The sequence below is a fragment of the Roseovarius sp. genome, from assembly GCF_040219995.1.
GTDB lineage: Bacteria > Pseudomonadota > Alphaproteobacteria > Rhodobacterales > Rhodobacteraceae > Roseovarius.
Window position 1 is genome coordinate 843362 of record NZ_JAVJUC010000014.1, and the last position, 55590, is coordinate 898951.

General features: G+C 65.2%; 56 protein-coding genes and 1 tRNA gene (2 of these 57 only partly in view). 26 read left to right on the forward strand and 31 right to left on the reverse strand.

What is annotated here, in order from left to right; genetic code table 11:
* The 3 genes from RID11_RS08310 to RID11_RS08320 all read right to left on the reverse strand — a co-directional run.
* Positions 1-66 carry the beginning of an MFS transporter gene (locus RID11_RS08310; protein ID WP_350137499.1) on the reverse strand. 1188 nt of this gene lie to the left of the window's left edge, so the window shows 66 of its 1254 coding nt (coding positions 1-66); the start codon lies at positions 64-66; its stop codon lies off the left edge, out of view.
* 67 nt (positions 67-133) lie between these two features.
* Complete coding sequence (gene queA / locus RID11_RS08315; protein ID WP_350137501.1) at positions 134-1222, reverse strand: tRNA preQ1(34) S-adenosylmethionine ribosyltransferase-isomerase QueA; 1089 nt, start codon at positions 1220-1222, stop codon at positions 134-136.
* Positions 1219-4614, reverse strand: a complete 3396-nt coding sequence (locus RID11_RS08320) for a YhdP family protein (RefSeq protein ID WP_350137503.1) — start codon at positions 4612-4614, stop codon at positions 1219-1221. The genes queA and RID11_RS08320 overlap by 4 nt, the downstream gene beginning before the upstream one ends.
* Positions 4615-4722: 108 nt before the next feature.
* Here RID11_RS08320 and RID11_RS08325 point away from each other — a divergent pair, with 108 nt between their 5' ends.
* From RID11_RS08325 to RID11_RS08340, 4 genes are all read left to right on the forward strand, one after another.
* Complete coding sequence (locus RID11_RS08325) at positions 4723-5178, forward strand: peroxiredoxin (protein ID WP_350137506.1); 456 nt, start codon at positions 4723-4725, stop codon at positions 5176-5178.
* Between the two features lie 20 nt (positions 5179-5198).
* Positions 5199-6002 carry a ferritin-like domain-containing protein gene (locus RID11_RS08330; protein ID WP_350137779.1) on the forward strand — a complete coding sequence of 268 codons (804 nt, stop codon included), beginning with the start codon at positions 5199-5201 and terminating at the stop codon, positions 6000-6002.
* A 179-nt stretch (positions 6003-6181) separates the two neighbouring features.
* Entirely contained in the window at positions 6182-7501 is a 1320-nt protein-coding gene (locus RID11_RS08335) for a DUF5930 domain-containing protein (protein ID WP_350137508.1), read from the forward strand.
* On the forward strand, positions 7491-8039 hold the full coding sequence (locus RID11_RS08340) for a bactofilin family protein (protein ID WP_350137510.1): 549 nt from the start codon (positions 7491-7493) through the stop codon (positions 8037-8039). The genes RID11_RS08335 and RID11_RS08340 overlap by 11 nt, the downstream gene beginning before the upstream one ends.
* A 72-nt stretch (positions 8040-8111) precedes the next feature.
* On the opposite strand, the gene RID11_RS08345 is transcribed toward RID11_RS08340, so the two are convergent.
* The 5 genes from RID11_RS08345 to RID11_RS08365 all read right to left on the reverse strand — a co-directional run bounded on the left by RID11_RS08345 (position 8112) and on the right by RID11_RS08365 (position 14262).
* The gene (locus tag RID11_RS08345; RefSeq protein ID WP_350137513.1) at positions 8112-8825 is read right to left on the reverse strand and encodes a hypothetical protein; all 714 of its coding nucleotides are present in this window, start codon (positions 8823-8825) and stop codon (positions 8112-8114) included.
* Complete coding sequence (locus RID11_RS08350) at positions 8825-10276, reverse strand: metal-dependent hydrolase family protein (RefSeq protein ID WP_350137515.1); 1452 nt, start codon at positions 10274-10276, stop codon at positions 8825-8827. The genes RID11_RS08345 and RID11_RS08350 overlap by 1 nt, the downstream gene beginning before the upstream one ends.
* Before the next feature lie 101 nt (positions 10277-10377).
* Complete coding sequence (locus RID11_RS08355) at positions 10378-10962, reverse strand: HNH endonuclease (protein ID WP_350137517.1); 585 nt, start codon at positions 10960-10962, stop codon at positions 10378-10380.
* Positions 10963-11126: 164 nt separating this feature from the next.
* Positions 11127-12947 (reverse strand): ABCB family ABC transporter ATP-binding protein/permease, encoded by a 1821-nt coding sequence (locus RID11_RS08360; protein WP_350137518.1) that lies wholly within the window; start codon positions 12945-12947, stop codon positions 11127-11129.
* Positions 12948-13017: 70 nt separating this feature from the next.
* Positions 13018-14262: a LysM peptidoglycan-binding domain-containing protein gene (locus RID11_RS08365; RefSeq protein WP_350137520.1), complete on the reverse strand. Its 1245-nt coding sequence runs from the start codon at positions 14260-14262 to the stop codon at positions 13018-13020.
* A gap of 102 nt (positions 14263-14364) precedes the next feature.
* On the opposite strand from RID11_RS08365, the gene RID11_RS08370 reads away from it, so the two are divergent.
* Positions 14365-14916: an LOG family protein gene (locus RID11_RS08370; protein ID WP_350137523.1), complete on the forward strand. Its 552-nt coding sequence runs from the start codon at positions 14365-14367 to the stop codon at positions 14914-14916.
* On the opposite strand, the gene rarD is transcribed toward RID11_RS08370, so the two are convergent.
* The 8 genes from rarD to RID11_RS08410 all read right to left on the reverse strand — a co-directional run bounded on the left by rarD (position 14877) and on the right by RID11_RS08410 (position 22679).
* Positions 14877-15773 (reverse strand): EamA family transporter RarD, encoded by an 897-nt coding sequence (rarD, locus tag RID11_RS08375; RefSeq protein WP_350137525.1) that lies wholly within the window; start codon positions 15771-15773, stop codon positions 14877-14879. The genes RID11_RS08370 and rarD overlap by 40 nt on opposite strands.
* Positions 15774-15900: 127 nt before the next feature.
* The gene (locus tag RID11_RS08380) at positions 15901-16359 is read right to left on the reverse strand and encodes a baeRF12 domain-containing protein (protein WP_350137527.1); all 459 of its coding nucleotides are present in this window, start codon (positions 16357-16359) and stop codon (positions 15901-15903) included.
* Positions 16359-16589, reverse strand: a complete 231-nt coding sequence (locus RID11_RS08385) for a hypothetical protein (RefSeq protein ID WP_350137530.1) — start codon at positions 16587-16589, stop codon at positions 16359-16361. Before RID11_RS08385 ends, RID11_RS08380 begins: the two co-directional genes overlap by 1 nt.
* Before the next feature lie 156 nt (positions 16590-16745).
* On the reverse strand, positions 16746-17345 hold the full coding sequence (locus RID11_RS08390) for a superoxide dismutase (protein ID WP_350137533.1): 600 nt from the start codon (positions 17343-17345) through the stop codon (positions 16746-16748).
* Between the two features lie 110 nt (positions 17346-17455).
* Complete coding sequence (locus RID11_RS08395; RefSeq protein ID WP_350137536.1) at positions 17456-18025, reverse strand: sarcosine oxidase subunit gamma; 570 nt, start codon at positions 18023-18025, stop codon at positions 17456-17458.
* Positions 18018-21026, reverse strand: a complete 3009-nt coding sequence (locus RID11_RS08400) for a sarcosine oxidase subunit alpha family protein (RefSeq protein WP_350137539.1) — start codon at positions 21024-21026, stop codon at positions 18018-18020. Before RID11_RS08400 ends, RID11_RS08395 begins: the two co-directional genes overlap by 8 nt.
* A gap of 64 nt (positions 21027-21090) precedes the next feature.
* Positions 21091-21420, reverse strand: coding sequence for a sarcosine oxidase subunit delta (locus tag RID11_RS08405; RefSeq protein WP_350137541.1), 330 nt, complete (start codon positions 21418-21420; stop codon positions 21091-21093).
* 14 nt (positions 21421-21434) lie between these two features.
* A complete protein-coding gene (locus tag RID11_RS08410; RefSeq protein ID WP_350137544.1) occupies positions 21435-22679 on the reverse strand; it encodes a sarcosine oxidase subunit beta family protein in 1245 nt (414 codons plus the stop codon).
* A gap of 214 nt (positions 22680-22893) precedes the next feature.
* Here RID11_RS08410 and ccmI point away from each other — a divergent pair, with 214 nt between their 5' ends.
* The 3 genes from ccmI to RID11_RS08425 are packed head-to-tail and all read left to right on the forward strand — an operon-like array spanning position 22894 to position 24831.
* On the forward strand, positions 22894-24126 hold the full coding sequence (gene ccmI, locus RID11_RS08415; protein ID WP_350137546.1) for a c-type cytochrome biogenesis protein CcmI: 1233 nt from the start codon (positions 22894-22896) through the stop codon (positions 24124-24126).
* Positions 24123-24605 carry a Holliday junction resolvase RuvX gene (ruvX, locus tag RID11_RS08420; RefSeq protein WP_350137548.1) on the forward strand — a complete coding sequence of 161 codons (483 nt, stop codon included), beginning with the start codon at positions 24123-24125 and terminating at the stop codon, positions 24603-24605. The genes ccmI and ruvX overlap by 4 nt, the downstream gene beginning before the upstream one ends.
* Positions 24595-24831 (forward strand): DUF1289 domain-containing protein, encoded by a 237-nt coding sequence (locus RID11_RS08425; RefSeq protein WP_350137550.1) that lies wholly within the window; start codon positions 24595-24597, stop codon positions 24829-24831. The genes ruvX and RID11_RS08425 overlap by 11 nt, the downstream gene beginning before the upstream one ends.
* Positions 24832-25115: 284 nt before the next feature.
* On the opposite strand, the gene RID11_RS08430 is transcribed toward RID11_RS08425, so the two are convergent.
* Both RID11_RS08430 and RID11_RS08435 read right to left on the reverse strand, forming a co-directional pair.
* Positions 25116-25907 carry a hypothetical protein gene (locus tag RID11_RS08430; RefSeq protein WP_350137553.1) on the reverse strand — a complete coding sequence of 264 codons (792 nt, stop codon included), beginning with the start codon at positions 25905-25907 and terminating at the stop codon, positions 25116-25118.
* Positions 25901-26737 (reverse strand): sulfite exporter TauE/SafE family protein, encoded by an 837-nt coding sequence (locus RID11_RS08435; protein WP_350137555.1) that lies wholly within the window; start codon positions 26735-26737, stop codon positions 25901-25903. The genes RID11_RS08430 and RID11_RS08435 overlap by 7 nt, the downstream gene beginning before the upstream one ends.
* A 140-nt stretch (positions 26738-26877) precedes the next feature.
* Here RID11_RS08435 and truA point away from each other — a divergent pair, with 140 nt between their 5' ends.
* Both truA and RID11_RS08445 read left to right on the forward strand, forming a co-directional pair.
* A complete protein-coding gene (gene truA, locus RID11_RS08440) occupies positions 26878-27651 on the forward strand; it encodes a tRNA pseudouridine(38-40) synthase TruA (RefSeq protein WP_350137558.1) in 774 nt (257 codons plus the stop codon).
* 42 nt (positions 27652-27693) lie between these two features.
* Positions 27694-27770: transfer RNA gene (locus tag RID11_RS08445), tRNA-Arg, on the forward strand.
* Positions 27771-27788: 18 nt separating this feature from the next.
* Here RID11_RS08445 and RID11_RS08450 read toward each other — a convergent pair.
* From RID11_RS08450 to RID11_RS08475, 6 genes are read right to left on the reverse strand one after another with little or no spacing between them, the layout of a single operon-like run.
* Entirely contained in the window at positions 27789-28040 is a 252-nt protein-coding gene (locus tag RID11_RS08450) for an NnrT protein (RefSeq protein WP_350137560.1), read from the reverse strand.
* Complete coding sequence (locus RID11_RS08455; RefSeq protein WP_350137563.1) at positions 28037-28213, reverse strand: protein NnrT; 177 nt, start codon at positions 28211-28213, stop codon at positions 28037-28039. The genes RID11_RS08450 and RID11_RS08455 overlap by 4 nt, the downstream gene beginning before the upstream one ends.
* A 1-nt stretch (position 28214) precedes the next feature.
* Complete coding sequence (locus tag RID11_RS08460; protein ID WP_350137565.1) at positions 28215-30098, reverse strand: nitric oxide reductase activation protein NorD; 1884 nt, start codon at positions 30096-30098, stop codon at positions 28215-28217.
* A gap of 5 nt (positions 30099-30103) precedes the next feature.
* The gene (locus tag RID11_RS08465) at positions 30104-30898 is read right to left on the reverse strand and encodes a CbbQ/NirQ/NorQ/GpvN family protein (RefSeq protein WP_050664413.1); all 795 of its coding nucleotides are present in this window, start codon (positions 30896-30898) and stop codon (positions 30104-30106) included.
* A 3-nt stretch (positions 30899-30901) separates the two neighbouring features.
* Positions 30902-32251 (reverse strand): cbb3-type cytochrome c oxidase subunit I, encoded by a 1350-nt coding sequence (locus RID11_RS08470; RefSeq protein WP_350137568.1) that lies wholly within the window; start codon positions 32249-32251, stop codon positions 30902-30904.
* 12 nt (positions 32252-32263) lie between these two features.
* Complete coding sequence (locus RID11_RS08475; protein ID WP_350137571.1) at positions 32264-32716, reverse strand: c-type cytochrome; 453 nt, start codon at positions 32714-32716, stop codon at positions 32264-32266.
* Between the two features lie 121 nt (positions 32717-32837).
* Between RID11_RS08475 and RID11_RS08480 the strand changes: the two genes are divergently transcribed.
* A complete protein-coding gene (locus tag RID11_RS08480; protein ID WP_350137574.1) occupies positions 32838-33050 on the forward strand; it encodes a DUF1858 domain-containing protein in 213 nt (70 codons plus the stop codon).
* Between the two features lie 218 nt (positions 33051-33268).
* Here the strand turns inward: RID11_RS08480 and RID11_RS08485 are convergent, their stop codons facing one another.
* Positions 33269-33742, reverse strand: coding sequence for a hypothetical protein (locus RID11_RS08485; RefSeq protein WP_350137576.1), 474 nt, complete (start codon positions 33740-33742; stop codon positions 33269-33271).
* Between the two features lie 314 nt (positions 33743-34056).
* Positions 34057-34770 carry a Crp/Fnr family transcriptional regulator gene (locus RID11_RS08490; RefSeq protein ID WP_350137578.1) on the reverse strand — a complete coding sequence of 238 codons (714 nt, stop codon included), beginning with the start codon at positions 34768-34770 and terminating at the stop codon, positions 34057-34059.
* Between the two features lie 152 nt (positions 34771-34922).
* On the opposite strand from RID11_RS08490, the gene RID11_RS08495 reads away from it, so the two are divergent.
* The 3 genes from RID11_RS08495 to RID11_RS08505 are packed head-to-tail and all read left to right on the forward strand — an operon-like array spanning position 34923 to position 37396.
* Complete coding sequence (locus tag RID11_RS08495; protein WP_350137581.1) at positions 34923-35354, forward strand: pseudoazurin; 432 nt, start codon at positions 34923-34925, stop codon at positions 35352-35354.
* A 57-nt stretch (positions 35355-35411) separates the two neighbouring features.
* Positions 35412-36629 carry a copper-containing nitrite reductase gene (gene nirK, locus RID11_RS08500; protein ID WP_350137782.1) on the forward strand — a complete coding sequence of 406 codons (1218 nt, stop codon included), beginning with the start codon at positions 35412-35414 and terminating at the stop codon, positions 36627-36629.
* A 14-nt stretch (positions 36630-36643) separates the two neighbouring features.
* A complete protein-coding gene (locus RID11_RS08505; protein WP_350137583.1) occupies positions 36644-37396 on the forward strand; it encodes a formylglycine-generating enzyme family protein in 753 nt (250 codons plus the stop codon).
* Positions 37397-37399: 3 nt separating this feature from the next.
* Here the strand turns inward: RID11_RS08505 and RID11_RS08510 are convergent, their stop codons facing one another.
* Positions 37400-38881, reverse strand: a complete 1482-nt coding sequence (locus tag RID11_RS08510; RefSeq protein WP_350137587.1) for a divergent polysaccharide deacetylase family protein — start codon at positions 38879-38881, stop codon at positions 37400-37402.
* Between the two features lie 159 nt (positions 38882-39040).
* Here RID11_RS08510 and RID11_RS08515 point away from each other — a divergent pair, with 159 nt between their 5' ends.
* The 9 genes from RID11_RS08515 (at position 39041) to RID11_RS08555 (ending at position 47994) form a co-directional block, all read left to right on the forward strand.
* The gene (locus RID11_RS08515; protein ID WP_350137590.1) at positions 39041-39622 is read left to right on the forward strand and encodes an anthranilate synthase component II; all 582 of its coding nucleotides are present in this window, start codon (positions 39041-39043) and stop codon (positions 39620-39622) included.
* Positions 39619-40641, forward strand: a complete 1023-nt coding sequence (gene trpD / locus RID11_RS08520; protein ID WP_350137592.1) for an anthranilate phosphoribosyltransferase — start codon at positions 39619-39621, stop codon at positions 40639-40641. The genes RID11_RS08515 and trpD overlap by 4 nt, the downstream gene beginning before the upstream one ends.
* Complete coding sequence (gene trpC, locus RID11_RS08525) at positions 40638-41453, forward strand: indole-3-glycerol phosphate synthase TrpC (RefSeq protein WP_350137596.1); 816 nt, start codon at positions 40638-40640, stop codon at positions 41451-41453. The genes trpD and trpC overlap by 4 nt, the downstream gene beginning before the upstream one ends.
* Positions 41453-41929 carry a cyclic pyranopterin monophosphate synthase MoaC gene (moaC, locus tag RID11_RS08530; protein ID WP_350137599.1) on the forward strand — a complete coding sequence of 159 codons (477 nt, stop codon included), beginning with the start codon at positions 41453-41455 and terminating at the stop codon, positions 41927-41929. Before trpC ends, moaC begins: the two co-directional genes overlap by 1 nt.
* Positions 41926-43098 carry a molybdopterin molybdotransferase MoeA gene (locus tag RID11_RS08535; protein WP_350137602.1) on the forward strand — a complete coding sequence of 391 codons (1173 nt, stop codon included), beginning with the start codon at positions 41926-41928 and terminating at the stop codon, positions 43096-43098. Before moaC ends, RID11_RS08535 begins: the two co-directional genes overlap by 4 nt.
* A 238-nt stretch (positions 43099-43336) precedes the next feature.
* On the forward strand, positions 43337-43801 hold the full coding sequence (locus RID11_RS08540; protein WP_350137604.1) for a (2Fe-2S)-binding protein: 465 nt from the start codon (positions 43337-43339) through the stop codon (positions 43799-43801).
* Position 43802: 1 nt separating this feature from the next.
* Positions 43803-46043, forward strand: coding sequence for a xanthine dehydrogenase family protein molybdopterin-binding subunit (locus RID11_RS08545; protein WP_350137606.1), 2241 nt, complete (start codon positions 43803-43805; stop codon positions 46041-46043).
* Between the two features lie 40 nt (positions 46044-46083).
* Complete coding sequence (locus RID11_RS08550) at positions 46084-47136, forward strand: AbrB family transcriptional regulator (RefSeq protein WP_350137609.1); 1053 nt, start codon at positions 46084-46086, stop codon at positions 47134-47136.
* 102 nt (positions 47137-47238) lie between these two features.
* Positions 47239-47994, forward strand: a complete 756-nt coding sequence (locus tag RID11_RS08555; protein ID WP_350137613.1) for an SDR family NAD(P)-dependent oxidoreductase — start codon at positions 47239-47241, stop codon at positions 47992-47994.
* Here the strand turns inward: RID11_RS08555 and RID11_RS08560 are convergent.
* Positions 47981-49000: a fatty acid desaturase gene (locus RID11_RS08560; RefSeq protein WP_350137615.1), complete on the reverse strand. Its 1020-nt coding sequence runs from the start codon at positions 48998-49000 to the stop codon at positions 47981-47983. The genes RID11_RS08555 and RID11_RS08560 overlap by 14 nt on opposite strands.
* Positions 49001-49140: 140 nt before the next feature.
* On the opposite strand from RID11_RS08560, the gene RID11_RS08565 reads away from it, so the two are divergent.
* A complete protein-coding gene (locus tag RID11_RS08565) occupies positions 49141-49860 on the forward strand; it encodes a TspO-related membrane protein (RefSeq protein ID WP_350137617.1) in 720 nt (239 codons plus the stop codon).
* A gap of 151 nt (positions 49861-50011) precedes the next feature.
* Here RID11_RS08565 and der read toward each other — a convergent pair whose 3' ends face one another.
* From der to RID11_RS08580, 3 genes are read right to left on the reverse strand one after another with little or no spacing between them, the layout of a single operon-like run.
* Positions 50012-51475 carry a ribosome biogenesis GTPase Der gene (gene der / locus RID11_RS08570; RefSeq protein WP_350137619.1) on the reverse strand — a complete coding sequence of 488 codons (1464 nt, stop codon included), beginning with the start codon at positions 51473-51475 and terminating at the stop codon, positions 50012-50014.
* Between the two features lie 50 nt (positions 51476-51525).
* Positions 51526-52854: a PQQ-like beta-propeller repeat protein gene (locus tag RID11_RS08575; protein ID WP_350137621.1), complete on the reverse strand. Its 1329-nt coding sequence runs from the start codon at positions 52852-52854 to the stop codon at positions 51526-51528.
* Between the two features lie 50 nt (positions 52855-52904).
* Entirely contained in the window at positions 52905-53597 is a 693-nt protein-coding gene (locus RID11_RS08580) for a tetratricopeptide repeat protein (RefSeq protein ID WP_350137623.1), read from the reverse strand.
* Positions 53598-53803: 206 nt separating this feature from the next.
* Between RID11_RS08580 and RID11_RS08585 the strand changes: the two genes are divergently transcribed.
* Together RID11_RS08585 and RID11_RS08590 are read left to right on the forward strand one after the other, a co-directional pair.
* On the forward strand, positions 53804-55042 hold the full coding sequence (locus RID11_RS08585; RefSeq protein ID WP_350137626.1) for an efflux RND transporter periplasmic adaptor subunit: 1239 nt from the start codon (positions 53804-53806) through the stop codon (positions 55040-55042).
* A protein-coding gene (locus tag RID11_RS08590; protein ID WP_350137629.1) for an efflux RND transporter permease subunit crosses the window boundary here: on the forward strand, positions 55039-55590 show its 5' portion. 3240 nt of this gene lie beyond the right edge of the window; the window shows 552 of its 3792 coding nt (coding positions 1-552); the start codon lies at positions 55039-55041; its stop codon lies beyond the right edge, outside the window. The genes RID11_RS08585 and RID11_RS08590 overlap by 4 nt, the downstream gene beginning before the upstream one ends.

Genomic DNA, 55590 nt, shown 5'->3' on the forward strand with positions numbered 1-55590 from the left:
ATTGCCCACCTGCAAGAGCATCATGCCCAGAAGCAGCGCCCAAGCCCCCGACAATACCTGAAACATCGCGTCTCTCCGTCAGCCCGCCCCAGCCTCGCAAGGCCCGGGTGCGCGCGTCTGTGTCAATCGCGACTCAATCTGTCGCGCCTGTAACCCGCCTGTCAGGGTTTGGTGGCGGTATCAACAGCGAAGCGTCGCCATAGGAAAAGAAGCGATATTCCTGCGCCACGGCATGCGCGTATATGCGCCGGATTCTGTCCTGCCCCATAAGCGCCGCAACCAGCATCATCAGCGTCGACTTGGGCAGGTGGAAATTGGTCATCAGCGCATCCGTGACGCGGAACTCGAACCCCGGATAAATGAAGATATCGGTATCGCCCTCCCACGCCGTAATCTCGCCAGTGGCGCGAGCCGCCGTCTCGATCAGGCGCAGGGCGGTTGTGCCCACAGGGATGATCCGTTCACCCGCCGCTCGGGTGGCGGCGATCTCGGCGGCGGCCTGCGCGCTCACCTCGCCCCATTCGGCATGCATCTTGTGGGTGGTGACGTCCTCCACCTTGACCGGTAGAAAGGTGCCCGCCCCCACATGCAGCGTGACATGGGTAAAGACCACACCCCGCGCGCGCAGATCATCCAACACGACCTCGTCGAAATGCAGCGAGGCCGTGGGCGCGGCCACCGCCCCCGCGTTGCGCGCCCAGATCGTCTGATAATCCTCGCGATCCTGAGCATCAGCCGGCCGCTTGGCGGCGATATAGGGCGGCAACGGCATGGCCCCTGCGGCATCAAGCGCCGCGTCAAAATCATCGCCGGTCAGGTTGAAGCGCAGCCATCCCTGCCCGTCCTCCTTCACCTCAAGCACCGCCGAGAGCGCATCGGAAAACACGATCTCCTCGCCCTCGCGCACTTTTCTCAGCGGCTTGATCAGCGCAGACCACGTGCCGTCCGCCCCGGGCTCCAGCAGCGTCACCTCGATCTTCGCATCGCCCTCGCCCGGCGCGCCGTGGCGATGTCGCCTGCCCGTCAGTCGAGCCGGAATGACCTTGGTGTCGTTGAGCACCAGCCGGTCCCCCGGCCGCAGCCACTGGCCGAGATCGGTCACGTGGGCATCATGGATGGCACCCCCCTGCGCCACCAGAAGCCGCGCCGACCGGCGCGGGCGCGTGGGCCGAGTAGCAATCAGCGTCTGCGGCAGGTCAAAGTCGAAATCAGTCAGTTTCATCGGTCAATTCTATCGTAGGGCGGTGTTCTATTCTCGGACTCGCCCTGCCCCGATTGCCGCGACGTTGCCGGAGGACCGCCCCCCTCGACTGTCGGTGCAGGCCTGCGGAACATCTCGCGCAGGAACCCCGGCGTCAGGGCCGACAGGGGATTGACCCCGACCTCGGGGTCCGAGGCGGGCCCCTTGAGCGTATAATTGAACCCGATAAGCCCCTCGCCACGCCGCGTAAAGACTTCGCCGACAGCATTCAGCACATAGACCGGCGAGATGACGCCCTGCATGTCCATCCGCTTGCTCGCCAGATTGTAGAACCCGTCCATCGAAATCCCCACCGACGCCCCGACAGCACTCCCTTCAAGCAGGGTCAGCCGCGTAGGCGTCAGGCGAAAACGCGCATCGACGCTACCGAAATGCAGACCCTGGCCAGAGAACTGCTCCAACAGGCCCACGACGCTGATCGTGTTCAAAAGCGCAGCAAGGGCCGGGGCCTCTCTGACGCGCAATTGCTGGATCGCCAGAACGCCGTCATAGCTGCCCGGCTCGGGCGCGGGGGTCAGGATCAGTTCCATCGACCCATCGCGCGCCTGCTTGAGCAGCCCCGCCGCCGCCAGCACACTTCCGGCATCATCGCTGCGGATGCGAAACGCACTGCGCCCCTGCATCGGCACCACGTCGCCACTGATCGGCGTGATCCCGTTAAGCTGCCCGGTGAAGCTGCCCTTGGTGCCGCCTGCCGTGTTCAGTTCCCCGCGAAACTGCGTCAGGGCCAGCGTATCGGACACCTGCAACCGGTCGAGCCGCAGCGTGACCGGACCACCGCCGCCCGCGCCGCCACCCTCGCCCATGAGCGAGGTTTGCCGCAGGTCGACCTGTCCGCCCGCCACCTCTATCTTTGGTGTCGCACCCGGCCCGCGCCCGATGAGCGACACTGGAGCATTCAACCAATCACCGATCTCGACGCCGGTGAAATCGGCCCGCGCCAATCCGCCTTGCGGATTGATCGTCACCGATCCCGTCGCGCGCAGCCCCGCCGCATTCACGCTTACCCCGTCAATCCGGGGCGGCTGTTCGGGCCCGCCCAATTGCCCGGTCACATCCAGCCGCCCGGTGCCCCCCTGGCTGAGGGCCCAGCCAAGCTGTGGGATGCGCAGGCCAATTCCTGCCAGATCCGATGTCAGCGCGAATTGCCCCGGATTGCCCTTGCCGAAACCGATCTCGATCTCGCCCCAACCCGCCCCCGACAGGCTTCCGGGCGGCAATCCGATCTCGAACTCATCGACAAACCGTTCCGACAGTTCGATCTGCCCGCGCACCCGGCTTTTGCCGCCCGTGTTCGGGCCGAGCGCCATGCTCCAATCGCCTGACAGCGGCACGGCACCGATCTGCGCCTCCCCGCCGATCTGAATACGCTCGTTGCTGGCCTCGACCTCCAGCAAACCCGCCGTCAGCACCCGCCCCTCGACCAGCGCCTCCGAGCGCACGTCATGCAACACCCCCTGTGCCTCGAAGGCGACTTCCTCGGGCGTCAGCTTATCCTTGAGCAGAAAGTTGAGATCGCCCTTCAGGCGCGCCCGCCCATCGGCCAGCGTTACCGGCTGCCCCGCCTTTGTCAAAAAGCGGAACGGCGGCGCATCCAGCAGCGACAGCGCGGCTGTGATCGTGCTGTCGGTATTCATATGCGCCTGCGCGGGGCTTTGCTTGATGCGCAGGTCCGGGATCGAAAAGGTCGTGCCCGAGATGTCGATACGCCCGCCCTGCGCCGCCGTGACATGGCCCCCCTCGGCATGCACCACAAAGCGGTTATCGCGGATCGAAGCATGGCCCTTGGCCCCCTCGATGGGCGGCACGTCGCGCACGTATACCGCACTCAGGTCCTCAAAATCAAAACCAAGAAAGACCTCGGGCAGCGCCCCCGCCTCGGCGCGCAGCGCCAGTTGAATGTCGCTCAGCGTGGCCTTGAGAATGTTGTCGACCATCCAATCACGGGTCTTGGGCTTGACCGCCTCCGGCCACAGCGCCAACAAACGCTCGGGCGCGATGGCGTCCATCACCCCCTCCAGCGACAGCGCCCAGCCGTCGCTCTGGCCGCGCACCTCACCGTTCAGGCGCAGGGTCTTGCCCTGATCATTCAGGCGAAACGCCCCGAGGGACAGCACGAAAGGCTCCAGTTGCAGGCGCAGATCCAGCGACGCGCCCTCGAAGGACACCGGCTCGGGGTAGACCTCGGCCGGGTCGGCCACGATCTCCCCGAACGCGATCTGCGCCTGCAATTCGCGGGGCCAGCCATCCTCCATCCCCACCAGTCGCGCCGTGCCCTCGGCGCGCGCGCGCCCCCAGCTGCTATCGACCGACAATTCGGTAAAGCGGATTTCCTGCGTCGCGGGATCATAGGTGAAATAGCTGCGCGCGGCCTCGAACGGGATCGGCGAGGTCGCGGGATTGGGCTGGAGCACGCCAGCCTCGATCTGCAACGTGGCATTGAGCGGGCCAAGCCGCCCGTCACCATCGACCGCCGCACGCAGCGCCCCAGAGATCGGCGCATCAAGCGCGGCAAGCCAGGCAAGCGCTGGCGATTGCCCGGCGATCTCACCTGCTGGCATATCCTCGAACCGCACGCCGAAATCCGCCGCCGTGGCCCCGATCGCGGTGGTGTAGTTCACCTCGATCGAGGTGGCATATTCGCGCGCACCCAGAACCGTCACATTGCCGCGCAGCGTGACCTGATCGCCCTCGCGGCCCAGACGCAATTCGCCACCATCGGCAGACCACGCCCGGCCCGCGCGCGCATCCTCGTAGCGCAGGCTCAGGTTTTCCACCAGAACCTCGCGCAGCGAGGCCAGCTGCGGCTGCGCCAGAACCGCGCCGATCTGTTCGGTGACAGAGCCCTCCAAGGCCTCACCAGCCCCCTCGACCGCGACCGACAACTCGCCCGAGGCACGGCGGCGCAGCACCAGCCGCCCGCCATCGGCCCGCACGGTCGACGGACGCACCTGACCCTGCAACAGCGCCCCACGCGACAGCGACACCTCCAGCGCCGCCAGATCGGCCAGCCGCCGCCCGCTCTCGTCGTCAAAGGAGACTTCCCGCAAGGCGATGCGCGGCACCATGTCCGGCCCAAGGCTCAGCCCAAGTTCCTCGAAACGCAGCACATAGCCCGTCAGGCCACGATTGATACGGTCACTCAGATCGGCCCTGATCCAGCCCGGGGCCGTGACCCCCGCCGCCAGAACCGCAAGCAGCGCCAGCACCAGAACGAGCGCCAGCACCGAACAGCCGAAACAGAATTGGCCAAGATGATGCAACAGGCCACGCCGCCCCTCGCGCCCGCGCGCGTCCGCTTCCGCTTCCGCCTTGCCCGGCGTGCGATCTTCTGGCCGTTCTGTTTCGCTCATATTTTTCGGTCGGGCACCTTATCCGCGTCCCGTCTCTGCCTCATGCCTTTATTCTCGTCTGTTGCGGTCTAATATGGAACTCACAATTTTTCATCAAAGGGAAAGCAAATGTCCGACACCTCCGCCCCCGATTTCACCCTGCCGCGCGATGGCGGCGAAAGCGTGACCCTCTCTACCCTTCGCCCGCACGCTGTGGTGCTGTTCTTCTATCCGCGCGATGACACCTCGGGCTGCACCAAGGAGGCGGTCGGCTTTTCCGGCCTGCAGGCCGAGTTCGAGGCCGCTGGTGCCGTCGTTATGGGCATTTCCAAGGACAGCGTTGCCAGCCACGACAAATTCCGCGACAAGCACGGGCTCACGGTGCCGCTGCTGTCGGATGCCGACAGCGAGGTCTGCGAGGCGTTCGGCGTCTGGAAGGAAAAGAGCATGTATGGCAAGAAATTCATGGGCATCGAACGCTCGACCTTCCTGATCGACGGCGAGGGCCGCATCGCGCGCGAATGGCGCAAGGTGAAGGTGCCCGGTCATGCCGAAGAGGTGCTCGACGCGGTGCGCGCATTGTGAGTGCCAAGACCCTTGCAGAGATGGCCGTCGAAGTGCTGAGCACAGCCGACGGGCGCGCCAAGACGGCGCTGTCGCGGACCCATGCGGCCGCGTGGTTCGCCGCGCGCGCGGCGGGCCGCGACATTCCCCTCGGCCATGCCGCACCACCATCGCAACCGGCGCGCCCCGACCGGCCCGAACTGCTTGACCCGCGCGAGGTGCCCCGCCGCCGCCCCGGCTCGGACAAGGGGCGCATCGCCATGCTGCACGCGGTCGCGCATATCGAACTGAACGCCGTTGACCTGCACTGGGACATCATCGCGCGGTTCACCGACACACCGATGCCCATGGGATTCTACGATGACTGGGTAAAATCTGCGGATGAGGAATCCAAGCATTTCAACCTGATATGTGATTGCCTTGAGGAAATGGGCAGCCACTATGGGGCCCTGCCCGCCCATGCCGGCATGTGGCGCGCCGCCGAGGATACCGCCGATGACCTGATCGGCCGCCTTGCCGTGGTGCCGATGGTTCTCGAGGCGCGCGGTCTCGACGTCACCCCCGGCATGATCGCGATTTTCGAGCGCGCAGGTGCCACCCGTGCGGTCGACGCGATGCAGGTAATCTACGCCGAAGAAGTGCATCACGTCGCCTATGGCTCCAAGTGGTTCCATTTCCTCTGTGGCCGCCACGATCTCGATCCCAAGGAGGTGTTTCACGATCTGGTCCGGCGCTATTTCCACGGTGCGCTCAAGCCGCCCTTCAACGAGGAAAAGCGCGCCGAGGCCGGGCTACCCCCGGACTTCTACTGGCCTCTGGCCGAGAGCGCCACAACGCTCGGTTGAGACAGGCCGCCGAATATAGGCGATTTTCCGCCAACTTGGCGGGAAACGGCCCAGATACCCCCCGATTTGGTCAAATTTCTTGCCCAAGGTTTGCCCACTGGCTAAGCAATGGCCCAAGGCGTCGCTTTCAGGCATCAAGAACGCCGCGAACTGGACGGGCAATTAGGGACAAAGACCGCGTGCGAACACGACTGGGCATAAGACTTCATTCACTCCTGGAGCGCTACTTTCCCGAAAGACGGGTCTTTCTGCGTTCCGATACCGACACACGCTTCATCCGGCTTGGCCCCGCGACACAGCTCATTGCCTGTGGCGGCGCGGCGGCCATTGTCGCATGGGCGATCATCGCGACCTCGGTGCTGGTGATGGATTCGATCGGGGCGGGAAATTTCCGCGAACAGGCCAAGCGCGAGTTGCAGACCTATGAAATGCGTCTCAACGCGCTCGCCGACGAACGTGACAAGCGCGCGCAAGAGGCGCTTGCCGCGCAGGAACGGTTCAGCTTCGCACTCGAACAGATTTCCATCATGCAGTCCGAACTTCTCGCCTCCGAAACCCGGCGGCAGGAGCTGGAAACCGGCATCGAGGTTATCCAGGCCACGCTGCGCCGCACCATGACCGAGCGCGAAGACGCACAGCAAGAAGCAGAACGCCTGGCCAACGCGCTCGATGCAGGCGGTGCCCAGGCCCCCGGCGAGAACGGCAGCGCGACGGGTGACAGCACGGTGAACTTCCTGTCCGCCGCCCTCGCCGACGCCGCCGAGGCGCGCGACCAGACCATTGCCGATGCGCAGGAGGCGCTCGTCCGGGCCGACGAAATGGCCTATGAACTGCGGCTTTTGCAGGACCAGAACGACCAGATTTTCAGCCAGCTCGAAGACGCGATGGCGATCTCTGTCGAACCGCTCGACAAAATGTTCCGCGCAGCCGGGCTCAATACCGACCGGCTGCTCGACACGGTACGCCGGGGCTATTCCGGTCAGGGCGGTCCGCTGATGCCCGCCTCCTTCTCGACGCGCGGCGAAACGCTTTCGCCCGATGCTGAACGTGCCAACCGCATCCTGGGCCGACTCGACGAGCTTAACCTCTACCGGCTCGCCGCCGAAAAAGCCCCCTTCGCCCTGCCCGTCAAAAGCGGCTTCCGCTTCACCTCGGGCTACGGAATGCGGTGGGGCCGCCTGCATGCGGGCACAGATTTCGCGGCACCGCACGGCACACCCATCTATGCCACGGCTGACGGCGTCGTCGGCCACGCGGGCTGGCAGTCGGGCTATGGTCGGCTCGTGAAGATCGACCATGCCTTCGGTATCGAGACCCGCTATGCCCATATGTCCCGAATCCGCGTGCAGCCCGGTCAAAGGGTCTCGCGCGGAGATAGAATTGGTGATATGGGCAACACAGGACGGTCCACCGGCACCCATCTGCACTACGAAGTCCGCGTGGACGGCAAGGCCGTCAACCCCATGACCTACATCAAGGCAGCGAAAAATGTTTTCTAAGAGCAAGATCAACGAACCCGCGCAGAAACCCGCCGAGAGCAAACCGGCAAGCTCCGAGAACCGTCTCGACAGCGCGCGCCCCGACAGCAACACCGGCGAGTTCAAGGCCCAGGCCCCCAAGGCCAAGCCGCCCGCCTCGGTTCTGTCAACCGACCTGCACATCACCGGCAACCTCAAGACTACCGGCGATATCCAGGTCGAGGGCACGATCGAGGGCGATATTCGCGCGCATTTGCTGACCATCGGCGAAGGTGCCACGATCAAGGGCGAGGTGATCGCCGACGACGTGGTGATCAATGGCCGCATCGTCGGCCGCGTGCGCGGTCTCAAGGTGCGACTCACCTCCACCGCCCGGGTCGAGGGTGACATCATCCACAAGACCATCGCGATCGAGAGCGGCGCACATTTCGAAGGCTCGGTGCAGCGCCAGGACGATCCGCTCTCGGGCAACAAATCCGCCGCCAAACCGGCGCAGACGCAGGCACAGGCCCCGGCCCAACAGCCCGCCGCAAAACCTGCGGATGCCAAGCAGGGCTGACCTGCCGAAAATCGCTGAAAGGTGCCCAGCCCCGGTTGAGGCACCTTTTTCATGCGCCTCAGAATTGCAGGCTCAGTCCCAGGATCGGACCCGAGAAACTCCCCTCGAAACCGGCTCCTGACTTGTCGTAATCGACATAGAGATCCGGTAGCCTGCCGAGAGGAAAAGCTGCTCACGCGCCTGCCAGTTAACCGTCGCGAAAAGCTGCGACGTCAGGTCTGAGCCGACGCCGAAGCCACCGATATCGGCATACCCAATCACCGACCAGCGGTCCGACAAGCGTATATTCGTACGTGCCGCCAGAATCGGGTCGGTGAAGCTCACCGAAAGGCCACGCGCCAGCCCCGGTACGGGTGTGGTGGCGCGTGCGTCAATGTCCCAATGCCGGAGGCCGACAAGGTAATCAACGTTGGCTCTCTCTTGATCAAGCGCCCGGTATCCTGCCGCCAGCGTCAGCGAGGACTGCTCCAACCGTCCACGCACGGGCAACCCCAAACCGGGCACGACCCCGCCGCGCGAACTGCGCGAGGTGGAGTAGTCGCCGATCGCCACGAACCGGTCATGACGGAAAAACCCCGAAAGGAAAAACGCGCTGTCGAGATCCTCCAGCACCTCTGACAGCCCTTCCTCGAATCGCAACGATGGCCCACCCGCGACCGGCGTAACGGTCCCACCGACGCCCGTGCCCCAAATATAAGGGGTGACCTGAAACACCCGATCCTGCGCCATCGCAGGCGACACGAGGCTGAGCGCGACGGCGCAGGACATGATCAACCGCCGTGTCATCACAGCGCCTCCTTCACGATCGCTCCGTCTTTCATAATCAGCGCAAGACTCTGATCCGGTGTATCCAGCCAGTCGAGCCCCGCCTCGGGATCGCCCGCAACAACCAGAAGATCGGCCAGCGCCCCCTCTTCGATCACGCCAAGCCGCCCTTCGTAAGATGCAAGCGCGCCCGACAACGCCAATAGCTCACCCGCCGCCCCCGTCGCCATACGCAGCGCCTCCAGCGGGTCCATGAAGCGCGTGAGCTTGGCCAGTTGGCGCCCCTGGGTCTCAGCCCCCGCCGGGTTCATCAAAACATCGGTGCCAAAGGCCATATTGACGCCCTCGGCCCGGCCCATGTCGAAGGCTTGCACCGTGCCGGTGGCGACCTCATCAGCCTTGGCCTGCTGGCGCGGGTCGGATTTGGGGTTGGCATCCTCATCGGCAAGAAACGGCTGGATCGACCACCACGCCCCCTCGTCGCGCATCATGCGCGCGGTTTCCAGATCGGCAAGCTGTCCGTGCTCGATGGATTTGACGCCCGCACGCAAACACCGCTGAATCCCTTTCGCCGTATAGACATGGGCGCAGACATACGTGCCCCAATCGGCGGCCGCTTCGACGGCGGCGCGCATCTCGTCTTCGGTGAATTGCAGGCTTTCGAGCGGATCGTAGAGCGAGGTGACACCGCCCCCCGCCATGATCTTGATCTGGCTCGCCCCTTTCATCAACTGCTCGCGCGCGCGCCGCAATACCTCTGCCCGCCCGTCGGCAATCGCCGCCACTCCGGCTTTCTCGATATAGTGCAGGTCGCCATCAGCTCGGGGCAAATCGCCCACCATCCGGAAATCGCCATGCCCCGAGGTCTGCGAGATCATCGCGCCCGAGGCCAGAATGCGCGGCCCCGGCACTACCCCGCGATCAATCGCCAGCTTCAGGCCAAAGGCCGGCCCGCCTGTGTCGCGCACGGTGGTAAAGCCGCGCATCAGCGTCGCCTGCGCCTGCTGCCCGGCCATCAGATGCACGAAACCGATATCAGCGCTCATCGCCTGAAGCTGCGTCACCCCCACGAGGGTGCTGTGCCAGTGCGAATCTATAAGACCGGGAATCACCGCTCGGCCCCCGCAATCAATGCGCCGGGCCTCCTCCGGCCCCTGACCGGCGTGCAGAATCGCTGCGATACGTCCCCCCTTGATCAGGATGTCGCGCCCGTCCTGCATGGCAAGGCGGCTGCCATCGAAATAGCGAAGGTTGGTGAGCAATAGCGGCTGTCCCGCGCCCTGACCATGGGCTGGCTCCGGTCCAAGGCCAAATCCGGCGAACAGCCCCAAGACCGCCGCCATACCGCCCAGCATCTCGCGCCGCCGCAAATCGGCCTCGATGCGGGCAAAGGCGGCTTGGGTCTGCGGCGACCCACAAAGACAATGATCGAGTGTTCCTTGCGCCGACGCGGCACTACAGATCTGGCACATTGGGATGGCGTCCTGACTTTAGCGGGAGCATGCCCGCGCAATTTAATTATCCTCGTCAGGAGAATAGGCCATTTTCCCGTCAAGCCAAACTCCAGAGCGGCTCACGCCTCCAGTTCGGCATCCCAGTAGAGAAAATCCAGCCAGCTTTCATGCAGGTGGTTGGGCGGAAATTTACGCCCCATGTTGCGCAATTGCTCGGCCCCCGGCGGACGTGGCGGCTTGCGCAGGCTCATGCCGACCTGCCGCAGGCTGCGCGAGCCCTTGCGCAGGTTGCATGGGCTACAGGCGGCCACGACATTCTCCCAGCTTGTCACGCCACCGCGGGCGCGCGGCACCACGTGATCAAAGGTCAAATCACCCTTGGCCCCGCAATACTGACAGCGAAACTCGTCCCTCAAGAATAAATTAAAGCGCGTGAAGGCCACGCGCTTTTGAGGTTTCACAAAGTCTCTGAGGACGATGACCGAGGGTATCCGTATTTCGGTACTCGGACTGCGCACCCAGTGGTCATATTCGGCCACGATATCCACCCGGTCCGACCAGGCCGCCTTCACCGCCTCCTGCCACGTCCAGAGCGAGAGCGGATAGTAGGACAGCGGACGGTAGTCCGCGTTGAGCACCAGAGCCGGGAAATGCCGCAGCGCGGCGGGCTCTCTTACAAATTCGGTTCTGAAATCCCCGTCCATCGTCTGAACTGCCCTTCTTGCGGCCCCCGGTCCCAAGCGGCAAGGCGGAATTCCCCTCACCTCTATGCCACTATATATCGTGTTCGGCGGCTGGCAAGCCTGCTATATCGCAGCATATCTAGATAGCGATATAGGAGGCAAACGTAACCGCGCTGTGACAGGATTCACGCCGCCGCCTCGTCCTGCCCCGACGCCTGCCGCTGCCATAACGCGGCATACCGGCCCTGCCGCGCCAGAAGGTCGGAATGCGTGCCCTCCTCGACGACAACGCCCTGATCCAGAACCACAATCCTGTCGGCCCCCGCGACCGTCGACAGGCGGTGCGCGATCATGATCACGGTGCGCCCCTCTGCTGCACGTGCGAGCGCCTCCTGAATCTCGCCTTCAGTCTGCGTATCAAGCGCGCTCGTCGCCTCGTCCAGCAGCAGGATCGGCGGGTTTTTCAGCAGGGTACGCGCGATGCCGACGCGCTGTTTTTCACCCCCCGACAACTTCAGCCCGCGCTCGCCCACCTGTGTCGCGTAGCCTTCGGGCAGGCTCGCGATGAAGTCATGAATCTGCGCCGCTCGCGCCGCCTCCTCGACCTCGTCCTGACTGACCCCGTCGCGCCCGTAGGCGATATTATAGCCGATCGTGTCGTTGAAAAGAACGGTATCCTGCGGCACCACGCCGATGGTGGCGTGCAGACTGTCCTGGGTCACGTCGCGCACATCCTGCCCGTCGATGCGCACCGCCCCGGCCTGCACGTCGTAGAACCGAAAGAGCAGACGCCCGATGGTCGACTTGCCCGAGCCCGAGGGCCCCACCACCGCCAGGGTCTGACCCGGCCCCACATCGAGCGACACGCCCTTGAGAATCGGGCGCGCGGGATCATACCCGAATTCGACCGCATCGAATGTGATGGCGGCGCCCGTCACGTTCAGAGCATGGGCATCCGGTTTTTCGGCCACGTCCGGATTTTTCTCCAACATTTCGAACATTTCGCCCATATCGACCAGGGCTTGCCTGATCTCGCGATAGACCGTGCCGAGAAAGTTCAGCGGCATGGTGATCTGGATCATGTAGGCGTTGACCATCACGAAATCGCCAACCGTCATGCTGCCATCCTGCACCCCCATGGCCGCCATCACCATGACGATGATCAGCCCGCCGGTGATCAGCAAGGATTGCCCGAAATTCAGAAAGGCCAGCGACTGCGCCGTCTGCAACGCGGCGCGCTCATAGCCCGCCATCGCCGCGTCATAGCGCTCAGCCTCGCGTTGTTCAGCGCCGAAATACTTGACCGTCTCGTAATTCAGCAAACTGTCGATCGCCTTTTGATTGGCGTCGGTGTCCTGATCGTTCATTTCGCGCCGCAGCCGCACGCGCCACTCGGTCACCTTGAAGGTGAAGGCCGTGTAGGCGGCAATGACAGCCGCAACCACGACCAGATACCAGATGTCGAAGAGCGTCCACAGGATGATGCCGACAAGCAGCAGTTCCAGCACCAGTGGCGCGATCGAGAACAGCAGGAATCGCAGCAGGAAATCGACGCCCTTGACCCCGCGCTCGATGATCCGGCTCAGCCCGCCGGTCTTGCGCGTGATGTGATAGCGCATCGACATGGCGTGGATATGCCGGAAGGTCTGCAAGGCGAGCGCCCGCAGCGCACGCTGCGCCACCCGGGCAAAGACCGCATCGCGCAATTGCTGAAAGCCCACATTCATCAGCCGCGCCATGCCATAGGCGACGGTCAGCCCGATGGCCCCCGCCCCCAGCATCCAGGCCGCCTCCTGACCCTCGCCCGCAAGGGCATCAACCGCGGCCTTGTAAAAGAACGGCGTGCCGACCGACACGAGCTTGGCCGCGACCAGCAGCAGCAGCGCGATCACCACCCGCCGTTTGACCCAGGGCTGCCCCTCGGGCCACAGGTAGGGCGCGACGCGCCGGATGGTGATCCAGCCGCTGCTTGACGCCTCGGAGGATGTCACGCGGGATGTGCGCATGGAGATTGGGGCCTTTCATCGGGTCGAGGGGCACAGATAGTCCCCGTATCCTCCAATGACCAGCCCGCGCTCACTCGGGCAGTTCGAACACCTGCCCCGGATAGATCAGATCGGGGTCACGAATACGGTCGCGATTGGCCTCGAACACCCGCACATAGAGAATCCCCTCGCCATATGTCTCGCGCGAGATCGCCCACAGGGTCGAGCCGGGCTGCACCGTGACGACGTCGAGACGCGGCGCAGCAGGATCGGGGTCCCGGGTGGCGAGAATGGCCTCATCTTCGCGCTTGAAGGGGGTTTCGACGCGCGACGTGACCTCGCCCGCCTCGCTGACCTCGTCCACGCGCAGGGTGTAGACGCCGGTATCCACATCCGGCAGCGCGCTTTGCCACCCGCCATCCTCTTCGATCCGGGAGGTCGTAATCGGCTGGTTATCAAGGTAAATCCTGACGAACCCCTCGCCACGCCCTCGCCCTGACAACTGCACCTCTCCCGCCTCGGAATAGGTGATCGCATCGAGCGCGACCGACGACATCACCTCCGGCGTGCGCTTCTGCGGGGATTGCAGCACGCGCACACCGCTTTCATTGGAGAGCAACACCGTGGGTTGCTGCGGCTCGGGCGGTGTCGTGCCATCAGGCGCGTCGGCACTTTGCTCCGCCGGGGCCACGGCAGGCGTGTCTGCGGGCGCGGCATCGGGCGCTGCTATCGTCTCAACCCCATCCGCCGTAGCCGGCTGGCCACCCTCTGGCGCGACGGCATCGGTCACGTCAGGTGCGGCGGCCTCGCTCACTTCGGGCGCGAACAACTCGGGCTCCGGCCTCGGCGCGATCAGGATTTCGTCTGCGGATCTGACCTCCGTGCCATCCGTCGCAGAGCGCATGCTCAACGTCAGGACCCGAGGTTGCGAGCTTTGCGGAAGATCGAAAAACTGGACGAATTTCCCGGCACCGTCCGGGGCCGCGATGCCGATGTCTTCGTCGTCGATAAGGATCGAGACATCCCAGCCGGGTGCGGCACGACCGGCGACCACCATCTGGCCATCCGGCTCCAGCCGAAACGTGTCGATTGCCGGCGGTGCGGGCATGTCAGGCATGTCAGGCGTGTCGGGCTCCGCCTGCGCCTCTTGGGTGGATGGCGCGCTGACCGGCTCCGACACTTGCTCCGCTTCGGTTGCGGGCTCCGTGGGCTGTGCCACCTCCGCACCCGGTCTATCGCCGCGATATATATAGATCCCCGCGGCGACCAGGGCCGCCACCGCCAGAGCAACGGCACCCGCAGCAGGCCCAGCCCGTAAACCGGCGAATTTGCTCATCTTTTTTCAACATCCCCTGCCGTGGCACCACGCCCGGTTGTCGGAGCATAGCAACAAGGCTATCACGGGTCAAAGCAACCCGTTTCAGCCCGGAGTGATCCCATGTCAGAACGATCCGTCTGTGTCTTTTGCGGCGCACGTCCGGGCAAGCGCCCCACATATATGCAGGCCGCGACCGACACCGGCAAGATGCTGGCCGAGAACGGCTGGCGGCTGGTTTACGGCGCGGGGGATGTCGGGCTGATGGGGGCCACGGCGCGGGCGGCGCAAAAGGCGGGCGGCAAGACCTTTGGCGTGATCCCTGCGCATCTGGTGCGTCTGGAGGTCGGCAAGCGCGACCTGACGCAATATGTCGTGACCGAAACCATGCATGAACGCAAAAAGGTGATGTTCATGAATTGCGACGCCATCGTTGTCCTGCCCGGCGGCGCGGGGTCGCTGGACGAGTTTTTCGAGGTTCTCACATGGCGCCAGCTCGGCCTGCATGACAAGCCGATTTATTTATTGAATACAGAAGAGTATTGGACGCCTCTCATGCAAATTCTGGATCACGTGATCGCCGAGGATTTCGCCGCAGACAGCCTAAGGGGCTTTGTTCAGCCTGTTGAAACTGTTCAGGATTTGAGGATCGCCCTGCGCGCCGCCCTGTCCTGACGCAGACTCGCGGTGGTGTAGATCGCGAGCGCGGTCCAGATCATCGCGAAGGCCACGGCGTGCCAGAAGCTGAATGCCTCCTGGAAAATCAGTGTTGCGACAAGGAATTGCAGGGTGGGGTTCAGGTATTGCACCAGCCCGACCGTGGCCAAGGTAACGCGCTTGGTGGCATAGCTGAACATGATCAGTGGCGTGCCGGTAAGGATGCCGGAAAACATCAGGAGCAGGCTGTCACGCCAATTGACAGCGAATGCCCCATGTCCGTCGGAATGAAAATACCACAAAACCGTCAGCGCAATCGGTGAAAGCAGCAGAACCTCGGCCGTGACTGAGACCACGGGACCGACAGAAAGTCCCTTTTTCACAAGGCCATAGAGGCCGAAGCTTGACGCGAGGATCAGCGCGATCCAAGGCGGAACGCCAAGCCCCCACGTCAGGGTCACGACCGCGCAGAGCGCAAGGGCCACGGCGAAAAGCTGCGCCTTTCCCAGACGTTCACGAAAGGCAATCGCCCCCAGAAGCACCGCCACCAGCGGGAAAATGTAGTAGCCCAGTGAGGCCTCCATCGCGCGCCCAATCTGAATGGAGGTGATGAAAACGAACCAGTTGGTCGAGATCATCAGCGCCGCAAAACCGATCAGCAGAATCGACTTTCGCCCCGCAAGCGCCTGCCCCAGAACGGAAATCCGCCCTTGGATCAGCAGAACGAAGGCGAAGAACACGCAAGACCACAGCGTGCGATGCGCGAGGATTTCGATGGGCGGGATGTGATCCAGCAGCTTGTAATAAATGCCCGAAAGGCCCCAGACCGTGCAGGTTGCGACCATCGCGATGATGCCTTTGGTCTCCTCGCGCATAATGGCCCTGCCCCTTGTTCCGCCCTGCCACTGTGCTGCCGCAAGCAGCGGGCGGGGGCAAGGCGAAAGCGTCGAAGGGATGCAGATTGCACGCCGGTTTCATGCCAGAGAACGGCGCGCTAATGGTTCAGAGCTTGGGGTCAAGCTCGGCTTTCAGCATCTGTTCGACCTTGTCGAGGGGATGGTGGGTGAGATCTTTCGGGATCTCGGACACAACCTTGTCTTGCACCTCCTTGTGCAGGGTCTGACGCAGGTCGCCCAGAACATGCGGCGCGGCGACCAGCACGATCCGCTCGAACGCGCCGCGATGCGCGTATTTGTAGAGCATCTCGGAGAGTTCGTGCGCAAACCGCTCCTTGGCGAGTTCGTGCCAGTCGGTATCGTCCATTGCCGAACTTTGCCCGATCCCGGTGTCTCGCTTGCGCCCGGGACGGTTGGCTGACTGGTCGTAATCGGACGGGTTTTCCTGATCGTCCTTACGCACGACATCAAGCGCGGGCGAGATCGCATCGACGGAATTGCGCAGGAAGAGCGCCTTTTCCCCATCCGCGATCAACACCCATGTGCCGTTTGTCAGAACAGCCATTACATCTTCTCCTTGTCGCCGCTCTCGTTCTGATCCTGCGCGGTCTCACGGGTCTTACCCGCCGAGGTCTCGTCGTGGCGCTTCTTCTCGTCACGGGTTCCTATTTTACGGGCGATCTCGCCTCCTGCACGGCCCGCAGCGGAAGGCGACTTTCTCATGTTTTCGGTTTTTTCGCCGAGGATCTCTTCGGTTTCCCGGCTGCCATCGGTTGATTTCGCGCGGTCGGCCATAGGGCACCTCCTTTGTACTTGGCTTCGTAGGGAAAACGTGTGGAAGGGCTCCAGGTTCCGTCAGAAAACCAAGTCGGATCAGAGATCTATTCAGTGACACGCAACAAAAAGGCCCGCCAAATTGGCGGGCCTTCCGCGATCGCGTCAGACACGGGATCACATGCGCGAGGCGACGTTTTCCCAGTTCACCAGATTGTCGAGGAAGTTCTGCAGATAAGCCGGACGCTTGTTGCGGAAATCAATGTAGTAGGAATGCTCCCAAACGTCACAGCCCAGAAGAGCCGTCTGACCAAAGCAGAGCGGGTTCACGCCGTTCTCGGTCTTGGTCACTTTCAGCGCGCCATCGGTGTCCTTCACAAGCCACGCCCAGCCAGAGCCGAACTGACCGGCCCCTGCGGCGGCGAAATCTTCCTTGAACTTGTCGAACGAGCCGAAGCTTTCGGTAATCGCCTTTTCCAGCTCGCCCGGCATGCCGGTGCCGCCCGGCGCCATCATCTCCCAGAACTGATTGTGGTTCCAGTATTGCGAGGCGTTGTTGAAGATGCCCGACTGCGCGACAGCCTTGGGATCATAGGTGCCCTTGATGATCTCTTCAGCCGACTTGCCCTCCCACTCGGTGCCAGCGACGGCCTTGTTGCCGTTGTCGACATAGGCCTTGTGGTGGATGTCGTGGTGGTATTCCAGCGTCTCGCGGCTCATGCCGTGATCGGCGAGCGCATCGTGCGAATACGGAAGGTCGGGAAGTTCGAAAGCCATGGGTATGCCCCCTGTTCGTTGGTGTTGAAATCCGATGCCCTTACATGGTGGGCGGATTGGGCAAAGGTCAACCCTGCGGGTCGGAGTTTTTCTGTCGGGATTGCCGGGGTTCAGCCGTAGATATCCACCTCACCGCCCGGCAGGGCGGCGGTTTTCAGCAGGTTGAAGGCATAGTCGGCCACCGAGCGGAAGCAGATGAGGTGGAAGGTGCCATCCTCATCCAGCCAGAACGCGGCGGGCACCTGCGCCATGCGGGTACGCCGGAACATGCCGGGGGTGAAGGCCGCCTCGGAGAGGTCCACCGGGCAAAGCTTGGCCAGCACCTCGCGCGCCCCCGCACCCGAGAGCTGCATGTAGGTGCGCGCGTCCGAGACGTTGACGGCGAGGAAATGCTGGCCCTTGAGCGCCGCCTCCAGAGTGGCAATCGTCTCGGCCACCCCGTAATAGGCGCAGATCAGCAAGAGCTCGTCCGGCGACATCCAGAGCACGGCCGTCCCCTGCCCGCTCAGCGCCTGACGCTGTGCAGGAACGTCGAGGCCCACGGCCTTTTGCACGGCGGCCTTGACCTCGGCGGAGGACAGATCGCCACGCAGGGTGATCATGCCGGTCAGGCCCGCATCCGCGATGGTTGCGAGCCCTTCAAAGCGGGCCCCGTTCAGGGGGGTGACGACCTCAGACATTCTGCTTCTCCCCGTCCTTGTCGTAAAATACCTGATCGACGATCTTCGCCTTGACGATACCGCCGTCGACCTTGGGAAACTCCAGCACCTCGCCCATGCGATCAAGGCCATTGTGGACCAGCCCCATGGCGATGCCACGCCCGAGCGTGGGCGAGTGGTAGGTGGAGGTCACGCGCCCTTGGGTGTTGCGCTGACCGTTGGCGTTGGTGCCCGCTGCCGTGGCATAGGCGCCATCCGGCAGGACCGAGCCATCCAGCGTTTCCAGCCCCACAAGCTTCCAGCGGTTTGGATCAGCCATGTGGCTGCGCTCCTGCGCGCGCTTGCCGAGGTAATCCTCTTTCTTCTTCGAGATGGCCCAATCCATGTTCAGGTCCTGCGGGATGACCGTGCCATCCGTCTCGTCCCCGATCATGATGAACCCCTTCTCGGCGCGCATGACATGCATCGCCTCGGTGCCGTAGGGCATGACGCCGTATTCCTCGCCCGCCTCCAGCAGCGCGTCCCAAAGGGCGCGACCATGGCTTGCAGGCACCGAAAGCTCGAAACTCAGTTCACCGGCAAAGGAGATGCGGAACACGCGCGCGGGGATGCCCGCGACCGTGATCTCTTTCCAGCCCATGAAGGTCAGCGCGTCGGCGCTGATATCGTCCTCGGTCAGCTTTTCGATCACCTTGCGCGAGTACGGCCCGGCAACGCCCACCTGCGCATATTGCTCGGTGACGTTGGCGGTATAGACCTTCCAGTCCCACCATTCGCATTGCAGCCAGTCTTCCATATGGCCATGGATCGATTCCGCGCCGCCGGTGGTGGTGTGGACAAGGAACGTGTCCTCATCCAGCCGCGCAACCACGCCGTCATCCATCAGAAAGCCGTTCTCGTTGCACATGAGCCCATAGCGGCAGCGCCCCGGCTTCAGCGTGCTCATCATGTTGGTGTAGAGCATGTCCATGAAGCGGCCCGCATCCGCGCCCTTGACGATGATCTTGCCAAGGGTGGAGGCGTCGAGCAGCGCAAGGCTGGCCCGGGTCTGCTTGATCTCGCGGTTGACGGCCTCGTGACGGCCCTCTTCGCCCTTGGGGAAGCAATAGGGGCGACGCCACTGGCCGACCGGCTCGAAATCGGCGCCATTGGCCTCGTGCCAGCCATGCATCGGGGTCTTGCGAATTGGCTGAAAGATCTCGCCCTTGGCCTCGCCCGCGATGGATGAGAGCGAAATCGGCGTGTAGGGCGGGCGGAAGGTGGTGGTACCGGTCTGCGGAATGGGCTGGTTCAGCGCATCCGACAGGATCGCCAAGCCGTTGATATTGCTCAGCTTGCCCTGATCCGTGGCCATGCCGAGCGTGGTGTAGCGCTTGGCGTGTTCGACGCTCTCATAGCCCTCGCGCGCCGCCAATTGCACGTCAGACACCTTCACGTCGTTCTGGTAATCAAGCCAGGATTTCATCCGCAGCTTGATGCCCGCGCCCTGCGGCATCAGCCAGACGGGCTGCATCGGAGCCTCCTCCGAGGTGCTGGCTTCAGGGGCCATGCCCTTGGGCTTTTGGCCCATGGCCTTGGCCGCCGCCTGCCCTGCGGCATGCGCGTCGCTTAGAACGCTGGCCAGATCGCCCGCGCCATTGGCGGCCCCTGCGGGGATCACGAAACCCTCGCCCTTGGCGCCCTTGGGCGGGTTGGCTGGGTCGGGACGGAAATGCGCATGCGCCTCGTCCCAGATCAGCTTGCCGCCGCAATGCGACCACAGATGCACCACCGGCGACCAGCCGCCGGACATCGCGACCGCGTCGCACTTGATCTCTTCCAGCACCGCGCCTTCGCCCGCCTGCGCACAGATCGCCACGCCTTCGACGCGCTTGCCGCCCTTGACCTTGGCAATGCCCTTGCCGTTTTCGACGCGGATGCCGAGGGCGCGCGCCTCATCCGCCAAGGCACCGCCGCCCGATTGACGGGCGTCGAGGATGACGGGAATTTCAAGGCCAAGCTGCTTGAGCGTGATGGCGGTGCGATAGGCATCGTCATTGTTGGTGACAACCACGGTGCGGTCACCGATAGAGACCCCGAAATCAACCGCGTAATCGCGCACCGCCGAGGCGAGCATGACACCGGGAATGTCATTGCCCGCAAAGCTCAAGGGCCGCTCGATGGCGCCGGTGGCGGTGACGATCTGCCCCGCGCGGATGCGCCAGAGGCGGTGGCGGGGCGCGTCACTGCCGGGGGTGTGATCGGCGACGCGCTCATACCCCAAGGCATAGCCGTGATCGTAAACCCCTGCACCCATGCACCGGCTGCGCAGGGTAACATTGGGCATGCCTTGCAGTTTTGCAATGGTCGCGTCGACCCAGTCCGCGACCGGCTGGCCGTCCACCTCGCCCCCATCGACCGGCGCGCGGCCACCCCAATGGGCGGTCTGCTCGATCAGCATGACCTTTGAGCCGGCCTCTGCCGCAGTCACAGCGGCTTGCAACCCGGCCACGCCGCCGCCCACGACAAGCACATCGCAGAAGTAGTAGAAATGCTCATACCGGTCCGGATCGCCGGGATTGGACGCCTTGCCCAGACCCGCCGACTGACGGATGAACGGCTCGTAGACATGTTTCCAGAACGGGCGGGGATGGATGAACATCTTGTAGTAAAAGCCCGCAGGCAGGAAGCGCGACAGATGCGTATTGACCGCGCCGATATCGAAATCGAGGCTCGGCCAATGGTTCTGGCTGATGCAGGTCAGCCCGTCAAAGAGCTCGGTCGTGGTGACGCGCTGATTGGGCTCGAACCGGGTGCCCTCGCCCAGACCGACAAGCGCATTCGGCTCTTCCGCGCCCGAGGCCACGATGCCGCGCGGGCGGTGGTATTTGAACGACCGGCCCACCAGCATCTGGTCATTGGCCAGCAGCGCAGAGGCGAGCGTGTCGCCGGGATGGCCCTTGAGGCGCTTGCCGTTGAAGGTGAACTCGATGGCGCGGCTGTGATCGACGAGGCGACCGGTCTTGGCCAGACGTGTGCTCATGTCTTGAACCCTCGGGCCCGGCGGGCGGGCGTTGTGGTGTGGATATTTTTGGCAAGATGAAGGGTCATGCGAATTCCCGCCATGTCCAGCCGGGGCGCTTGGCGGTGATCGCGTCGCGGATATTCTGCGGCGGCTCCAGCGTCTGCGCGGGGTACGTGCCGTAGACCTCCAGCGTCACGGTATCACGCGCCGCATGGAACCACTTGCCGCAGCCGTTATTGTGCCGCCAACGCTCGAAATGCACGCCCTTGGGGTTTTCCTTGGCGAACATGTAGGTGTGAAACTCGTCATCTGACGTACCGGGGCCGAAACGCTTGAGATGCGCCTCGCCGCCTTGATGGAATTCGGTCTCTTCGCCCGTAACGCCGCAGCAGGGGCAGGTGAGGATCAGCATGGGTCAAGTCCTCCTTAGTGGGCGACGCCAGCGGCGACGGATTCATCAATGAACCGGCCCTGATAGAAGCGGTCGAGGCCGAACTCGTCGCAGAGCGGGGAGTGGCCCTTGGCCATCAGTTCGGCAAAGCCCCAGCCGGAGCCGGGGATGGCCTTGAAGCCGCCCGTGCCCCAGCCGCAATTGATGAAGATGCCATCGACGGGGGTCTTGCTGAGTATCGGCGAGCGGTCGCCAGTCACGTCCACGATCCCGCCCCACTGGCGCAGCATCTTGAGGCGCGCGACCATCGGGAAGGTCTCGACCAGCGCGCGCACGGTTTCCTCGGCATGGTGGAAGGAACCGCGCTGCGTGTAGTTGTTATAGCCGTCGGTGCCGCCGCCGATCACCATCTCGCCCTTGTCGGACTGGCTCATGTAGCCATGCACGGTGTTGGCCATGACGACGCAATCCATGCAGGGCTTGATCGGCTCGGAAACCAGCGCCTGAAGGGCGACGGATTCGATCGGCAGGCGAAAGCCCGCCATATCGGCGAGGTGACCCGAGTGACCGGCCACGACCAGCCCCAGCTTGTCACAGGCGATGTCGCCGCGATTGGTGGTGACACCGGTGACCTTGCTGCCCTCGCGGCTGATGCCGGTGACTTCGCATTTCTGGATGATGTGCATGCCCATGGCCGAGCAGGCCCGCGCATAGCCCCAGGCCACAGCGTCATGCCGCGCGGTGCCCGCGCGCGCCTGCCAGAGGCCGCCGAGGACCGGATAGCGCGGCCCGTCGAGATTGATGATCGGGACGATTTCCTTGACCCGCTGAGGCGAGATGAATTCGGTGGTCACGCCTTGCAGGGCGTTGGCATGCGCTGTGCGCTGATAGCCGCGCACCTCGTGCTCGGTCTGCGCCAGCATGATCACGCCGCGGGGCGAATACATGATGTTGTAGTTGAAATCCTGGCTCAGCGTCTCGTAGAGCGAGCGGGATTTCTCATAGATCGCCGCCGAGGGGTCCTGCAGGTAGTTGGAGCGGATGATCGTGGTGTTGCGCCCCGTATTGCCGCCGCCAAGCCAGCCCTTCTCCAAAATCGCGACATTGGTGATGCCGAAATTCTTGCCGAGGTAATAGGCGGTGGCCAGACCGTGCCCGCCCGCGCCCACGATAATGACATCGTATTTCTTCTTCGGCTCGGGCGAGGCCCAGGCGCGCTCCCACCCCATGTGGTAACGCAGGGCTTCGCGGGCGACGGCAAAGGCGGAATAGTGTTTCATGCGCGCTCTCGGGGTTGGTGGATTCGCAACGGGTTTGCGGCTGGCACCGTAATGCGATGGACGGGCCGGGGAAAGGATACTCGGCGCGGCGATTTCCGTATCAATAGCGACATTGCGACATCGCGGCGCGGGTGGCTTGCCGCCAAGTGACCATATGCCTCTTTTTTCCGCGCGCGCGGGTCGTTACATGAGGGCAACCACCCAAGGAGAGATCATGGCATTCTGGATCATAGTGGCGGCCCTAGCGATCGGGGTCGGGGCCATTCTGGGGCTGACCCTGTTACGTGGTCGTGTGGGCGAGGCACCGCCTGCGGCCTACGACCTCGACGTCTACCGCGATCAGCTGCGCGAGATCGACCGCGACCTCAAGCGCGGCGTGCTGGAGGCCGAGGATGCCGAACGCTTGCGCGCCGAGATTTCGCGCAAGATCCTCGCCGCAGATGCACAGCTACGCGCAGGCGGCGAGAGCGGCGGTCAGCCCAAAGCGCTCGGGGTGGCGATGGCCGGTGTCGTGGTGGCAGTGATCACCGGCGGTGGCGTGTTGCTTTATTCGCAGATCGGCGCGCCGGGCTATGGCGACTTGCCGATGGCAACGCGGATTGCCAATTCCGAGGCCGCGCGCGCCGAACGCCTGGATCAGGACACCGCCGAGGAGCGGTTTGCACCGCAGGACACAGGCCTGCCCGACGGCACCAGCGAGGACTACATGGCGCTGGTTGAGCGGCTACGAGAGACGGTGGCGGAGCGGCCCGAGGATCAGCAGGGCCTGCGCTTTCTGGTGCGCAGTGAGGCGGCGCTCGGCAATATGGAGGCGGCGCGCCAGGCGCAGGCGCAGCTCATCGAGGTGAAGGGCGAGACGGCCACCGCCGACGATTACGCCACGCTGGCCGAGTTGATGATCAACGCCACAAATGGCTATGTCTCTAGTGACGCCAAAGCCGCACTGCGCGCCGCCCTCGACCGCAACCCACGTGCACCGACGGCCCGCTTCTACCTCGGCCTCTACATGACGCAGATCGACCGGCCTGACCGCGCCTTCCGCCTGTGGCGCGACCTGCTCGAAGAGAGCACACCCGACGCGCCCTGGATCGCACCCATTCGCGCAGGTATCGAGGAACTGGCAGCGCGCGCGGGCGAACGCTATGAGCTGCCGCCCCCCGAGGGCGCGCCCGGCCCCTCGGCGGGCGATATCGAGGCGGCCGAGGATATGGACCCCGAGGCCCGGCAAGAGATGATCCGGGGCATGGTAGCCGGGCTCGCAAGCCGTCTGGCCGACGAGGGCGGCACCGCCGAGGACTGGGCCCGGCTGATCAACGCCTATGGCGTGCTGGGCGAGACCGACCGTGCGCGCCGCATCTGGACCGAAGCGCAGGCGGTCTTCGCCGAGTTCCCGCGCCGCCTTGCCACCGTGCGGGCAGCGGCGGAGAACGCGGGCGTGACAGAGTGATCGTCGAGGATACCGCCGAGTTCGCCGCCGCCCTGCCGCGCGCACGGGCCGTGATGGGTCTCGATCTGGGAACCAAGACCATCGGCGTGGCGCTGTCGGACAGGCTCTGGTCAGTGGCCAGCCCGCATGAGACGGTGAAGCGCCGCAAATTCACCCTCGATGCCGAGCATCTGCTGGCGGTCATCGCGGTGCGCGAGGTGGGCGGCGTGATCCTCGGCCTGCCACGCAACATGGACGGAAGCGAGGGACCAAGGTGCCAGTCCACCCGCGCCTTTGCCCGTAATCTGGAACGGCTGACCGACCTGCCGATCGGTTTCTGGGACGAGCGTTTGTCGACCGTGGCCGCCGAACGGGCCTTGCTGGAGGCGGATGCGACCCGAAAGCGTCGCGCAGAGGTGATCGACAGTGTCGCCGCATCCTATATCCTGCAAGGGGTGCTGGACCGGATGAGGCATATGAGGGCAGAGCATGACGGATGAAACACCATGGCAGCGCGACGAGGTCGAAAGCCCCTGCGTACGGGTCTGCGTGGTGCACCCCGAGGCACGGATCTGCACCGGCTGCCTGCGCTCCATCGACGAGATCACCCGCTGGTCGAAGATGAGCGGTGCCGAGCGGCGCGAAGTGATGGCCGCCCTGCCCGACCGCGCAGGCTTGCTGAAAAAACGCCGGGGCGGACGCGCGGCGCGGCTGGAGCGAGGATAGTGGGGCAGGTCTGGGCCTGTTGCTGCCCTTGCCGCATCCCGCGCGAATCGCACCGAAGGTGCCGCGCGATCGTAATGCCGGAGGCATGCCTCCGGCATGACGCGTCCCGCGGCCTGGCGATTTGAGGGGTTGTGCAACGTGTCGAGCTTAGAATGACTTGGCTTGCATAAAGTACCCGCCGCGAGCGTTGCATCGCCAGTCCCCGGCCCTGCGAGCGCGCGACACCTTCTACGGGTCAATTAATAACCGCTCCAGGCCACCAAGCGACCCCACGGCCAGCCAATTCACGGCGACCGCAACCACATATCATCCGAGCACACTTCGAATTGCGGGCGGAAATAGGCCACCATCCGGCCCTCCTCGGACGCCTCGGCCCCCGGCCCCCACGGGGCCACGCCGTGCAAGGCCAGACGGTGCACCAGATAGGCCCCACCCACGGGCGCGTGGACAGGCACGCGGCGGCAGGTCTCGAATGCTTCACGGCGCGCCGCCTGGTAGATCTCGGTCAGGTCAACCTCCCCCCAGCCCTGCGGCGCAACCCCGGCAAGCGCCGCATCAAAGGCACGGCGCATGATGTGATGACTGCCTTCCCAGACGACCATCGGGCTCGCCCCCGGCCCCGCCTCGCTCAACGGCAGACCGAGGATATAGGCATGGCGTTCACGCAGCATGCGCCGCCGCCCCTCGCCCACGGCCAAGAGCCCGTCGACATGCGCCGCATCGCGCCTCTGCCGATAGCGGAACGCCGTCTCGCCTTCGCCTTTGCGCGGGCGGGGATAGCCCGGATAGACGACCGACACCTGCCCCCGGTGCAGCGGCAACCGGCCAAAGAGCGCAGAGGCCGCCTCGATCGCCATCCCGGTCAGTGGCGCACCCCCCTCCAGTCGCCCCTCGACATCATTGGGCAGCGTATCCACACCCACGAACCACGTGCCCTCGCATTGCAGCCACTCTGCGCGTTCCTGTGGATCGGCGATGCGCGCAAGGGCCACGAGACGCGCACGCGCTGACCAGTCCCGCACCGCAGGCTCCGGCGCAAAACAGGCCCAGCCCTTGTCGAGCAGCGCCGCTACCATCCCAGGGACTTGCGCAGCATGTTGAGCGCCACCAGTGTGAGAAAGACCGCAAACACCCGCTTGAGCGGCTTGGGGTCCATCGCATGCGCCAGCCGCACGCCCCAAGGAGCCGTGACCAGCGTCATCGCGATAATCACGGCAAAGGCCACCAGATTGACCGCCCCGATGGTGAACGGCGGGCGGTTCTCTGCGGCGATCTCGAGAAACAGGAACCCGGCCACCGAAGGGGCCGCAATGGTCACGCCGAACCCCGCCGCCGTGGCAACCGCGCGGTGGATCGGCACGCCGTAAAGGCTCATCAGCGGCACGCCAAAACTGCCGCCGCCAATGCCCATCAACACCGACAGAAACCCCAGCACCGGCGACAGTACAGCGCGGGTGACGCCCACCGGCATCACCTCGGCCAGCCGCCAATGCGACCGGCCAAACCCCAGGTAAAGCCCGATCAGCACGCCAAGCCCGCCAAACAGCCCTTGCAGCGTGGTCGAGCGCAGGCTCGCTGCCACCAGCACACCCAATATCGCCCCCACGGCGATGCCCGGCGCCCAGCCCCGAAGGATCGCCCAATCGACAGCGCCTTTCTTGTTGTGGCTCAGCACCGAGCGCACCGAGGTGACGATGATTGTCGCCAGTGAGGTGGCAAGGCAAATCTGCATCAGCTGCGGCCCGTCATAGCCAAGCGTCTGGAACGCATAGAAAAACGACGGCACCAGCACGATACCACCACCAACCCCCAATAGCCCCGCCAGAACCCCGGCGAAGGCGCCGATCACCAGCAGCATCGCCAGCATTTGCAGCAGTAGGGTCGTGTCGGGAAAGGGGATGGCCATGCGCGCGCTCCGGGTTCTGTTCGCGGGCAGGCTTACACCGCGCCGGGACCGAGGAAAAGGCGCGCGGTTAAATGGGCTTGCCCCCTGCCCCCGATCCGCGACAAAAGGGCCGGACCACACTGCAACCAAGCGATATGCCCATGCCCCGCTACGCCCTACAGGTCGAATATCACGGCGCACCCTTTGCCGGCTGGCAGCGGCAGGCCGATCAGCCCTCGGTGCAGGGCGCGATCGAGGCGGCGCTGGCGCGGCTGGAACCGGGGCCGCATACCATCGCCGCCGCCGGGCGCACCGATGCGGGCGTGCATGGGCTGGCGCAGGTCGCCCATTGCGATCTGGCCCGGGACTGGTCGCCGTTCCGCCTGTCCGAGGCGCTGAACTATCACCTCAAGCCCGCGCCGGTGGCGATCACCGCCTGCGCGCGCGTGGCCGACGACTGGCACGCGCGGTTCTCGGCCACCGGGCGGCGCTATCTCTTTCGGGTCAGCACCCGGCGCGCGCCGCTCACCATCGAGGCGGGGCGGGTCTGGCAGGTGCGGCGCGATCTCGATATCGACGCGATGCGCGCGGGTGCGGCGCACCTCGTGGGCCATCACGATTTCACCACCTTCCGCTCCACCATTTGCCAGGCGGCGAGCCCGGTGAAAACCCTCGACCGGCTGGAAATCGAAGAGATCACCACGCCCACCGGGCGCGAGGTGCATTTCCGCCTCGCCGCACGGTCCTTCCTGCACAATCAGGTGCGCAGCTTCATCGGCACGCTTGAACGCGTCGGCGCAGGCGCTTGGCCACCCGATCAGGTGCGCGCAGCCCTCGCCACGCGCGACCGCGCCGCCTGCGGCCCGGTCGCCCCGCCACACGGGCTCTACCTCGCGGGCGTGGTATATCCTGAGGACCCGTTCGCACAAGATTAGGCTTTGATCTTGAACCGCACCCGCGCTAAGAGCCGCATCAGCGGTCCCGTAGCTCAACTGGATAGAGCAGCTGACTTCTAATCAGCAGGTTCGGGGTTCGAGTCCTCGCGGGATCGCCAGTTTGGCACATCTTCGGATCACCAGGGCCGTTCCGCCGCGCAGCGCGCATCGGCGAGGTCCATCAGCCCCCGGATATGGCGCGCGAAATACCAGGTGGCGGGGGCCCCGATCACACAGCCGAGACCAATCGACCATGCGGTCGAGGTCACCGGCCCGCCGACCCAGCTGAAGATCAGCGAGGCGAAGAACACGTTGACCGCCGCCGCCCCTGCACCAAAGGGGTAGAGGGCGAGGGCGATCCGCCGGGTGGACCAGCCTTGGCGTGTCATCGGCGGGATACCAGCCGCTGCACGGCGATCATGGAGACGATGAGCGCAAGGCAGGCCAAGGCATACCAGAATTCGGCCGTGGCCGATTGGGCCTGCGGGATTGGCCGGTCAAAGCTCTTGGCAAGGCTTGGCGATGCGATAAGCACCGCGAAAAAGACTGTCAGGCAACGCATGTCAATTCTCCTGTGTCAGCGTGCGATAGATATCGGGAAGCGCGCGGGTCAGGCGCGCGGGGTCGGGCAGCAGGGTAAAGCCGCCCCGCCCGAAGATACGGGCAAACCAGTCTTGCCCGTCCTCGTCGATGATGATGCCATGCAGGCTGTGGCCCGCCATGCGGGCCTCGCGGACGGCCATGTGACTGTCCTCGATACCGTGCTGGCCCTCGTAATGATCAAGATCGTTGGGCTTGCCATCGGTCAGCACAATGAGCAGCTTGCGCGCGCTCGGCTCCTCAGCCAGTTGCGCGCTGACATGGCGGATCGCCGCCCCGAGCCGGGTGTAATGCCCGGGCTTCAGCGCGCCGATATTGGCGGTGACGGCGGGGGACATGTCGTCGCCGAACCCCTTGCAGCGGCTCAGGAACACCCGGTCGCGGCGCAACGAGGAAAACCCCCAGATGCCCAGCCGGTCGCCCGCCGCGTCGATGCCCGCAGCCAGTGCCGCCATCGCTTCGCGCGCCACCTCGATCACCGAGGTATCGCCGATCGCCGCCTCGGTCGAGCGCGACGTGTCGATCAGGAAGGCCACCGACAGATCACGCTCGACCTGTCGCGCCGATTGCCAGATCCGGTCCGATCCGCGCCCGGTGGCCAGCAGATCGGCCCGCGATGTCAGCAGCGCGTCGAGATCAAGCTCGCTGCCCTCTACCTGGCGCGGCTGCAGGATGCGGCGCGGGCGCAGCGCCTCGAACTGGCGGCGCACCTCGCGCATCCGGCGCGCGTTCGCCACGAAGGGCGTGTCGGACGCGGCCACCGGCGCATCCAGAACCCGGCAGTGGTCGGCCATGTAGCTGCGCGACCGATGGTTCCATTCAGGGTATGTGTGCGTGCCCGCCAGCGCCTCGTGATCGGCGTCGGTGGGCGACAGATCGAGATGCAGGCGCAGCCGTGTCGCGGCCTTGCGATCCTGTTTCGACAGGGTGATTTCATCCTGATCATCCGCCGCCTTCTGGGCATTCTCGTCATCGTCATCATCGACGCTGCGGTTGATGTTCATCGACTCGACCCATGACAGGATCGACTCGAACCGGTGAATGATAAAGCTGTCCTTGCGGTTCTGCTGATCCTGATCCTTGCGCCGTCCCAGCTTTCGGCTGGTCTGCGCAGCGGCGGGGGGCGGTGCGGCAGGGTCTGCCGCCTGATCCGTCGCGGCCTCGCCCGAGGCGACGGGCGCAAAGCGCAGCCAGATCGGCACCGGTGCGAAGGGCATGTAGCTCCCCGGCACCGGGTGCGCGGTCACCTCGGGTGTGGCCCCGCAAAGCTGGTTGCGAATGGCTGTTTCGATGATCGCCTCCTGCGCGGGCCGCAGAACGTCTGGTCGCGCCGCCATGCAGAGCCGCGCCATCCGGTCATGGGCCTGACGCAGGCCGGGACAGGCGGCATAGGCCGCATCCGCCGCCGCCGCATTGGCGCGCACCTGCACGCAATCGCGGGCCGGGCCTTCGCCGGTCAGGTCGATCCCGTTCAGATCGCAGACCGCCGCCAGCGCCGTCAGCCAGAAATACGCGGCCCGGTTCAGTGCAGGGTCGGGAAAGGCGGCGATAACCGGCGGCAGCGTGAGCCGCTCACCGTCAAAGGCCGCGACCCATTCACGGTCCCGCTCCGCCCCCAGCTTGCGGCGCAGCGGGCGGCGATGGCGCACCAGCGTCGCCGCCACCTCGCTCAGTTCCACGCCGGACGCACCGCCCAGACCGCGAAACAGCACCGCAAGGCTGGGCCGGACCGAGGCGAGTGCGACACCCGCCTCGGGATAATCGATATCCGCCCCGATCCCGCTGGCTATGTCATGCCAGAGGTTGCCGACCGTCTCTTCGGGTTCCATGAGATCGAGAAGATGCATGGCGCTCACCCGTAGATCGTGGCGACCAGATCGCGCAGCGCCTGCTGCACGTCAGGCTCGTCACTCAGCGGCTCGATGACCGCCGCCTCCAGCGCCTGATCGACGCCCATGCCGCCCGCCATCAGCGTGGCGGCATAGATCAACAGGCGCGTTGACACGCCTTCCTCAAGGTCCATTCCAGAGAGGTTGCGGATATGCCCGGCCAGCCGCACCAATGGGGCCACGCGCCCCGGCTCCAGCCGGCTTTCGCTGGAGACCACGGCAATCTCGGTCTCCGCCCCCGGAAAGTCGAACGAGATCGAGAGGAAGCGTTGCCGCGTCGACGGTTTCAGCCGCTTGAGCACGTTCTGATAGCCAGGGTTGTAGCTGGCCACCAGCATGAAACCCGATGGCGCCACCAGCTCTTCGCCGGTGCGGTCGATCATCAGCGTGCGGCGCGTGTCGGTCAGCGGGTGCAGCACGACCGTTACGTCCTTGCGTGCCTCGACCACCTCATCGAGATAGCAGATACCGCCCTCGCGCACTGCGCGGGTCAGCGGCCCGTCGACCCAGACCGTCTCGCCGCCCTTGAGCAGGTAGCGCCCGATCAGGTCCGAGGCCGACAGATCGTCATGGCAGGCCACCGTATAGAGCGGCTTGCCCAGCCGGGCCGCCATATGCTCGACAAAGCGGGTCTTGCCGCAGCCGGTCGGCCCCTTCAGAAGAAGGGGCAAACCGTTGTCATGGGCCGTCTCGAAAAGATCGCATTCGCGGCCGGTTGCCTGATAGAACGGCAGGGTTGGTTTGTAGACCATGTTCATGGCTCATTCTCCCGGAACAGGGTTGGCAGGGCCGGGCGCGATTACCTCGGATTTGCGCGCGACCAGCATGGAATAGAGGAACAGCAAGGCCCCGATCACCACAGCCGCACCGGCACCAAACCGCATCAGGTAGAAGATCGACAGACTGTCCTGCACCTGCATGTAATAGTCGCCCACCACGCGCTGCATATGCGTCTGGATGGTGCCCGCGAAGGTCAGCACGAAGGTCATGAAGGCCATGCCGCCGGTCATCAACCAGAACGATGCCATGTTCAGCACCTGGTTATAGGGCGCGCGTTCCCGCAGCATCGGCATCGCATAGGTGAAGATCGCGAGGTTGAGCGCCACATAGGCCCCGTAAAAGGCGAGGTGGCCGTGGGCTGCGGTGATCTGCGTGCCGTGGCTGTAGAAGTTCACCCCGTGCAGCGTGTGCAGGAAGCCCCAGACGCCGGCGCCGAAGAAGGCCACCGTGGAGGAACCCAGCGACCACAAGAGTGCCGCCTTGTTCGGGTGGTTCTTGCGGCCTTTCCAGACCATGACGAAGGCAAACGACATCATCAGGAAGAACGGGATCACCTCGAAGGTCGAGAAGATCGAGCCAACCCATTGCCAGTAGCCCGGCAGGCCGATCCAGTAGAAGTGGTGCCCGGTCCCGAGAATGCCCGAGAAAAGCGCCGTGGCGACGATGACATAGAGCCATTTCTCGACCACCTCGCGGTCCACCCCGGTCAGCTTCAGCAGCAGGAAGGCAAGGATCGCGGCCATCACCAGTTCCCAGGTCGCCTCGACCCAGAGATGGACGACGAACCACCAGTACATCTTGTCGAGGCTGAGGTTGTCGGGGTTGATGAAGGCAAAGACCCAGAGCAGCGACAACAGCCAGAGCCCCATCAGCAGGACGTTCGTGATCGCGGTCTTCTTGCCCGCCAGCACCGTCATCGAGATGTTGAGCAGAAAGATCAGCGCCGCGACGAGAATGCCGAACTTGACCCACAAGGGTTGTTCGAGAAACTCACGCCCGCCATGGATACCCACGAGGTACGAGCCCACGGCCCCCAACGTGCCCACAACAAGAATGATGAGCTGGATATAGGCCAGCTTCGGCGACCAGATTTCACGCTCCGATTCCTCGGGGATCAGAAAATAGGCGGCCCCGAAAAAGCCCAGCAGCAGCCAGACGATCAGGGCGTTGGTGTGGATCATGCGGATGATGTTGAACGGCAGGATCTCTGCCAGAAAGTTGGGCGAGACATAGACCCAGCCCGCCAGCAGCCCGCCCAGCACCTGAATGCCGAAGAGGGCCATCGCCGCGACGAAATAGTAAAGCGCGACTTTTTGTGATTGGTATTTCATGGGGTTCACTCCTTACCCGGCATCATTGGGCGGCCAGCCCTGCGTGTCGGTTTGATCGGCCCAGCGCAGAAACTCCGCGAGGCCGCGGATATCTTCGTCACTGAGGTTGAAATTCGGCATCTGGCGGCGGCCTTCGATGCCGCTCGGCTGGCTTTCCATCCAGCCCTTGAGCATATCGAAGGAATCCTCGGCGCTGTCCTGCACGCCCCAGCGGGTCATCACGTTGCCCACTTCGGGGGCGAAATACGCGCCCTCGCCGTGCAGGCTGTGGCAGTTGATGCAGGAATGCTCTTCCCAGACATGCTTGCCGTGGATCACCTCTTCGCTGAGCGCCATGCCCGCCGTCGAGGTTTCGACCACGTATTTGTGGCTATGGACGGTCATCGCCACGAAGATCACGACAAAGAAGATCGAGCCCCCGTAGAAGATGTTGCGCGCCCTCGATTTCGTTAAGATTTCAGCCATGTTCAGGCCTCCTTGGAATTCGGGATGACCTGTTCTAGGCGGGCGACCGGCAACGCAGTTTGTGCCAGCGCAACGTTTGGCGCGATTGCGCGACTAAGGTGGTCGGAGAAAGGAGCACGCGATGCGGCACCCCCGACCCGATGACCCCGATCTGCCACTGGCGGATCTGATGACACGATGGCCCCAGACGGTCCCGGTCTTCGTCCGGCACCGGATGCTCTGCGTCGGATGCCTCGTCAGCCCGTTCCACACGGTCATGGACGCCTGCGCGGAATACGGTCTCGACGAAGAGGATTTTCTGGCCGAACTGATGCAGGCGGCAGACCCGGGATAAGACCGGACCTATGAAGGCATCGCGTGTCGCCAACACGCCCTACGCAGGGCGACCCGGCGGATGTCGGTTGGGGTTGGTGGCTGGTGCTGACTCTTGCTCGAAGGGCAGCAATACGCAGGAAGCGGAGTTTGCAAAGCTATGGCCGCATCCCGAGAGCGGTCGTTCAGTCCAAGTACGGCAATTGGCAGGTTAGAGCCCAGCCGCTCATTCATGGTCAGCTAGACGCCGTCATCGCAAGAATGCACTATAAACACAAAGCCGGTGTCGATGCGCTCTCCGTCTTTACGAATTTCGATAGAGAAATCTGCTGCCGACTTTTGCGTCACTCGTGCAACGCCATCATCTGCCTGTACATCTACGACGCAATTCTCGGTAAACCGCCTGATAAGGTTAGCTTTGATACATCCCGAACCGAGATCAGTAATTGAGGACACATTCGAACTGCGACCGAACGAGTAACGTGAGCCATCGAAATCCACGCGTCCAAATGTCTTCAAGCGGCCTGAAAGTCTGTCGTTCAGAATTGTAGATACCTCACCTTCCCACTCTTCCCGCTCCCTGTCAGATTGGCTTGGAAAGGTGGTTGCGTAAATCCTCGAAAGGAAGGCTGTAAGCGGTGTCAATTGTGCGCAGGCTTCGATCAAAGCCCGCCAGCCATCTTTGGATTTGTTGTTTCTCGGCGGCTTAATCATGCTGTCGTCCTAGACAACGGAATCGTCGTTACACGGGCTTCGCCTAAGACGATAAACCATCATCTGGATTCGTCGTAGCTAATTCCATGCCTATTTCCGAAAAGCGGTCTTGGCGCAAAAGTAAGCCTCGGCCCGCACATCGGTCCTTCAACTGACGCAACTCAAAGGTCCGCTCTGACCAGCCCCGCCGTTTCGCGCCATGACCGCGTTGGGGCTGGGAGCGGCTATTGCGAGCACCGGAGCCAAGATCAGCGCGCCCCCCAAAACCGACCACCCACCAATCCCACGTCACCGACACCCCAACACCACCCCCCTCACCCCTGGCTCAGCACCACCAGCGCGTGCGGGTCGCAGACCTTGATGCGCTTGCGTTTGCTTTCCACCAGCCCCCGCTTTTCCCATCCGCTCAGCAAGCGGCTGACGGTGTGCAGGGTTGTGGCGGTCAGCTCCGACAGGTCCTGCCGGGTGATCGGAAAGTCGATCTCGATGCCACCCTCAACCTTGCGCCCGGTCTGGTTGATCAGGCGCAGGATCGCGTTGGCCACGCGCTGCTCGACCTGCTGGGTCGCCAGTTCGACGATGCGGGTGTTCATCTCGCCCACCCGGTGGCCGAGGGTCTTGTAGGTCTCGGTGGCAAAGCCGTCATACTCGGCCACGAACGTATCCCACAGGCTGGTGGGCCAGCTGAGCACGATCGATTCGGTCGCCGTCATCGCCGTCGCCGGATAGGTCTCGCGCCCGATCGCCTTGGCGATACCCAAGAGCTGCCCCGCCGGGATATGCAGCGCCGTCACCTGCTCACCGGTCGGCGTGATGCGCACCACCCGCACATAGCCATCGAGCAGCATGTAGAACCGCTCGGCCGGATCACCCTCGTTGAACACTGTGCCCCCGGACTCATACCGCCGCGAACTCGCCTGATCCAGAATCGTGCGAATCTGCCGCTTCTCCAGCCGGGAAAACGGCGGCAGATGCGTCAGCAGGCTCTCATCAAGCCGCGGCAGGGTTTTTCGGGCAGGTTCGGTCATGGCGCGCGTCATCGCACAGAACCACGTGCAACGCCATAACCGGATGCCCCGCCCGATCAATCGTCCCGAAGTTTGCGCCAGAGCAATATCGCGCCTGCGGAAATCACTATTCTCAAGGTCAAGCAATAACGCGACATGAAAGGACAAACGACATGATCCGCACGCTGACAACCGGCCTCGCCCTCGCCGCCCTGATGGGCTCCGCGGCCTTTGCCGAAACCTTTGAGGTCAAGATGCTGAACAAGGGCGCCGATGGCGAGCGCATGGTGTTCGAGCCGGCCTTTGTTCAGGCCGCCCCCGGCGACACCATCCGCTTTGTCGCCACCGACAAGGGCCACAACGCCGAGATCAACAAGGGCATGCTGCCCGACGGCGCCGAGGCCTTTTCCGGCAAGATCGACGAGGAATTCGACGTCACGCTCGATGTCGAAGGCGTCTATGGCGTCATCTGCAAGCCGCACTTCGCCATGGGCATGGTGATGACCATCGCCGTGGGCGAGACGGAGGTGCCCGAGACCTTCTTTGAGGGCCGCGTGCCGCCCAAGGCCAAGGACCGTTTCGAGGCGCAACTCGGCAATCTCTGATCCCTTTCCCGGTGTGCGGGCATGAGGCCCGCCACCCCCACCGTCATGGAGGACATCATGACCAAGCGTATCAACCCCGGACTCGTCTCAACCAGCCGCCGCAATGTGCTGCGCGGCTCCATGCTCGCGGGGGCCGCAGCAATGGCCGGTGCAGGCGCAATGGCCGCCTCGCGCGCGCCCCGGCTCACCAAGGCCAACGCGACATCCGCACACCTGCACAAGGCCGCCGCCAAACAGGCTGCCGAAACCACGGCCAAACCCGCCGATCTTTCGGGCTATACCCGCGTGCGGCAGGAACTGGTCGCACCGCCCTTTGCGCCCGCCCACGAACAGGTCGCAACCGGCGGCCCCAAGCTCATCGAGATCACCATGGAAACCACCGAACGGCTGATGGTGGTGGACGAGGACACCGGCGCCTCGGTCTGGGCACTGACCTATAACGGCTCGGTCCCCGGCCCGCTGATCATCTGCCACGAGGGCGACATGGTGGAACTGACCCTGCGCAACCCCGCCGACAGCATGATGGAGCATAATATCGACTTCCACGCCTCCACAGGGGCCCTGGGCGGCGGTGGCCTGACCCATTTCTATCCCGGCGAGGAATGCGTGCTGCGCTGGAAGGCGACCAAGCCGGGCTGCTTCACCTATCACTGCGCCCCCGGCGGTGCGATGATCCCCTATCACGTCACCCATGGCATGAATGGTGCTGTCATGGTGCTGCCCCGTGACGGGCTGAAGGACGGCGCGGGCAATCCGCTGAAATACGACAGCATCGCCTATGTCGGCGAACAGGATTACTACCTGCCGATGGACGATAACGGCGACTACAAGAGCTATGCCGCCGCCGGTGACGACTATGCAGACAGTCTTGTTGCGATGCGCACCCTGATCCCGACGCATTCGGTGTTCAACGGCGCGGTCGGTGCCCTGACCGGAGAGAACGCGCTGCGTGCCAAGGTCGGCGAGACGGTGCTGATGATCCACAATCAGGCAAACCGTGACTCGCGTCCGCACCTGATCGGCGGTCATGGCAATTTCGTCTGGGAGACGTCCTTCACCGACGCGCCGATGACCGGGATGGAGACATGGTTCGTGCGCGGCGGCAGCGCGGTGGCGGCGATGTACACCTTCGAGCAGCCGGGCGTCTACGCCTATGTCAACCACAACCTGATCGAGGGTGCGATGCTGGGTGCGACGGCGCATTTCGTGGTCGAGGGTGACTGGGACAACCAGTTGATGGAACAGGTCGTCCCGCCCCGTCCCTTCGCGACATAAAAGGAACGCATGACATGACGACCGCCGCTGCCACCACTCACACCTACCCGCTCAAGACCGCGCTTGGCTTTGCGGCTCTGGGCCTTCTGGCGGCGGTCATCGCCGGGGGCGCGCTCTTGCAGCGCGCCCCTGATCCGATCTTTCTGCCGGTGATGGCCGACCGACCCGTGATGCTCCCGGACGGTCGCGCGCTCTACGTGCAACGCCATGAGGTCACCATCGCCGAATGGGCGCGATGCGTCGCGCAGGATGCCTGCGCACAGGTCGTGCGCGCCCGCGCCGATCAGGATCCTGACACCACCCCCGCAACCGGACTGAGCTATATCGACGTGCAGGACTATATCGCCTGGCTCAATGACGCCACGGGCCACGCGTTTCGCCTGCCCAGTGCCGTCGAATGGAACATCATGGCCGCCGCGGTCCTGCCCGACGACCCCGATCCGACCTTCACAGACCCCTCGCTGACATGGGCCTCGGCCTACCTGACCGAAGGCACCGCCCCACGGGCGCTCAAGTCGCAAGGCAGTTTTACCACCTCGCCCGAGGGCATCGCCGATCTCGATGGCAGTGTCTGGGAATGGACGCAGGAATGTTACGCAGGCGCCAGCGACGGCACCGACCCGTCCCGCTGCCCGGCGTTCTTTGTCGGCGGCGAGCACGTGGCCGCGATGTCCTATCTGGTGCGCGACCCCGCGCGCGGCGGCTGCGCCGTCGGCACCCCGCCCGCGCATCTGGGCATGCGTCTGGTCACGGATGACCCGGTCTGAGCGCTATTCCGCCCCTGCCATCAGCACCGCCGAGATCGGGGCCAGCGCCACCCGATTGGCCCGGTCCTGCAATCCCCAGAGCATCAGCGCGCTGATCGTATCGGCGCGCAACCGGCCCAGCATGATCACGCCTTCGTCCTGCTGGCCTGCCTTCATCGCGGCCTGGTCGAGAAATCGGCGGATCGCCGAGGCATCCTGCCCCTGCCCGTCGAAATCACGAAACAGCGTCGCCGACGGCACACCTTCGCGCCCGATCAGCTTGCGCGCCATGTCGAGCCCGTTGGGATGCATGACGATCCCGTGTCCGGTTTCCTTCAGGATCGGTGCCAGTTGCGCACTGGCCTCGCGGCTCGCCTGTACGCCGGTCTCGTCGCCTTCCAGCAGCGCCACCGCCTGCGGCACCCGGTCAAGCCAGGCCTGCATCGCCACTTCGGTATCAGACGCGGCAGCGCTTTCAGGCAGATCGACGGTCAACAGCACCTCGAACCCAGCCGCGCGATAGCGCTCGGCGGCCTCTGCTGCGCCCGACCAATCGGCATCCACCGCAAAGCTGAGCGGATAGGGGAAACTGGCCAGCGCCTCCATGCCAATGGGGCTGCTGCCGTCATCCATCAGCACGATCGACATCAGCGGCTTGCCCTCAGGGTTCTCGAACTCGGCGGCATGGCGAAGGATCGCGCGCTCGGGCACCGGGGTCTCCTCGGCCTCCTCCGCCGTCTCGGTCTCCGGCTCGTCACCGATACGGGGCAACCGATTGCTCCGCACGCCTTCGACGCGGTCACTGATGGTGCCCGAGGGCGGCAGTGTCTTGGACGTCTCGGGGGTGTCTTCGGAGGTCTGCACCGCTTCGGGCACCGGCCCCTCGTCGGGTGCGATCGGCGTTATCGTGTCGTCACGGGCCGGGGTCTCTTCTGCCGCATCGGGCGCAAGCGTCGGTGTCTCTTCCTCATCGGGGAAATCCGGCACGGCGCTTCGGGTCTCGCCACCCGTCTCGCCGCCTGTCTCACTGCCCGTCAACCCGGCATCCGCCTCGCCCGGATCAGGCGCCGGCGGCTGCGCCGGGTCGGACGAGATTGCCACCTGTCCCTCATCCTGCGGGGCCTCGGGCGCCTGCGACTGAGGACTGGGCAGAACCGGGCTCTCGCTGCCGACCGCGACACCGCCCGTGCTGCCCGACCCTTCGGGTGCCGCACCGAGCGCATCGACGTCGCTGCCCGTGGTCGGGGCCTGCGCCGGGGCGGTGTCCGCCCCGGTGAGCGATGACAGATCGTCGGGCTCCGGGGCCACCACCTGCGGCCTGCCCGCCGCCTCGGGGCTGTCTTCGACGTCCGGCAAGGCCGCCTGCCGATCCTCGCGCCGCAGATCGAAGCCCGACCCGGGTGTGACCTCGACCGTCTCCGCCTCGGGCGCCTCCGCGCCCGGCACCTCGGTCAGAACCGAAGCCATCCCAAGCACCAGCCCCGAAAAGACGGTGCCCGTGATCATTCCCGCAAATAGTCCGCGTGCCACTGCCTTTGCCCCCGTATCCGCCTGTTTTACCTTATTACCGGCCTAGCGCCCCTTGACGGTGCCGCGCAAGCCTGAACAAGTATACCGCGACCGGGCCCTCGGCCTCCAGCCCCCTTTGCAAGAGGACAGGCGCAAATGCTGCTGTTGATCGATAACTATGACAGTTTCACCTACAATCTCGTCCATTACGTGGGCGAATTGGGGGCCGAAACCCGCGTGATGCGCAACGATGCGCTCAATGTGCAGGAGGCGATTGCGATGCGCCCCGCCGGTATCCTGCTCTCGCCCGGCCCCTGCGACCCGGATCAGGCGGGCATCTGCCTGCCGCTCACCCTGGCCGCCGCAGAGGCGGGGATTCCGCTGCTTGGCGTGTGCCTTGGGCATCAGACCATCGGGCAGGCCTTCGGCGGCCGTGTGATCCGCCATTCCGAAATCGTGCATGGCAAGATGGGCCATATCCAGCACTCCGCAAAAGGCGTCTTCGCCGGTCTGCCCTCACCCTTCGAGGCGACGCGCTATCACTCGCTGGTGGTGGAGCGCGACAGCCTGCCCGAATGTCTGGAAATCACGGCAGAGCTTGAGGACGGCACGATCATGGGCCTGCAACATCGCGAGTTGCCGATCCACGGCGTGCAGTTCCACCCCGAATCGATCGCCTCGCAGCACGGTCACAAGCTCTTGCAGAATTTCCTGAACCTGATGCAGGTTCCGGCATGAGCGACCGGCTGAAACCCCTGATCGGGGCCGCCGCCGACCGCGCGCTCAGCCGCAAAGAGGCCGAAGCCGCATTCCAGATCCTCTTTGAGGGCGAGGCGACCCCGGCGCAGACCGGCGGTTTCCTGATGGCCCTGCGCACGCGGGGCGAGACGGTGGACGAATACGCCGCCGCCGCCGCCGTGATGCGCGCCAAATGCAACAAGGTCCGCGCACCGCAGGGTGCGATGGACATCGTCGGCACCGGCGGCGACGGCAAAGGCACGCTCAACATCTCGACCGCGACCGCCATCGTCGTGGCAGGCGCGGGCGTGCCGGTGGCCAAGCATGGCAACCGCAACCTCAGTTCCAAATCCGGCGCGGCGGATGCGCTCGGCCAACTCGGCCTCAACGTGATGGTCGGCGTCGAAGTGGTGGAACGCGCGCTCACGCAGGTCGGCATCGCCTTCATGATGGCGCCGATGCATCACCCCGCCATGGCCCATGTCGGCCCGGTGCGCGCGGAACTGGGCACCCGCACGATCTTCAACATCCTCGGGCCGCTGACCAACCCGGCAGGCGTCAAGCGTCAACTGACCGGCGCATTCTCGCGCGATCTGATCCGGCCCATGGCCGAAACGCTTGGGCAATTGGGGTCAGAGCGCGCCTGGCTGGTGCATGGCTCCGACGGCACCGACGAGATGACGATCACCGGCCTCACCTGGGTCGCCGCCCTTGAGGAAGACGGCAGCATCCGCGAGGTCGAACTGCACCCCGAGGATTTCGGCTTGCCCGTGCATCCGTTCGAGGCCATCCTTGGTGGCACACCCGAGGAAAACGGCCGCGCGCTGCGCGCGCTGCTCGACGGCGCGCCCGGCGCCTATCGCGACGCAGTTCTGCTCAACGCCTCGGCCGCACTCACCGTCGCGGGACGCGCGCCCGATCTGCGCGCAGGCGTCGCCATGGCCGCAGAAAGCATCGACAGCGGGGCCGCGCGCGCGAAACTCACCGCTCTGGCGAAACTCACATCGGAGGCCGCATGACCACCCCCACCATCCTCGACAAGATCAAGACCTACAAGCTGGAGGAGATCGCCGCCGCCAAGGCCGCCCGCCCGCAGGACGAGATCGAGGCCGAGGCCGGCGACGCCCCCCCGGTGCGCCCCTTTGGCGACGCGCTTTTGCAGGCCAGCAAGACCGGCTATGGCCTCATCGCCGAGATCAAGAAGGCCAGCCCCTCCAAGGGCCTCATCCGTGAAGACTTCGACCCCGCCGCCCTGGCAGAGGCCTACGCGAGTGGCGGGGCCACCTGTCTCTCGGTGCTGACCGACACGCCCAGTTTCCAGGGCGCGCCCGAATATCTCGGGCAGGCCCGTGCCGCCTGTGATCTGCCGGTGCTGCGCAAGGATTTCATGTATGACCCCTACCAGGTCGCCGAGGCGCGCGCCTGGGGGGCAGATTGCATCCTGATCATCATGGCCAGCGTCTCGGACGCGCAGGCCCTGGAACTGGAAGAAGCCGCCACCCGCTGGGGCATGGACGCGCTTATCGAGGTGCATAACCGCGAGGAACTTGACCGCGCGCACACGCTCAATTCCAACATGATCGGCATCAACAACCGCGATCTCAACACCTTCGAAACCTCGCTCGACACCACCCGCAAGCTGGCGAAATTCGTCGCGCCCGACGGTCTGATCGTCAGCGAAAGCGGGCTGTCCACCCCCGACGATCTGGCCGAGATGGCCCGCTACGGCGCGCGCAGCTTCCTCATCGGCGAGACCCTGATGCGCGCCGATGACGTCGCACAGGCCACCCGCGATCTTCTGGCCAACCCCATGAAGGCAGGCGGCGTCTGATGAGCGATCTGACGCATTTCGACGGCCAGGGCCACGCCCATATGGTCGACGTGTCCGACAAGGACGTGACCGCGCGCGTGGCCGTCGCGGAAGGGCACATCAAGATGGCCCGCGAAACCTATGATATCATTGCAGAAGGCCGCGCCAAGAAGGGTGACGTTCTGTCGGTCGCACGGCTTGCGGGCATCATGGGGGCCAAGAAGACGCCCGACCTGATCCCGCTCTGCCACCCGCTTCCCGTCACCAAGGTGGCGGTGGAGCTGACGCTTGACCCCGACCTGCCCGGTGTGCGGATCGAGGGCACGGTCAAGACCACCGGGCAGACCGGCGTCGAGATGGAGGCGCTGACGGCGGTCTCGGTGGCCGCGCTCACGGTCTATGACATGGCCAAGGCGGTCGACCGCGCCATGGAAATCGGCGCCATTCGCGTGATCCTGAAAGATGGTGGAAAATCAGGCCGGTATCAGGCGCAATGATCACGGTAGACGCCGCCCTCTCGCATCTTTTCGCCCTCGTCGAGCCGCTTGAAATCGAAGAGGTGCCACTGGCCGAGGCCGCAGGCCGCATCCTCGCGCGCGACGTCACCGCACGGCGCGATCAGCCGCCCTTTTCCGCCTCGGCAATGGATGGCTACGCCTTGCGCGGCGATGAGGCCACACCCGGTGCGCAGTTCACCGTCATCGGCGAGGCGGCGGCAGGGCATGGCTTTGGCCGCGCTGTCGGCACGGGCGAGGCGGTGCGCATCTTCACCGGCGCGCCGCTGCCCGAAGGCGCGACCCGGGTCATCATTCAGGAGGACGTGACGCGCGACGGCGACACCATCACCCTAGGCGCAGATCTCGGCACCAAGGACCATATCCGCCCTCTTGGCTGCGATTTCCGCGAGGGTCAGAGCATTACCGCCCCGCGCGCGCTGCGCCCCGCCGATATCGCGCTCATGGCCTCGATGAACATCGCGTCGGTGCCGGTGCGGCGCAAACCACAGGTGGCGCTGATCTCGACCGGGGACGAGTTGGTCATGCCCGGCGAGGCCCCCGGCCCCGATCAGATCATCGCCTCCAACACCTTCGGCCTCAAGGCTCTGCTGGAGGCGCGCGGCGCGCGGGCGCGCATCCTGCCGATTGCCCGCGATACCGTGGCCTCGCTCACCACCGCCTTTGCACTGGCCGAGGGCGCGGACCTGATCATCACCATCGGCGGGGCCTCGGTCGGCGATCACGATCTGGTGGGTCGCGTGGCGGGCGATCTCGGCATGGACCGCGCCTTTTACAAGGTCGCGATGCGTCCGGGCAAGCCGCTGATGGCGGGGCGCATGGGCGGGGCCGCGATGGTCGGCCTGCCGGGCAATCCGGTCTCGGCGATGGTCTGCGGTCACGTCTTTGTCGCACCGATGATCGACAAGATGCTGGGTCTGGGCGCAGGCCCCGCACCGCGCCGGGAGACGGTGCTGGCCGCCCCCCTGCCCGCCAACGGCCCGCGCGAGCATTACATGCGCGCGCGCCTCACCGATCAGGGCCTCATCGCCGAGGACAAGCAGGACAGCTCGCTGCTCAGCATTCTCGCCCATTCCGACGCACTCTTGGTGCGCCCGCCGCATGACCCGGCGCGCGAGGCAGGCGAGACGGTCGCGTACCTGCCGATCTGACTGGGTGGCATTGCCATGCCGTGCGGGCGGGTTCTGGCCTGGGTCTGCCGTTGCCGTTGTGCCCCTGCGCGGAATCAAGGGCGAAGCCCGCCGCGCATCGCCGGGCCGCCCCCCGGCACGGCGATGCGCGGCTCACTACCAAAGTCCGCTCCAGACCACTCCTCCCCAAATCCCGCTTTACACCTGAACCGAACGGTTTATCTTCCGCCACAGCCCCCGCGCGAAAGGAGCCTGCCTCATGCAACTCAATGTCAACGGCGCCGACCACTCCCTCGATGATCTGGAGCCCGAGATGCCGCTGCTCTGGGCCCTGCGCGACGTGTTGGGGATCAAGGGGCCGAAATACGGCTGCGGCATCGCGCAATGCGGGGCCTGCACGGTGCATATCGACGGCGAGGCCGTGCGCTCCTGCCAGGTGGCCGTCGGCGATGTCTGGGGCCCGGTGACCACGATCGAGGGGCTCGGCACGCCCGACGCCCCGCACCCGGTACAGGCGGCCTGGATCGACGCGCAGGTTGCGCAATGCGGCTACTGCCAGTCCGGTCAGATCATGCAGGCCGCCAGCCTGCTGGCAGAGACCCCCGCCCCGACCGATCAGGAAATCGACGACGCCATGTCCGGCAATCTCTGTCGCTGCGGCACCTATCCGCGCATCCGCGCCGCGATCAAGGCCGCCGCCAAGTCCATGAGCGAGGGGGCCTGAGATGGGACGCGTGAAAACCATCGCCCGCCGCAGCTTTCTCATCGGCTCGGTCGCCATCGCAGGCGGCGTCGCCTTCGGTGTCTGGCGCTACAAGACACCCTATACCAACCCGCTCCTTGCCGACCTGCCCGAAGGGGCGGCGGCGCTGACGCCTTACGTGCGGATCACCTCCGACGCGATCACCCTGATCACCCCCCGTGCCGACAAGGGGCAAGGTGCGGTCTCGGTGCAGGCGGCGCTGATTGCCGAGGAACTGGATGTCTCTATCGACCAGATCAAGACCGATTTCGGCCCGCCCAGCCCGGCCTATTACAACACCGCCCTTGCAGGCGACGCCGTGCCCTTCCGCGCCACCGATGACAGCTGGATGGCCGAGACTGTGCGCGACCTCGCCGACGCGCCGATGAAATTCCTCGGCATGCAGATCACCGGCGGCTCGACCACGGTGCCCGATGGCTATGACAAACTGCGCCATGCCGGGGCGGTGGCGCGCGAGACGCTCAAGGCCACGGCCGCACGGCTGCACGGGGTGGAGCGGTCGGCCCTCAGCACCGAGACCGGCGCGGTGATCCTGCCCGACGGCACACGGCTCAGCTACCAGAGCCTTGCATCAGAGGCCCCGCAGACCGAGCCGGTCACAGATGTCACCTTGCGCGATCCCTCAGAGTGGCGATTGCTCGGTAAACCGATGCAGCGCATTGATATCGTGGCGAAATCCACCGGCACGCAGGGTTATGGCATCGATATCGACCTGCCCGACATGCTGCACGCCGCGATCCGCCTGAACCCCGGTCAGGGTGCAGCCCTCGCCAGCTATGACGCGTCAGAGGCCGAGACCATGCGCGGCGTGCAGAAAATCATCGAAATCCCCGGCGGTATCGCGGTGATCGCCGACAACACATGGCGCGCGATCCGCGCCGCAGAGGCGATCACCTGCGACTGGGCCACAGCACCCTACCCCGCCGGGATGGCCGACCACTGGCAGGCACTGTCAGACAGCTTCACGAGCGACGCACAGGACAGCCAGTTCCGCGACGAGGGCGATGTCGAGGCCGCACTGGCGGGCGGCACAGATATCGAGGTCGAATACCGCGCGCCCTATCTCGCCCACGCCCCGCTGGAGCCGCTCAACGCCACCGTGCGCTACACGCCCGAGCGCGTGGATATCTGGACCGGCACACAGGTGCCGCGTTTCATCGAGACCAATGTCGCCCGGATCACCGGGCTCGACCGCGACCGCATCCATGTCCACGCGGAGATGATCGGCGGCAGTTTCGGGCACCGGCTGGAGGATGAAGTGGTCCGCCATGCCACCCACATAGCCATGGAGATGCCGGGCCGCCCGGTGAAGCTGACCTATTCGCGCGAAGAGGACATGGCGCATGACTTCCCCCGCCAGATCGCCATGGCGCGCGGGCGCGGTCGGGTCGAGAACGGCCACGTCACCGCCTATGACCTGGGCATCGCCATGCCTTCGGTGCTCTCGTCGCAGATGGGCCGCCAGACCATCCCCGCGCCGGGGCCCGACCTGCAAATCGTGGCAGGCGCATGGGATCAGCCCTTCGCCATCACCGATTACCGCGTCACCGGCTACCGCGCGCCGGAACTCGCCCCGATCTCAAGCTGGCGCTCGGTTGGCGCCTCGTCCAACGGCTTCTTCCACGACTGCCTGCTAGACGAGCTCATTCACGCCGCCGGGGCCGACCCGCTGGAAGAACGCCTGCGCCTGTGCAATCACGCCCCCTCGCGCGCGGTGCTGGAGGCGGTGGGCGAGATGTCGAACTGGGGCAGCACCATGGCCCCCGGTCAGGGGCGCGGCGTCGCCTATTGCCTGTCCTTCGGGGTGCCCTGCGCACAGGTGGTGGAGGTCAGCGACACCGAGGACGGCATTCGCCTCACCCGCGTCTACGTCGCCGCCGATGTCGGCCGTATCATCGACCCGGTGAATTTCGACGGGCTGGTCAAGGGCGGCGTGATCTTCGGCCTGGGTCACGCGATGAACTGCCAGATCACCTATGCGAGAGGCGCGGCAGAGCAGCGCAATTTCGACCAGTATCAGGGCATGCGCCTCTACCAATGCCCCGAAATCGAGCTGCGCGGGCTTGAGACCGCCGACAAGATCCGTGGCATCGGCGAGCCACCCGTGCCCCCGGCTCCGGCAGCACTCGCCAACGCGATCTTCGCTGCCACCGGCACCCGCCTGCGCGAAATGCCGTTCGACAAGCACGTGACCTTCGCCTGAGCCCCTTGCCCCCGCCCGCGCGGGGTGGTTCAAGACGGTTATGCCGCATATCCTGACCACTCTCGCGCTGCTCGCGCTCTCGGGTCTTGCCGGGTTTGCCGCGCAGGCCATCGGCACCCCGCTGCCGTTCATGCTGGGGCCATTGGCCTGTTCTGCACTGATCGCGACCGCCCTGCCCCGGCACCTGCCGCAGGGCTACCGCTTTCCCACCTGGCTGCGGCTGGTGTTCATCGCGATCATCGGGCTGATGATCGGATCGCAGGTGACGCCCGCGCTTTTCACCGAGGCGCATCACTACGCGCTGACGCTTGGCGCGGTCACGCTCTTCGTGGGGCTGGCACATGGGCTGGGCTACGCGGTCTTCCGCACCTTGGGCGGCTATGACAGCACCACCGCCTTTTACGCCAGCACCCCCGGCGGGCTATACGAGAGCATCGAGATGGGCGAGGCGGCGGGCGCCGACATGACCCGGCTGATGATGCAACAGTTCCTGCGGATCATCGTGGTGGTGACGCTGCTGCCCCTGGGCCTGTCGCTCTGGCTGGGCGCGCCTGTGGGCAGCGCGGCGGGCCAAAGCCTCGCGCGCGGCGATGTGCCATGGTCCGACCTGCCGCTGGTTGCGCTGGCGGGGCTGGCCGGGCTGGCTCTGGGCCACGCCCTGCGCCTGCCCGCCGGGCAGATGACCGGGCCGATGGCGGTGGCCGCACTGCTGTCACTGACCGGCTGGCTCAGTTTCGACATCCCGCAATGGCTGGTGAACCTTGCGCAGATGGTGCTGGGCACCGCGCTCGGCATGCGCTTCACCGGGCTGAGCCGGGGGCTCTTGCTGCGCGGCGCGGGGCTGGCGCTGGTGTCGGTGGGCGGCATGCTGGCGATTGGCGTCGGGCTGGCGGCGCTGCTGCAGCGCATGACGAATGAGCCGGTGGACGTGCTGGTGATCAGCCTCGCCCCCGGCGGCGTCACCGAAATGGCGCTGGTGGCGCTCAGCCTGCAGGCCAACCCGGCCTTCGTCACCCTGCACCACATCTACCGCATCTTGCTGACGGTCGTGGCCCTTGGGGTGATCACCCGGCTGCGGCAGCGCACGGAGTGAACGGTGACTATGAGTATTTATGCCATAAAGAAACCGGGGCTTTGACAGATCGGCACGCAGACGGTATCTGAACATATGTTCATTTAATCGCAGGAGAGCGGCATGCGTATCGAGGACACGGCGGCGATCATCACGGGCGGGGCCTCGGGGCTGGGCGAGGCAACGGCGCGGCAGTTTCGCAAGGCGGGCGCGCAGGTCACGCTGCTTGACCGGGATACCGAGCGCGGGCACGCCGTGGCCGAAGAGATCGGCGCGGGGTTTGCCGAGACCGACGTGACCGACGAGGCGTCGGTCAGTGCCGCCATCGCCACGGCCAAGGCCAACATGGGACGGATCACCGCGGCGGTGAACTGCGCCGGCATCGCCACCGGGGCCAAGGTGCTGGGCCGCGACGGGCCGCACCCGCTCGACGCCTTCCGCCGCACCATCGACATCAACCTCGTGGGCACGTTCAACGTCGCCCGCCTCGCCGCCGCCGCGATGGCCGAAAATGCACCCGATGCCGACGGCGCGCGCGGCGTGATCATCAACACCGCCTCCATCGCCGCCTTTGACGGGCAAAAGGGACAGGCGGCCTATGCCGCCTCCAAGGGCGGAATTGTCGGGCTGTCGTTGCCCATGGCGCGCGATCTGGCACGCGAGGGGATTCGCGTCATGGCGATCGCCCCCGGCATCTTCGCCACCCCGATGATGCGCGGGCTGCCGCAGGACGTGCAGGACAGCCTCGCCGCCGAGGTGACCTTTCCCAAGCGCTTGGGCGACCCGGCGGAATATGCCCGGCTGGCGCGGTTCATCGTCGAATGCGGCTATCTCAACGGCGAGGTGATCCGCCTCGACGGGGCGCTCAGGATGCAGTGACGCGCGCAACCGGGCGCCGCCTGCGCGCGGCCGGGAACGGCACCAGCCGCCCGGCCTCTTCGTCCCAGAGCTTGAGACGGAAACTGGCAAGCGCCTCGGGCCAGCGGATCACATCGTGATACTTCAGATGATCCGGCAATGCGTTCTGGCAACGCCGGAGGTTGTAGGACGGGATACCCGGGTTGTAGTGATGCAGGTCGTGATAGGCGATATTGCCGGTGCCCAGATCCCATAGCCAGCCGAGATCAAGCGAACTCGACCCCTCCAGCGTCGCCTTGCGAAAATCCAGATCGGGCTTGCGGTCCCAATAGGTCTCTTCGAAATTGTGCTGAAGATAGACCAGAAATACCCCGATCACCCCGGCGATCACCGCACTCAGCCCCAGCACACCGACACCCGGCCAGCCGAGCGTGGCCCAGACCAGCGCCACGAACCCCGCCAGCACCGCGTTATGCGCGATCACACCCCACGCCCCAACCCGGCCCGTGTTGCGCGGCCAGCGATAGGCAAAGAAATAGGTGACGATGCCGCCCAGTGACAGCATCACCACCGGGTTGCGGTAAATCCGGTACCACAGCCGCCGGTGCCACGGGGCGGCCTGCCATTCGCTCAGGGTCATGGTATAGACCTCGGTCGTCTCGCGGTGATCGAGATTACCGAGATAGGCGTGATGAAGGTTGTGATTGTATTGCATGACCCGGAACGGCGTCAGCGAAAACACCGACAGAACATGCCCCGCCACATCGTTCAGCCAGCGCGTCGCAAAAAGCGAATAATGCCCGCAATCATGCTGCAAGACGTAAAGCCGCACCGTCGCAAAGGCCAGAAGCAGCACCAGCGGCGGCGCAAGTAGCCATGCGCCCTGCCCCACCAGCAGCCCCGCACCGATCAGCGCCGCCGCATAAACCATCAGCGTCCCTGCGAAGGACAGCCCGCCCCGCAGATCGCTCTTGGCCGTATAGGGCTTGAGAAATGCGCGCAGCGACTGGTCTGTGGCGGTGGTCATGGCAGCCTCCTTTGTCAAAGGGATATCAACCTTTTACCGTCCAAGATTTGAACTTCTCGTGATGCAATGCAAGGGGCGGCGCCGTTTTTTCGGCGCGCATGGGGATTGACGCCGCGCGGCGCGCGGACGATGGAAGGGGCATGATCCGGTTTCTCGCTTTCGCCCATCTCGCCGCTGCACTCGGTTTCGCCGCCTCACCGTTTCTCGGCGACGGCTTCAACGGGTTCAGCCCCGATCAGTTTCCCGTGCCGCAGGACAACCCGGCAGTGCAGCCTGCGGGCTATGCCTTTGCGCTTTGGGGGGTGATCTATCTCTGGCTCATCCTAGGCGCGGTGTTCGGCGTGATCGCGCGCAGGCAGGATGCAGGCTGGTCACGGATGCGCGGGCCGCTGGTGGCCAGCCTGCTGGTGGGGGCCGCGTGGATCCCGGTCGCCAATACCTCGGTGCCCTGGGCCACGGTGATGATCTGGGCGATGCTGGTCACGGCGCTGCTGGCGCTATTGCGCGCGCCGCACCGTGATGGCGGATGGCTGTCCGGGCCGGTCGGGCTCTATGCCGGATGGCTCACGGCGGCGAGTTCAGTGTCGGTCGGGCTGGTGCTGGGCGGCTATGGCTGGCTGCCGGAGGTGGCGGCCGCGGTCGTGGCATTGGCGCTGGCCCTGGTAATTGCAGCGGCGGTCCTGACGCTGCGGCCCGGCGCGCTCACCTACGCGGCGGGCGTGATCTGGGCCCTGATCGGGGTGGTGGTGCAGAACATGGACGACGGCAGCGCCCTGACGCTCGGATTGGCGGCAGGCGGTGCGGTGCTGATCACGGCCAGGACCGGATATGCCCTGTGGCGCAGGGAGCGTGTGGTCTAGGGGGAGCGATGGTGGCCTTTAGCTGCCGTTGTCGCACCTCGCGCGAAACGCACCGAAGGTGCCGCGCGATCGCCAGTCCCCGGCTTTGCGACCGCGCGGCACCTTCTACCGGTCAATCAATGTCCGTTTCAGGCCCTAACGCACCCACCCCCTATTTCGACGACCGCCCCGAGATGTGCTTGCGCAGGCTCGACGGGCCCGGCTTCTTCTTGGCCTTGTAGGGGTTCTTGTCCGACTGGCTGCGCATATAGAGGCGCACCGGCGTTCCCGGCATGTCGAAATCCTCGCGCAACCCATTGACCAAATAGCGCGTATAGCTTTCCGGCAGCTTTTCGGGATGGCTGCACATCACCACGAAACCGGGGGGCCGCGTCTTGGCCTGCGTCATGTAGCGCAGCTTGATCCGGCGCCCGCCCGGCGCGGGTGGCGGGTGCTGCTCCAGCATGCCCACCAGCCAGCGATTGAGATGCGCCGTGGTGATCCGCCGGTTCCAGACCTCATGCGCCTTTTCCACCGCCGCGCGCAGCCGGTCGAGACCCTTTCCGGTCTTGGCCGAGACCGTCACCAGCGGTGCGCCGCGCAGCTGCGGTAAAAGCCGCTCGAACGCCTCGCGCAACTCGCGCAGCTTCTGCTGCTTCTCGGGCTCCACGTCCCATTTGTTGACCGCCACCACCACCGCGCGCCCCTCGCGCTCGGCCAGATCGGCGATCCGCAGATCCTGCTGCTCGAAGGGAATGGCGGCATCGAGCAGAACCACCACCACCACGGCGAATTTCACCGCCCGCAGCCCGTCCGACACCGACAGCTTTTCCAGCTTGTCCTGAACCCGCGCCTTCTTGCGCATGCCAGCCGTGTCGAAAATCCGCACCGGCAACCCATCCCAGTCGAGCGCGAGCGAGATCGCATCGCGGGTGATCCCCGCCTCGGGGCCGGTCAGCAAGCGCTCTTCACCCAGTATCGTGTTGATCAGGGTGGATTTTCCGGCATTTGGCCGCCCCACCACTGCCACCTGCAAGGGCCGCGCCTTGGTCGGCGTATGATCGTACTGCGCGGGCGTCTCACCCTCCTCGTTCACCTCGATATCGGTGACCGGGGCATCCGCCTCGGCGCGTTCCTCATAGGCATCGGCCAGCGGCTGCAACTGCGCATAAAGATCATTCAGCCCCTCGCCGTGCTCCGCCGAGAGGCGAATGGGTTCGCCCAGCCCCAGCCCCCAGGCCTCGATCACCCCGGCATCGGCGGCAGAGCCCTCGGCCTTGTTCGCCGCAAGGATCACGTGATCCGACCGCTTGCGCAGGATTTCGGCAAAGATTTCATCCACCGGCGTCACTCCGGTGCGCGCGTCGATCACGAAGAGGCAGACATCGGCCATCTCCACCGCCCGCTCGGTCAGTCGCCGCATCCGGCCTTCAAGGCTGTCATCGGTGGCATCCTCCAGCCCCGCCGTGTCGACCACGGTAAAGCGCAGATCGCCCAGCCGGGCCGCCCCCTCGCGCAGATCGCGCGTCACGCCGGGCTGGTCATCGACCAGCGCCAGGCGCTTGCCCACAAGGCGGTTGAATAGCGTGGACTTGCCCACATTGGGGCGTCCCACGATGGCGAGGGTGAAAGACATGGATCAGGCTCCGCTCCGGCGTCAAGCCGGTCTGATACAGGATCGCGCGGTCAACGGAAAGCCAGCAACTGACCCTTTTTCGACACGACGTAGAGCGTGCCGCCCGCAACCACCGGATTGGACGTGGCACCGCCCGGCAGATCGACGCTGCGGATCATCTGCCCCGAGGCCGGATCGAAGAACCGCAGCCGCCCGTCGCCCGAGGCAAGGACCAGCTGCCCGCCCGCGATGATCGGACCGAAATGTCCGACGATCTGCGCCTGCTTGCGCGGCTTGCGTGCGTCAAAGAGCGGCAGGGCTTGACTCCAGATGCGGGTGCCGTCCTGCGCCGCGAGCCGCACCAGCTCGTTGCGGTCCGTAACCATGAAGAGCGAGTCGCTCGCAGGCCAGACCGGGTTGAGCGGGCCCTCGTTGGCCGTCCAGATGCGCTTGCCGCTGCCCAGCCGCAGCGCCACCATGCGGCCGGCATGGCTGCCGGTGTAAACGCGGTCGCCGACCACCACCGGATCGCCGGTGATATCCAGCACCTGCGCGCTTGCCACGCCAGAGCGTTGCCCCGCAACCTGCGCATCCCAGAGCCGCAAGCCACCCTTGCGGAACGCGCCCTGCAATTCGCCCGCACCAAAGGCCAGCACGGCATATTTCTCGGTCAGCGCCGGCGCCGGGCCGCCCAGAACGTTGTGAATGTCCGGCGTCGCGCTCAACTGCCACTCGACCCGGCCCGTCGCGGTGTCAAGCACCCAGGCCACATCGTCGCCCGCCACCACATAGACCCGCCCGTCATAAACCGTCGGCGTCGCCGTCCCGGGCGAGCCAAGGTCCTGCGACCAAAGCGTCGCCCCGGTTTCAGGGTCAAGCGCGCTCAGCACGCCAAATCCCGAGGACACAAAGAGCTTGCCATCGCCAAATGCGAGCCCGCCACCGCTGGCATGGTCCGAGCGATCATTCGGCGGCGTGAGATCGGTGGTCCACAGCAGCGATCCGCTGGTCGACACCGCCGCGACCTGCGCCTCGGCATCGAGCGTGAACACGCGCCCGCCCGCCACCACCGGATCGGCGGTGATCCGCACGCGGTGCCCGTCGCCCGAACCGATATTCACCGACCAGGCCAGCGACGGAGCCACCGAGAGCGCCGGATGCGCCACCCGGGTCGAGGGCGTGCCGATGCGCTGCGTCCACTCGGCATTGTTCACCGCCGCCGGGAGCGTGACCGCCATCACCTGGTTTTCAGGGGTTTCCTCGGCCTGAGCGCGGCGCACCTCGCTTTGCAGCACCTCGCGAATGCCTTCGCGCTCGCCGCTCAGGATCGGCTCATCCTTGGAACAGGCCGTCAGGGCAAGGGCCGCCGCCAGCCCGAAAAATACCGTCTTCGCCGTCACTGCATCGCCCTCACTTGTCGCCTCTTGCCGCCTGCCCCGTGATGCCGCGCTTATTCTTGCAGCACGGTCGCTGTATCGGGATCGGCCATCGGTGTGTCCGGCGGCTCTTCTCCCAGTGCCACAATCACTTGTGTGACGCGCCGACGCAAGCCCGGTGTGGCTTCGGCATCCACCGCGATCCGCGTCAGGGCTTCGAGCGCGGCCGCCCGATCCCCGGTTTCGAGCGCGAGCAGCGCCAATTGCTCTTCGGCCAGAAGGCGCACGACGCCGCCCTCCGACACCATCCCCTCAAGCCGCGTGCGACGGTCCTCGACGCTCAGCCCCGATCCCGGCAGTGTCACCGCCTTGAGCGTGGCGATCTGACGATAGACCGGCAGGGTGGCATCCCGGTCGGCGATGTCCAGCAGGCGCGCCGCCGCAGCCTCCGGGTCCTGATCTGCGCCCTCGGCCGCGGCCAGCAGGTCCACAACCGCAGCGGCCTCCGGGTTCGGCGCATCGACATTGGCCAGCGCCGCCGCCCGCGCCGCACGGTCCTCAGCCGACAGTGCCGACAGGATACTGTCGCCGAACGCCTGCGCCGTGTCGCGCGCCTGCGCCTTGCGCCATTCGTTCCACGCGGCCCCGCCCACCAAAAGCAGAATCGCCAGAATGGCGATCCAGCCATAGCGCCGCATCAGCCGGAACAACCGGTCGCGCCGCACCTCTTCGGTGACTTCCTCGATGAAACTGTCGGTGTCGCTCACGCCGTCGCCCCTTTGCGAAATTTCCGCTCCTCTTAACCCGAAGCCCGCCCCCTGCCAAGGGGCGGCGGTGCGGCGCCATGTGTGACGCTTGCAGTGACGCGCGGAAAAGATTAATCTGAACCGGTCAGTTCAGCGTATCCGTCTTATAGCTCGGCGGTGCGCCGTTTGGCGTGCCGACCGTTGTCACAAGTCCTGAAAGTTCACACATGCGCCTGGTTCCCATTCTGATCGCCGTGCTGGTCTCCGGGCTGATCTATGCATTCGTGTTCGAGCGTGACCGGCTGCTCGCCCTGCTTCCACAAACCGCAGCGCAGAGCGCCGAGACCCCCGAAACCGAGGCCAACACCGGCGAATCGGCGCAATCGCAGACCGAGACGATGCGCGTCGTCGTGCAACGCTCAAAGGCCCGCGAGGTGGACAGCGCCGTGATCGTCCGGGGCCGCACCGAGGCCGACCGTATCGTCGAACTGCGCGCCGAAACCTCCGGCCTCGTGATCTCCGAGCCGCTGCGCAAGGGGGCCTTCGTCGATCAGGGCGACGAACTGTGCCGCCTTGATCCGGCGGCCCGTCAGGCCACGCTGCAAGAGGCCCGCGCGCGGCTCTCCGAGGCCAAGACCCGCGTCCCCGAGGCCGAGGCCCGCGTCGAAGAGGCCCGCGCGCAACTCGAAGAGGCCGAGATCAACCGCAACGCCGCCGAAAACCTCGTGACCGACGGTTTCGCCTCGCAGACCCGCGTCGCCTCCACCCGCGCCGCCGTCAGTTCCGCGCAGGCCGCAGTGCAATCGGCCACCTCGGGGCTCGAGGCCGCCCGCGCCGGGATCGAATCCGCCCGCGCCGCCGTGGCCAGCGCCGAAAAGGAAATCGACCGGCTGAGCATCACCGCGCCCTTTGCCGGAGTGCTGGAAACCGATACCGCAGAAATCGGCAGCCTGCTGCAACCTGGCGCGCTCTGCGCCACGGTGCTGCAACTCGACCCGATCACGCTGGTGGGGTTCGTGTCTGAAATGCAGGTCGCCCGGGTCGTTCAAGGTGCCCCTGCCACCGCGCGCACCACCTCCGGCAGCGAGGTCGAGGGCACGGTCAGCTTTCTGTCCCGCTCCGCAGACGACACCACCCGCACCTTCCGGGTCGAGGTGCGCGTGCCCAATCCCGACCTCGGCCTGCGCGACGGCGAAACCGCCGAGATCAGGATCAGCGCCGAAGGCAAGGCCGCGCATCTGCTGCCGCAATCGGCGCTCACCCTCAATGACGAGGGCACGCTTGGCCTGCGCGTGGTGGATACAGAAACCCGTGCGCAGTTCATGCCGGTGACGGTGTTGCGCGACACGCCCAACGGCGTCTGGCTCACCGGCCTGCCCGAGACCGCCGACGTAATCGTGATCGGACAGGAATACGTGGGCGACGGCGTGCCGGTGCGCCCGTCCTATCAGGAGCTTGGCCAATGACCGGCATCGTCGACTGGGCCGCCGCCCGGGCGCGGATGGTGCTGGCCTTCATCGTGTTGTCGATCCTTGCGGGCACGCTCTCGTATATGGGCCTGCCCAAGGAGGGCGAGCCCGATATCGAGATCCCCGCGCTCTTCATCACCGTGCCCTTCCCCGGCATCTCTGCCGAGGACAGCGAGAAACTGCTGGTCAAGCCGATGGAGACCGAACTCAGCGATCTCGACGGGCTCAAGGAAATGACCGGCACCGCGGCCGAGAATTTCGGCGGCGTCGCGCTCGAATTCGAATTCGGCTGGGACAAGACCAAGATCCTCGCCGATGTGCGCGACGCGATGGATGCCGCCGAGGCCGAGTTTCCCGACGGGTTCGAGAAATACACCATCAACGAGGTGAATTTCAGCGAATTCCCGATCATCATCGTCAACCTCTCGGGCCCGGTGCCGGAACGCACCATGTCGCGTCTGGCCAAGGACCTTCAGGACACGCTCGAAGGGCTGGAACCGGTGCTCGAGGCGGGCATCGCGGGCAACCGCGACGAGATGGTCGAG

Bases quoted from the DNA above. Each gene is read 5' to 3' on its own strand.
- RID11_RS08320 (WP_350137503.1), bottom strand. From the start codon at position 4,614: ATGAGCGAAACAGAACGGCCAGAAGATCGCACGCCGGGCAAGGCGGAA.
- RID11_RS08395 (WP_350137536.1), bottom strand. From the start codon at position 18,025: ATGTCTGAGGTCGTCACCCCCCTGAACGGGGCCCGCTTTGAAGGGCTC.
- RID11_RS08490 (WP_350137578.1), bottom strand. From the start codon at position 34,770: ATGACCGAACCTGCCCGAAAAACCCTGCCGCGGCTTGATGAGAGCCTG.
- trpC (WP_350137596.1), top strand. From the start codon at position 40,638: ATGACCACCCCCACCATCCTCGACAAGATCAAGACCTACAAGCTGGAG.
- RID11_RS08585 (WP_350137626.1), top strand. From the start codon at position 53,804: ATGCGCCTGGTTCCCATTCTGATCGCCGTGCTGGTCTCCGGGCTGATC.
- RID11_RS08355 (WP_350137517.1), bottom strand. From the start codon at position 10,962: ATGGACGGGGATTTCAGAACCGAATTTGTAAGAGAGCCCGCCGCGCTG.
- RID11_RS08550 (WP_350137609.1), top strand. From the start codon at position 46,084: ATGCCGCATATCCTGACCACTCTCGCGCTGCTCGCGCTCTCGGGTCTT.
- RID11_RS08390 (WP_350137533.1), bottom strand. From the start codon at position 17,345: ATGGCTTTCGAACTTCCCGACCTTCCGTATTCGCACGATGCGCTCGCC.
- der (WP_350137619.1), bottom strand. From the start codon at position 51,475: ATGTCTTTCACCCTCGCCATCGTGGGACGCCCCAATGTGGGCAAGTCC.
- RID11_RS08535 (WP_350137602.1), top strand. From the start codon at position 41,926: ATGATCACGGTAGACGCCGCCCTCTCGCATCTTTTCGCCCTCGTCGAG.
- RID11_RS08475 (WP_350137571.1), bottom strand. From the start codon at position 32,716: ATGGCTGAAATCTTAACGAAATCGAGGGCGCGCAACATCTTCTACGGG.
- RID11_RS08360 (WP_350137518.1), bottom strand. From the start codon at position 12,947: ATGCGCACATCCCGCGTGACATCCTCCGAGGCGTCAAGCAGCGGCTGG.
- RID11_RS08565 (WP_350137617.1), top strand. From the start codon at position 49,141: ATGATCCGGTTTCTCGCTTTCGCCCATCTCGCCGCTGCACTCGGTTTC.
- RID11_RS08435 (WP_350137555.1), bottom strand. From the start codon at position 26,737: ATGGCCATCCCCTTTCCCGACACGACCCTACTGCTGCAAATGCTGGCG.
- RID11_RS08460 (WP_350137565.1), bottom strand. From the start codon at position 30,098: ATGCATCTTCTCGATCTCATGGAACCCGAAGAGACGGTCGGCAACCTC.
- queA (WP_350137501.1), bottom strand. From the start codon at position 1,222: ATGAAACTGACTGATTTCGACTTTGACCTGCCGCAGACGCTGATTGCT.
- trpD (WP_350137592.1), top strand. From the start codon at position 39,619: ATGAGCGACCGGCTGAAACCCCTGATCGGGGCCGCCGCCGACCGCGCG.
- RID11_RS08470 (WP_350137568.1), bottom strand. From the start codon at position 32,251: ATGAAATACCAATCACAAAAAGTCGCGCTTTACTATTTCGTCGCGGCG.
- rarD (WP_350137525.1), bottom strand. From the start codon at position 15,773: ATGCGCGAGGAGACCAAAGGCATCATCGCGATGGTCGCAACCTGCACG.
- RID11_RS08450 (WP_350137560.1), bottom strand. From the start codon at position 28,040: ATGACACGCCAAGGCTGGTCCACCCGGCGGATCGCCCTCGCCCTCTAC.
- nirK (WP_350137782.1), top strand. From the start codon at position 35,412: ATGACCAAGCGTATCAACCCCGGACTCGTCTCAACCAGCCGCCGCAAT.
- moaC (WP_350137599.1), top strand. From the start codon at position 41,453: ATGAGCGATCTGACGCATTTCGACGGCCAGGGCCACGCCCATATGGTC.
- RID11_RS08350 (WP_350137515.1), bottom strand. From the start codon at position 10,276: ATGTGCCAGATCTGTAGTGCCGCGTCGGCGCAAGGAACACTCGATCAT.
- RID11_RS08370 (WP_350137523.1), top strand. From the start codon at position 14,365: ATGTCAGAACGATCCGTCTGTGTCTTTTGCGGCGCACGTCCGGGCAAG.
- RID11_RS08340 (WP_350137510.1), top strand. From the start codon at position 7,491: ATGTTTTCTAAGAGCAAGATCAACGAACCCGCGCAGAAACCCGCCGAG.
- RID11_RS08400 (WP_350137539.1), bottom strand. From the start codon at position 21,026: ATGAGCACACGTCTGGCCAAGACCGGTCGCCTCGTCGATCACAGCCGC.
- ccmI (WP_350137546.1), top strand. From the start codon at position 22,894: ATGGCATTCTGGATCATAGTGGCGGCCCTAGCGATCGGGGTCGGGGCC.
- RID11_RS08455 (WP_350137563.1), bottom strand. From the start codon at position 28,213: ATGCGTTGCCTGACAGTCTTTTTCGCGGTGCTTATCGCATCGCCAAGC.
- RID11_RS08405 (WP_350137541.1), bottom strand. From the start codon at position 21,420: ATGCTGATCCTCACCTGCCCCTGCTGCGGCGTTACGGGCGAAGAGACC.
- RID11_RS08555 (WP_350137613.1), top strand. From the start codon at position 47,239: ATGCGTATCGAGGACACGGCGGCGATCATCACGGGCGGGGCCTCGGGG.
- RID11_RS08480 (WP_350137574.1), top strand. From the start codon at position 32,838: ATGCGGCACCCCCGACCCGATGACCCCGATCTGCCACTGGCGGATCTG.
- RID11_RS08345 (WP_350137513.1), bottom strand. From the start codon at position 8,825: ATGACACGGCGGTTGATCATGTCCTGCGCCGTCGCGCTCAGCCTCGTG.
- RID11_RS08380 (WP_350137527.1), bottom strand. From the start codon at position 16,359: ATGGCTGTTCTGACAAACGGCACATGGGTGTTGATCGCGGATGGGGAA.
- truA (WP_350137558.1), top strand. From the start codon at position 26,878: ATGCCCCGCTACGCCCTACAGGTCGAATATCACGGCGCACCCTTTGCC.
- RID11_RS08540 (WP_350137604.1), top strand. From the start codon at position 43,337: ATGCAACTCAATGTCAACGGCGCCGACCACTCCCTCGATGATCTGGAG.
- RID11_RS08510 (WP_350137587.1), bottom strand. From the start codon at position 38,881: ATGATCACGGGCACCGTCTTTTCGGGGCTGGTGCTTGGGATGGCTTCG.
- RID11_RS08560 (WP_350137615.1), bottom strand. From the start codon at position 49,000: ATGACCACCGCCACAGACCAGTCGCTGCGCGCATTTCTCAAGCCCTAT.
- RID11_RS08495 (WP_350137581.1), top strand. From the start codon at position 34,923: ATGATCCGCACGCTGACAACCGGCCTCGCCCTCGCCGCCCTGATGGGC.
- RID11_RS08330 (WP_350137779.1), top strand. From the start codon at position 5,199: ATGGCCGTCGAAGTGCTGAGCACAGCCGACGGGCGCGCCAAGACGGCG.
- RID11_RS08485 (WP_350137576.1), bottom strand. From the start codon at position 33,742: ATGATTAAGCCGCCGAGAAACAACAAATCCAAAGATGGCTGGCGGGCT.
- RID11_RS08325 (WP_350137506.1), top strand. From the start codon at position 4,723: ATGTCCGACACCTCCGCCCCCGATTTCACCCTGCCGCGCGATGGCGGC.
- RID11_RS08410 (WP_350137544.1), bottom strand. From the start codon at position 22,679: ATGAAACACTATTCCGCCTTTGCCGTCGCCCGCGAAGCCCTGCGTTAC.
- RID11_RS08515 (WP_350137590.1), top strand. From the start codon at position 39,041: ATGCTGCTGTTGATCGATAACTATGACAGTTTCACCTACAATCTCGTC.
- RID11_RS08545 (WP_350137606.1), top strand. From the start codon at position 43,803: ATGGGACGCGTGAAAACCATCGCCCGCCGCAGCTTTCTCATCGGCTCG.
- RID11_RS08385 (WP_350137530.1), bottom strand. From the start codon at position 16,589: ATGGCCGACCGCGCGAAATCAACCGATGGCAGCCGGGAAACCGAAGAG.
- RID11_RS08425 (WP_350137550.1), top strand. From the start codon at position 24,595: ATGACGGATGAAACACCATGGCAGCGCGACGAGGTCGAAAGCCCCTGC.
- RID11_RS08505 (WP_350137583.1), top strand. From the start codon at position 36,644: ATGACGACCGCCGCTGCCACCACTCACACCTACCCGCTCAAGACCGCG.
- RID11_RS08365 (WP_350137520.1), bottom strand. From the start codon at position 14,262: ATGAGCAAATTCGCCGGTTTACGGGCTGGGCCTGCTGCGGGTGCCGTT.
- RID11_RS08465 (WP_050664413.1), bottom strand. From the start codon at position 30,898: ATGAACATGGTCTACAAACCAACCCTGCCGTTCTATCAGGCAACCGGC.
- RID11_RS08430 (WP_350137553.1), bottom strand. From the start codon at position 25,907: ATGGTAGCGGCGCTGCTCGACAAGGGCTGGGCCTGTTTTGCGCCGGAG.